At 41.9% G+C, this 57671-nt stretch carries 50 protein-coding genes (1 of these 50 running past the window's edge); 11 read left to right on the top strand and 39 right to left on the bottom strand.

The features are described from left to right. Window positions 1–159, bottom strand: partial view of a GlcG/HbpS family heme-binding protein gene (locus tag ACPUYX_RS03660; protein ID WP_426378374.1) — the start only. It extends 315 nt beyond the left edge of the window; 159 of the gene's 474 nt are visible here — the first part of the coding sequence; its start codon is at window positions 157–159; its stop codon lies beyond the left edge, outside the window. A gap of 141 nt (window positions 160–300) precedes the next feature. On the opposite strand from ACPUYX_RS03660, the gene ACPUYX_RS03655 reads away from it, so the two are divergent. Further along, window positions 301–1182 (top strand): LysR family transcriptional regulator, encoded by an 882-nt coding sequence (locus tag ACPUYX_RS03655; RefSeq protein ID WP_426378373.1) that lies wholly within the window; start codon window positions 301–303, stop codon window positions 1180–1182. Window positions 1183–1807: 625 nt separating this feature from the next. Here the strand turns inward: ACPUYX_RS03655 and ACPUYX_RS03650 are convergent. Continuing rightward, window positions 1808–2359: a hypothetical protein gene (locus ACPUYX_RS03650; protein WP_426378372.1), complete on the bottom strand. Its 552-nt coding sequence runs from the start codon at window positions 2357–2359 to the stop codon at window positions 1808–1810. Between the two features lie 79 nt (window positions 2360–2438). Next, window positions 2439–2678 carry a DUF5316 family protein gene (locus tag ACPUYX_RS03645; protein ID WP_426378371.1) on the bottom strand — a complete coding sequence of 80 codons (240 nt, stop codon included), beginning with the start codon at window positions 2676–2678 and terminating at the stop codon, window positions 2439–2441. 388 nt (window positions 2679–3066) lie between these two features. Between ACPUYX_RS03645 and ACPUYX_RS03640 the strand changes: the two genes are divergently transcribed. Next, window positions 3067–3894 carry a TrmH family RNA methyltransferase gene (locus tag ACPUYX_RS03640; protein WP_426378370.1) on the top strand — a complete coding sequence of 276 codons (828 nt, stop codon included), beginning with the start codon at window positions 3067–3069 and terminating at the stop codon, window positions 3892–3894. 50 nt (window positions 3895–3944) lie between these two features. Here ACPUYX_RS03640 and ACPUYX_RS03635 read toward each other — a convergent pair whose 3' ends face one another. After that, entirely contained in the window at window positions 3945–4040 is a 96-nt protein-coding gene (locus ACPUYX_RS03635; RefSeq protein ID WP_426378887.1) for a DUF4829 domain-containing protein, read from the bottom strand. Window positions 4041–4228: 188 nt separating this feature from the next. Beyond that, on the bottom strand, window positions 4229–4453 hold the full coding sequence (locus tag ACPUYX_RS03630; RefSeq protein WP_426378368.1) for a hypothetical protein: 225 nt from the start codon (window positions 4451–4453) through the stop codon (window positions 4229–4231). Between the two features lie 436 nt (window positions 4454–4889). Here ACPUYX_RS03630 and ACPUYX_RS03625 point away from each other — a divergent pair, with 436 nt between their 5' ends. Next, the gene (locus tag ACPUYX_RS03625) at window positions 4890–5741 is read left to right on the top strand and encodes an AraC family transcriptional regulator (protein ID WP_426378367.1); all 852 of its coding nucleotides are present in this window, start codon (window positions 4890–4892) and stop codon (window positions 5739–5741) included. Between the two features lie 489 nt (window positions 5742–6230). Here the strand turns inward: ACPUYX_RS03625 and ACPUYX_RS03620 are convergent, their stop codons facing one another. After that, window positions 6231–6395 carry a hypothetical protein gene (locus ACPUYX_RS03620; protein WP_426378366.1) on the bottom strand — a complete coding sequence of 55 codons (165 nt, stop codon included), beginning with the start codon at window positions 6393–6395 and terminating at the stop codon, window positions 6231–6233. Window positions 6396–7099: 704 nt separating this feature from the next. Beyond that, window positions 7100–7447 carry a winged helix-turn-helix transcriptional regulator gene (locus tag ACPUYX_RS03615; protein ID WP_426378365.1) on the bottom strand — a complete coding sequence of 116 codons (348 nt, stop codon included), beginning with the start codon at window positions 7445–7447 and terminating at the stop codon, window positions 7100–7102. A gap of 145 nt (window positions 7448–7592) precedes the next feature. Between ACPUYX_RS03615 and ACPUYX_RS03610 the strand changes: the two genes are divergently transcribed. The 3 genes from ACPUYX_RS03610 to ACPUYX_RS03600 all read left to right on the top strand — a co-directional run bounded on the left by ACPUYX_RS03610 (window position 7593) and on the right by ACPUYX_RS03600 (window position 9827). Then, complete coding sequence (locus ACPUYX_RS03610; RefSeq protein WP_426378364.1) at window positions 7593–8090, top strand: MBL fold metallo-hydrolase; 498 nt, start codon at window positions 7593–7595, stop codon at window positions 8088–8090. A 37-nt stretch (window positions 8091–8127) separates the two neighbouring features. Continuing rightward, entirely contained in the window at window positions 8128–9342 is a 1215-nt protein-coding gene (locus tag ACPUYX_RS03605; RefSeq protein ID WP_426378363.1) for an IS256 family transposase, read from the top strand. 230 nt (window positions 9343–9572) lie between these two features. Beyond that, on the top strand, window positions 9573–9827 hold the full coding sequence (locus ACPUYX_RS03600; protein WP_426378886.1) for an MBL fold metallo-hydrolase: 255 nt from the start codon (window positions 9573–9575) through the stop codon (window positions 9825–9827). A 282-nt stretch (window positions 9828–10109) separates the two neighbouring features. Here the strand turns inward: ACPUYX_RS03600 and ACPUYX_RS03595 are convergent, their stop codons facing one another. From ACPUYX_RS03595 to ACPUYX_RS03455, 29 genes are all read right to left on the bottom strand, one after another. Continuing rightward, window positions 10110–10928 (bottom strand): YdeI/OmpD-associated family protein, encoded by an 819-nt coding sequence (locus tag ACPUYX_RS03595; RefSeq protein WP_426378362.1) that lies wholly within the window; start codon window positions 10926–10928, stop codon window positions 10110–10112. Between the two features lie 419 nt (window positions 10929–11347). Then, window positions 11348–11815: a DUF2284 domain-containing protein gene (locus ACPUYX_RS03590; protein WP_426378361.1), complete on the bottom strand. Its 468-nt coding sequence runs from the start codon at window positions 11813–11815 to the stop codon at window positions 11348–11350. Between the two features lie 188 nt (window positions 11816–12003). Then, window positions 12004–12537: a GNAT family N-acetyltransferase gene (locus ACPUYX_RS03585; RefSeq protein ID WP_426378360.1), complete on the bottom strand. Its 534-nt coding sequence runs from the start codon at window positions 12535–12537 to the stop codon at window positions 12004–12006. 683 nt (window positions 12538–13220) lie between these two features. Continuing rightward, the gene (locus tag ACPUYX_RS03580) at window positions 13221–13919 is read right to left on the bottom strand and encodes a 4Fe-4S double cluster binding domain-containing protein (protein WP_426378359.1); all 699 of its coding nucleotides are present in this window, start codon (window positions 13917–13919) and stop codon (window positions 13221–13223) included. Between the two features lie 188 nt (window positions 13920–14107). Further along, a complete protein-coding gene (locus ACPUYX_RS03575; protein ID WP_426378885.1) occupies window positions 14108–14452 on the bottom strand; it encodes a cupin domain-containing protein in 345 nt (114 codons plus the stop codon). A 194-nt stretch (window positions 14453–14646) separates the two neighbouring features. Next, entirely contained in the window at window positions 14647–15264 is a 618-nt protein-coding gene (locus ACPUYX_RS03570) for a hypothetical protein (protein ID WP_426378358.1), read from the bottom strand. A gap of 751 nt (window positions 15265–16015) precedes the next feature. After that, entirely contained in the window at window positions 16016–16621 is a 606-nt protein-coding gene (locus ACPUYX_RS03565; RefSeq protein ID WP_426378357.1) for a DUF1287 domain-containing protein, read from the bottom strand. Window positions 16622–17280: 659 nt separating this feature from the next. Next, the gene (locus ACPUYX_RS03560; RefSeq protein WP_426378356.1) at window positions 17281–17823 is read right to left on the bottom strand and encodes a hypothetical protein; all 543 of its coding nucleotides are present in this window, start codon (window positions 17821–17823) and stop codon (window positions 17281–17283) included. A 1374-nt stretch (window positions 17824–19197) separates the two neighbouring features. After that, window positions 19198–20586, bottom strand: coding sequence for a 23S rRNA (uracil(1939)-C(5))-methyltransferase RlmD (rlmD, locus tag ACPUYX_RS03555; protein WP_426378355.1), 1389 nt, complete (start codon window positions 20584–20586; stop codon window positions 19198–19200). A 17-nt stretch (window positions 20587–20603) separates the two neighbouring features. Then, window positions 20604–22451, bottom strand: coding sequence for a putative ABC transporter permease subunit (locus tag ACPUYX_RS03550; protein ID WP_426378354.1), 1848 nt, complete (start codon window positions 22449–22451; stop codon window positions 20604–20606). Between the two features lie 4 nt (window positions 22452–22455). Next, window positions 22456–23229, bottom strand: a complete 774-nt coding sequence (locus ACPUYX_RS03545; protein WP_426378353.1) for an ABC transporter ATP-binding protein — start codon at window positions 23227–23229, stop codon at window positions 22456–22458. 168 nt (window positions 23230–23397) lie between these two features. Beyond that, window positions 23398–24114 carry a CPBP family intramembrane glutamic endopeptidase gene (locus ACPUYX_RS03540; protein ID WP_426378352.1) on the bottom strand — a complete coding sequence of 239 codons (717 nt, stop codon included), beginning with the start codon at window positions 24112–24114 and terminating at the stop codon, window positions 23398–23400. Between the two features lie 186 nt (window positions 24115–24300). Continuing rightward, window positions 24301–25656, bottom strand: coding sequence for an acetyl-CoA hydrolase/transferase family protein (locus ACPUYX_RS03535; RefSeq protein ID WP_426378351.1), 1356 nt, complete (start codon window positions 25654–25656; stop codon window positions 24301–24303). Between the two features lie 433 nt (window positions 25657–26089). Next, on the bottom strand, window positions 26090–27094 hold the full coding sequence (locus tag ACPUYX_RS03530) for an isocitrate/isopropylmalate dehydrogenase family protein (protein WP_426378350.1): 1005 nt from the start codon (window positions 27092–27094) through the stop codon (window positions 26090–26092). 82 nt (window positions 27095–27176) lie between these two features. Continuing rightward, on the bottom strand, window positions 27177–28307 hold the full coding sequence (nifV, locus tag ACPUYX_RS03525; RefSeq protein WP_426378349.1) for a homocitrate synthase: 1131 nt from the start codon (window positions 28305–28307) through the stop codon (window positions 27177–27179). A gap of 412 nt (window positions 28308–28719) precedes the next feature. Continuing rightward, complete coding sequence (gene gatB, locus ACPUYX_RS03520; RefSeq protein ID WP_426378348.1) at window positions 28720–30171, bottom strand: Asp-tRNA(Asn)/Glu-tRNA(Gln) amidotransferase subunit GatB; 1452 nt, start codon at window positions 30169–30171, stop codon at window positions 28720–28722. Then, window positions 30158–31636 (bottom strand): Asp-tRNA(Asn)/Glu-tRNA(Gln) amidotransferase subunit GatA, encoded by a 1479-nt coding sequence (gatA, locus tag ACPUYX_RS03515; protein WP_426378347.1) that lies wholly within the window; start codon window positions 31634–31636, stop codon window positions 30158–30160. The genes gatB and gatA overlap by 14 nt, the downstream gene beginning before the upstream one ends. A gap of 19 nt (window positions 31637–31655) precedes the next feature. Next, window positions 31656–31946, bottom strand: a complete 291-nt coding sequence (gatC, locus tag ACPUYX_RS03510; RefSeq protein ID WP_426378346.1) for an Asp-tRNA(Asn)/Glu-tRNA(Gln) amidotransferase subunit GatC — start codon at window positions 31944–31946, stop codon at window positions 31656–31658. A gap of 174 nt (window positions 31947–32120) precedes the next feature. Then, window positions 32121–34088: an NAD-dependent DNA ligase LigA gene (gene ligA, locus ACPUYX_RS03505; protein WP_426378884.1), complete on the bottom strand. Its 1968-nt coding sequence runs from the start codon at window positions 34086–34088 to the stop codon at window positions 32121–32123. Between the two features lie 63 nt (window positions 34089–34151). After that, window positions 34152–35084 carry a putative manganese-dependent inorganic diphosphatase gene (locus ACPUYX_RS03500; protein WP_426378345.1) on the bottom strand — a complete coding sequence of 311 codons (933 nt, stop codon included), beginning with the start codon at window positions 35082–35084 and terminating at the stop codon, window positions 34152–34154. A 40-nt stretch (window positions 35085–35124) separates the two neighbouring features. Next, a complete protein-coding gene (pcrA, locus tag ACPUYX_RS03495; protein WP_426378883.1) occupies window positions 35125–37386 on the bottom strand; it encodes a DNA helicase PcrA in 2262 nt (753 codons plus the stop codon). A 354-nt stretch (window positions 37387–37740) separates the two neighbouring features. Further along, window positions 37741–39576 carry an ASKHA domain-containing protein gene (locus ACPUYX_RS03490; protein WP_426378344.1) on the bottom strand — a complete coding sequence of 612 codons (1836 nt, stop codon included), beginning with the start codon at window positions 39574–39576 and terminating at the stop codon, window positions 37741–37743. 35 nt (window positions 39577–39611) lie between these two features. Further along, window positions 39612–39785 carry a hypothetical protein gene (locus tag ACPUYX_RS03485; RefSeq protein WP_426378343.1) on the bottom strand — a complete coding sequence of 58 codons (174 nt, stop codon included), beginning with the start codon at window positions 39783–39785 and terminating at the stop codon, window positions 39612–39614. A 19-nt stretch (window positions 39786–39804) separates the two neighbouring features. After that, entirely contained in the window at window positions 39805–40977 is a 1173-nt protein-coding gene (locus ACPUYX_RS03480) for a uroporphyrinogen decarboxylase family protein (RefSeq protein WP_426378342.1), read from the bottom strand. A gap of 356 nt (window positions 40978–41333) precedes the next feature. Next, a complete protein-coding gene (locus tag ACPUYX_RS03475; protein WP_426378341.1) occupies window positions 41334–41987 on the bottom strand; it encodes a cobalamin B12-binding domain-containing protein in 654 nt (217 codons plus the stop codon). 19 nt (window positions 41988–42006) lie between these two features. Then, window positions 42007–42774: a GntR family transcriptional regulator gene (locus tag ACPUYX_RS03470; RefSeq protein ID WP_426378340.1), complete on the bottom strand. Its 768-nt coding sequence runs from the start codon at window positions 42772–42774 to the stop codon at window positions 42007–42009. Window positions 42775–42917: 143 nt separating this feature from the next. Beyond that, entirely contained in the window at window positions 42918–44309 is a 1392-nt protein-coding gene (gene asnS / locus ACPUYX_RS03465) for an asparagine--tRNA ligase (protein WP_426378339.1), read from the bottom strand. A 100-nt stretch (window positions 44310–44409) separates the two neighbouring features. Further along, a complete protein-coding gene (locus ACPUYX_RS03460; RefSeq protein ID WP_426378882.1) occupies window positions 44410–46458 on the bottom strand; it encodes a methyl-accepting chemotaxis protein in 2049 nt (682 codons plus the stop codon). Window positions 46459–46739: 281 nt separating this feature from the next. Continuing rightward, window positions 46740–48572: a MutS family DNA mismatch repair protein gene (locus ACPUYX_RS03455; protein ID WP_426378338.1), complete on the bottom strand. Its 1833-nt coding sequence runs from the start codon at window positions 48570–48572 to the stop codon at window positions 46740–46742. A 201-nt stretch (window positions 48573–48773) separates the two neighbouring features. Between ACPUYX_RS03455 and ACPUYX_RS03450 the strand changes: the two genes are divergently transcribed. The 4 genes from ACPUYX_RS03450 (at window position 48774) to ACPUYX_RS03435 (ending at window position 53064) form a co-directional block, all read left to right on the top strand. Next, window positions 48774–50159, top strand: a complete 1386-nt coding sequence (locus ACPUYX_RS03450) for an ATP-binding protein (RefSeq protein WP_426378337.1) — start codon at window positions 48774–48776, stop codon at window positions 50157–50159. An 81-nt stretch (window positions 50160–50240) separates the two neighbouring features. Next, window positions 50241–50666 carry a hypothetical protein gene (locus ACPUYX_RS03445; protein ID WP_426378336.1) on the top strand — a complete coding sequence of 142 codons (426 nt, stop codon included), beginning with the start codon at window positions 50241–50243 and terminating at the stop codon, window positions 50664–50666. Further along, entirely contained in the window at window positions 50666–52279 is a 1614-nt protein-coding gene (locus ACPUYX_RS03440; protein WP_426378335.1) for an ABC-F family ATP-binding cassette domain-containing protein, read from the top strand. Before ACPUYX_RS03445 ends, ACPUYX_RS03440 begins: the two co-directional genes overlap by 1 nt. Window positions 52280–52455: 176 nt before the next feature. Continuing rightward, a complete protein-coding gene (locus ACPUYX_RS03435) occupies window positions 52456–53064 on the top strand; it encodes a hypothetical protein (protein ID WP_426378334.1) in 609 nt (202 codons plus the stop codon). Here the strand turns inward: ACPUYX_RS03435 and ACPUYX_RS03430 are convergent. Together ACPUYX_RS03430 and ACPUYX_RS03425 are read right to left on the bottom strand one after the other, a co-directional pair. Beyond that, window positions 53002–53508, bottom strand: a complete 507-nt coding sequence (locus tag ACPUYX_RS03430) for a GDYXXLXY domain-containing protein (RefSeq protein WP_426378333.1) — start codon at window positions 53506–53508, stop codon at window positions 53002–53004. The two genes, ACPUYX_RS03435 and ACPUYX_RS03430, sit on opposite strands and share 63 nt — an antisense overlap. After that, complete coding sequence (locus ACPUYX_RS03425) at window positions 53505–54503, bottom strand: DUF2157 domain-containing protein (protein WP_426378332.1); 999 nt, start codon at window positions 54501–54503, stop codon at window positions 53505–53507. The genes ACPUYX_RS03430 and ACPUYX_RS03425 overlap by 4 nt, the downstream gene beginning before the upstream one ends. A gap of 336 nt (window positions 54504–54839) precedes the next feature. On the opposite strand from ACPUYX_RS03425, the gene ACPUYX_RS03420 reads away from it, so the two are divergent. After that, the gene (locus tag ACPUYX_RS03420; RefSeq protein WP_426378331.1) at window positions 54840–56552 is read left to right on the top strand and encodes a sigma-54 interaction domain-containing protein; all 1713 of its coding nucleotides are present in this window, start codon (window positions 54840–54842) and stop codon (window positions 56550–56552) included. Window positions 56553–56909: 357 nt separating this feature from the next. Here ACPUYX_RS03420 and ACPUYX_RS03415 read toward each other — a convergent pair. After that, on the bottom strand, window positions 56910–57671 hold a 762-nt coding region (locus ACPUYX_RS03415; protein WP_426378330.1), incomplete at its 5' end, for an IS3 family transposase.

Genomic DNA, 57671 nt, shown 5'->3' with positions numbered 1-57671 from the left:
ATCAGTCACTGCAATAGCTACAGCCCAACCATTTCTGTCAGCTTCTGCTTCTGCGGCTGAAGAAATTACTTTAGCGGCTTCAAGAGTCAATGTTGGCTTCATATACATTCTATTCATGGTCTCTTCACTCCTGATTTCATATTCAATTTCTTCATTCATTATATATTCATGTTTCCTCCGTCCTATAGAATAGTTTTGCATAATTAGATTATAAAAAAGATTTTTCTATTTGAACAACGAATATATTCAATCATAACTATCGATAATATCGATCATTATGGGGGAAGAGTGATCTAGAGTATGGACTATGAGCTTTTAAGAACATTCATTTGCTTAGCTAAGCTAAAAAACTTTACTAAAACAGCGGAACAGCTCCATGTGGTTCAATCTACCATCACTAGCAGGATTAAACAACTGGAACATAATATTGGTGAAACCTTATTTATACGCACAAATAAAAATGTAATACTGACAAATGCGGGAGAAATTTATCTTCCCTATGCTAAACAATTATTAAGTATACATGCATCAGCTATTTCAAGGATTAGAGCTCTAGAATTATTCAAAGATACACTTAATATAGGTGCTGTTCACTCTATTTACGATTGTCATGTACAAGACATGATTCTTAAATACATACAGCGAAATAAAAGAATTGCAATTAAAATCACTATTGAACACAGCGAAGATCTGATACAAATGCTTCATGAGAATCAGCTAGATATTGCATTTACATATTTGGACATCAAATCTTCACAATTTATATGTGAACCATTCTATAGCGACAAAATCATATTGGTTACAGGTTCGCAGAACAATTCCACTCTAAGCGGTATCACAGACGACGAGCTTAGAAGGCTGCCTTTATTATCCTCTGCAATACTGACGGAACCATTTCAAGAATGGTTCTACTCGGTTTTTCCAAAAAACTATGTATATCCACTGGATATCAACATTAGCAGCAACATTATTACATTTTTAAAAGAAGGGATTGGCTATAGCTTTATGATAGAGCCTGCCGCCAGGGGGTTTCTGGAAGAAGGTTCACTAGTGGAAGTAAAATTTCTCGAAAGGACGACGCCAAGTATGGAAAGTTATGTATTAATAAACAAACATCGAATCAATTCTGAAGCAGTAAGTCGATGGCTGAGTGAGTTTATGCCTTCCTATTCAAGCATTTAAGGGCATAATCTGCTGCGGGATTGAAGGAGTTCAGTAGTTGACCAGCGAGCTTAATTTTATAACTTGTCGGGTATTTCTTCTTGAGGTTAGCGGGGGGCGTGAGGGGAAATCATACTACCGGATAGAAGGATTCATAACGCTTTTTATGAAATCCAACTTTCTATCATCGGACTTTGAACCCAATTTCCCAGTATGTTATAAAACTTTAGTGAAAACCCTCCGCCACCTGTGTACCCAATATTTTCATTTGGTGGGCTAGCCCACGTATTGTCAAGTGAAACCGTAGCAGTTAGCATTCCGATTTCAACTTTCTTAAACCGAAGATATAAATACTCGCCATCTTTAGATTTCTGTTGAATCGCACTTGGGGATAAAACGATTATATTTATTCCTGGTATTTGTGAAATCCAATTTGTGTCTATGTTCTCTTTTGACACAACTATATTGTTATTACCTTTGTCAAGCAGTAAATTATAATCCGGTAACTGCTTGTAAACTAACGCTGACTCAAGTGTCTTTTTGATTATTGTTTTAGTTGAATGATGTGTCACATTTGGAATGGCATAGAGATTAGGGCATTTGTACTTACGGGTTTAAGAATAATTAGCAGTAAAGCAACCAACGCTTAATTATATATTGATCGCCACGAAAACCCTGTTTGGGTTTTTAAATCATATTCCCTGATAAAATACTTGTTCTTTTCAAAAGTATCGGTATACTCATTACCGCCAAACGTAACCGAATACTTTGATGGTTGATTATTTGAAATGATGCCGAAAATTACTCCGTAATTTGATTTTGAACTAACCCCCTCATTTGGAGTCAATACCACCGTGCTTATAGTCGATAATGTAGGATGAGCGAAAAAAGTATATCGATATTTACCATTTGGCAGACGCTTGAATACTGCTAATCCAGTCTTTTGGCTGGAATTTGGGTCTTGTTGGTATGACAAAAGCAATAAATGTAAGTCGTCAATGTCTTTTTCTAACTCAATGGTAAAGTTTATTTGTTCATCTTGAAACCAGTATTGGCTAATACATTTTGTTAGTTCATCGTGCGTTAATTCTTTGTTCGCAATGTATGCTTTACTATTTGTGTAAATGGAAAATCCGCAAGACCCAATAATCAGTAGAATACCAACCAATACTAGAAATTTTGCCTTATCTTTTATCATTAACATCCCCCTAAGAGCACATTTAAGATATCACAGGTTAATACAACGATTTGAGTCATAGTTTTAGAATCAATGCAAATTATGTAAAGTCTATTCTGTTCGCCCATCCTTGACGAATACTTTTGTCTTCGTTATCTTCATACTTCCAGTTTGCTCTCACTTTATTACCGCTAATGAAAACTCCTGACAACAATGCAGAAATTCCCAAAGTAACCAATCCAATAATCCAGAAAACTTTAATCAAAGCCCAATCACCAAGTACAAATGAAACCAAGTAAACTAATATTATAGTCAAAGCCCCTAGCCCTAAAGACAGCAATTTAATCTCCTCCTCTTTCCCAATTGAAATACCTGTTTATATACTGATTTATATATATACTATGGTTTATTTATTAAAAATCTTCTATATAATAGAAAATTATGTCTCATTTTACTAAATCTTGATTCCAATTATCCTACGAATGCCGTCCAACCTCTGATTAAGATGACGGTATTCTACTGTAGGGTTTAAGAATTAGCGGAAGCCTTGGTCCCTGAGGTTTCAGCAAGAGCTGGGCCCTTTTTGTATCTACAAACCAATGTTATGGGGTATAATTGAGCAGAACACTGTGACGCATTGGAAGGAAAGTGCGAAATACTACTTAAATTCATATATTGATGGTGGTGTAATTCTTACTTACCACTAACCTCGAACATAAGGAGATAAGATGTCAAATATCATTGAGATAAGCGATTTTTCATCTTCCAATTTGGATGTCTTTGCTCGCCTGACGGAAACGCAGCTGCGCAACCGGTTGGAGCCGGAGATGGGCATCTTTATTGCGGAGAGTACCAAGGTAATTGGACTTGCCCTCGACGCTGGATGCGAGCCTATTTCACTTTTGATGGAGCGCAAATACATTGCAGGGCAGGCGCACGGTATAATCGCCCGCTGCGGAGATGTCCCCGTCTATACTGCCGATAGCAACCTGCTAGCAGGGCTGACTGGCTTTCAGCTGACCCGCGGTGTGCTGTGTGCCATGCGGCGTCCTCATCTACCCAGCGTTGAGGAGGCGTGTGCCGGTGCAAGTCGAGTGGCTGTGCTTGAAGGTATTGCGGACTCTACCAACGTCGGTGCCATTTTTCGCTCGGCTGCGGCGTTAAGCATCGATACCGTGTTGCTTACCCCCTCATGCTGTGACCCACTGTGCCGGCGTGCGGTGAGGGTGAGCATGGGTACCATCTTCCAAGTGCCATGGGCCCGTATTGGCAGCGAGCCCTCACAGTGGCCGCAGCAGGGCATGAAGAGTCTGCGCAAGCTGGGCTTTAAGACCGTTGCCATGGCTTTAAATGATAACGCTATCAGCATAGACGATCCGCAGCTCATGACAGAGGAAAAGCTTGCTATCGTATTGGGTTCAGAAGGTAATGGACTGGCGCCCTACACGATTGCTGACTGCGATTACACCGCGTGCATCCCCATGTCCCATAACGTGGACTCTCTGAACGTTGCTGCAGCCAGCGCCGTGGCCTTTTGGCAACTCAGGGTCCGGTAAGCTTTTATATTCATATAATACGTCGTAAAAATAAGAATAATGTGAAGGAGTTATACGCCAAAATCATCTATAAGCCACGGTGAATTTTTGTCCTTTCTTATAACAAAATACCACCAATCATATATTCCACTGTTTTGGGGTCCCATGCCATCCAACACTGATAAAGGTGGGAAGGCATTTAAACTCATTGTTAGAAATATGAATTAACCAGCTGCCCTCGCATTGTTGAAATATCTGTGGAGGACAGCTGGTAATGTGATTAGTAGGCTTAATAAGAATTATGTGAAACCCCAAATTTAGGGTAACGTGGGGTTGAGGGTATTACCTTAGAGAACTACTTACCCTTCCTTTTGAACATTACGGTTAAAATTAGCCCTACGATTACTGGTATGCCATAAGCAGTGACTTCTGGAATTTGATAAGCCCAAAATGGTGCAGATAATTCAGGATGCTTGATGTAATTCTGATAGGCAATCATTGTTTGTACTACCCAAACTGCGATAATTGATATAGAAAGGATTAAAGTTATAACTGAAGCAGTCTTAAACTTATTTTTCATAATATCCTCCCGAAAACGATTTCCAGTAATTGCGCATTATCCTACTAGCTATGACTTAATCCAAGCTAATCTCAGCTGCCAATTATAGACATTTAATCCATAAACCAGCTCAGTACTGTATTCAAAAATTAGCAAATAAACAAATAATTCTCTCCAATGATTCTACATTTTTCCAGAAATCCCTTCTAATCTTACGAATATATTTATCCGTCTCCCCAAGAAAAACAAAATACGCCAGACCTTCCATAAAAATACGGTACAATCTGGCGATTACTGTCTTCTAAAACATCACTGTCTCAGTGGTAAACCTATTAAGTTGTTTCACACCCATATTAAAAGTAGCCTAACTACATAATCCAAACCTGTCATCAGAACGCATTTAAAGACAGGAAAAATAAGTAGCAGTCATTTAATATAGAAATAGAGGAGGGGCTTTATGGATTGGCTTGACGCAATGAACAGGGCTGTAGAATACCTAGAGGCTAACATTACTGAAAAGTTGGATATTGAGAAGGTAGCGAAAATCGCCTTATCATCCCCGTTTCATTTTCAGCGTATGTATCATATGATAACCGGTGTTACGGTAGCTGAATATGTGCGTAGAAGAAGGCTTACACTCGCCGCACAGGATATTTTATCCGGCAAAAAGATCATCGATGTAGCATACAGGTATGGCTATGAAACGCCCGAAGCCTTTACTAAAGCTTTTGGAAAAATGCATGGAATAAGCCCTTCGGTTGCGCGCGAGCAGGGAGCAAATCTCAAAGCATATCCAAAACTATCCTTTCACATTTCGATAAAAGGAGATGAAGATATGAATTACAAGATTGTTGACAAAGAAAACTTTACAATAGTTGGTAAGCAAAGAAGAATTACCATGGTGAACGAAGAAAACTTTAGACAGATACCTGAATTCTGGGACGATTGCATGAAGGATAGTTCATACGAGTGGCTCAACTCAAAGGCAGGTAAGCTTGGTGTCCTAGGGGCCTCTATGGATTTCAGTGAAAACGAATTTACTTATATGGTTGGAGTTGAGGAAATCAAAGATCCCCTTCCGAAAGGTTATGTATCGGCAACGATACCTGCTTCAACTTATTCTATATTTGAATCACTTGGAGCGCTGCCTGAAGCTTTACAGAATACTATACGAAGGGTATATTCAGAGTGGTTCCCTGCTACAGGATATCAGCATGATTGTTGTGCACCAACTCTTGAGGTTTATCCTGAAGGTGACATGCACTCTCCAGATTACCGATGTGAGGTTTGGGTTCCAATTAAGAAGTAAAGAGATGATACTATAGATAAGTATGACTATTATGTTAGAGTTCATTTAAACAAAATAGTCGTACTTGCCTTATTTTATAAATACAAAGTATCAATAATAATTTTATTCGCAAATGAATTTTTATGAAATTCCCTCCGTAAGTGATAGTTTCTCATTATACCGGCAATGTAATTTTAGCCTATGCTACCATATTTCGTATAAAGCAGGTGACATGTTCCCTTGGACGTAGCTAGAAAACATGCGCCTGTTTTTGATTCAATTTCGAATATTCTCGAACCCAGCAACCCGCACCACAGGCGAGTTTAGAGTTTCCGTTTTCTACATAAAACCACGGTCTCAACGTGCCTCGGGTTGCCAAATCGGCTCGGTAGAAAACACACTGCATCTCAGCAACTCTAGATTCTCCATTAATTTACATTATAGGAATAATGGGCAACTCACATTTTCCGATATAGCAAACATCTAATCTTCCATTTTTGCGTTAAATCATTACTTTGACGCTATGTAGGCTCGAATCTTCATTGCTCGGTCGGTAAGGCCTCGTCGGTCCGTGACTGCAAGCTGAAGGTCCAGAGGGGCAACGGCGACCTCGTGTCCGTGCCAGTGAACAATTTCAATTCTTTCTGCAGCAACTGGTCCTTGCTCGTGGGGCATCGACTCGTCGACTTCTGGGTGAACACCAGCTATCCACTCGAAGAGGCAGCCTGAAAATGCTCTGCCACCGTAATCAGCAATCCATCCAGTCATCGTAGTGACAGGTTCAACCAGTAAATCCTCGAAGATGGAGCCTGTAAGATAAGCATCATTGACACAGAAGTCAAGGTCTCCAGGGTCGACATCTATACCACGAACGGCAGGGGCGCGCCCGACCCATACAGAAACCAGCTCAAAGGTGTGTCTCTAACTCGCCTGATGAATAAGTCCAATGCTTCTTTCCAACCGACGGAGTGTAAACGCGCACTCTGTAGGAGCATCTCTTCTAGGTGGTAAGCAAAATTGGCGTGTGTCCGAAACATATCTCCTTCTGCTGAGAGAATTCTAATAAATTTTTCTTCGCATGCTGAAGTGAAGCCCATGTGAACAAGCCTCTCCTGATATAACAAATTGGTGGTTCTAACCCCATAGATAGCTTTGTTCCCTCGTATCTCTACAGATGTCCACAGGTCCGCCGTTGGTTTTAGCAACTGTCTGATTGTCTTATGATTTAAGGTATCACTCATTGTCAACCGCCCTCATTGGACTATTTTGGTATTTTTAAATCTTTTAATTAGAGGTGTCATTGTAGGAATAAAGATCACCTGTAAGAATGATATGAACCTAGTTTTGTATGCACAAGACGAAGCAAATTAATATTTCGCTCATTCTGTTTCTCCATACAATTCTTTTAAGTGTTCAATATGTTTTTTTCCCCAGTCTTTCATTGGCTTTAGTATTGGTGCTAGTTCCTTTCCATAGTCAGTGATAGAATATTCTACTTTTGGTGGCACTTGAGGGTAAACCTCTCGATGAATGATATCATGATATTCTAATTCCCTTAGCTGTGCTGTTAACATTTTTTTCGTTATATCAGGAATCAGACGCTGTAATTCGCTAAAACGTATGACGCCTTTGCTAAAAATGTGATGCAAAATAACTGGTTTCCATTTTCCAACAAGAATATCCAGTGCTGTTTCAATTCCTCTTTTATTATCATACTTATTAGCCATAGATGTATTCTCCTTTAATAGTTTCTTTTTATATACTATGTAGCAATTAAGTGCCTACTTGCGTAATAGAGGCCCACAAAATATTATAGAAATACAAATCAAAAAACAAGTGTTTCTTAAACTTATTTTAATTGGAGGAATTGCTGTGAACACAGAAACAGGAATTAAGGTGTTAAAATGTGATGTCAGTGTTGGCGGGCAAAATAATACGATTTATCCAACTCTGATTATAGACAAAGACGAAATTGTTTTGGTCGATGCCGGTTACCCTGGCCAACTGGATGTGATTGAATCCGAGATGAACAAATATGGACTTTCAATGAGTCAAATTACAAAATTAATTATTACTCATCAAGACATAGATCACATTGGTTGTGCAAAAGAAATCTCTAATATGGATGTGAAAATTTATGCTCATGAGATTGAAACGCCATATATTCAAGGAGATAAAACACCGGTTAAACTTGCAAAAATGGAAGCTAATATAAATAGTTTACCGCCAGACAGAATGGGATTTTATAACATGATGAAAAATATCTTTCCAAAGCTATATGTTCATGTTGATGAGCAATTAAAAGACAAACAAGAAATACCATTTTGTGGTGGCATCGTCGTTCATGAGAATGTAAAGAGTTTTGTGTAAATGGTTAAACTTACCAATAGGAAAGGATTGATCATTTATGCAAAACTCTTCTTCATTGGCTAAGGAACTGGCAAAAGGCTGCAAATCAGTCGAGGACATTCAAGAGAAACTGAAGGACTTGTTCAAAGGTACCTTACAAGAAATCTTTGAAGCTGAAATGGATGACCATCTTGGCTATGAAAAACATTCCTCAGAAGGAGATAACACCGGCAATAGCCGTAACGGCTACAGTAAGAAAACCATCAAAACCAGGTATGGTAAAACTGAGCTAGATATTCCTAGAGATCGTAATGCGGAATACGAACCCCAGGTCATTAAGAAATATGAGACGACATCAAACCAACTTGAAGATCAGATCATTGCCATGTATGCCAAAGGTATGTCAACACGGGATATCGAGGATCATATGCGTGATCTCTATGGTGTTGATGTTTCACCCACTATGGTTAGTAAAGTCACCGATAAAATAATGCCACTGATTGCAGAATGGCAGTCTAGACCCTTAGATCGTATTTATCCGATCGTTTTTCTTGATGCGATACATTTTAAAGTACGTCAAGATAACAGAGTCGTTAATAAGGCTGCGTACAGCGTTTTAGGCATAACCCTTGACGGCCATAAAGAAATTCTAGGTATATGGGTTGGTGAACATGAAAGTGCAAAATTCTGGCTTAGTGTCTGTAATGATCTTAAAAATAGAGGCGTTGAGGATATACTAATTGCTTGTAAAGACGGGCTTACAGGCTTTTCCGAAGCTATCAATACGGTTTATCCCAAAACAGAGATTCAATTGTGTGTCATCCATCAGATACGCAATTCATTAAAATACGTGCCCTATAAGTACCAAAAAGAACTGATAGCTGATTTAAAGAAAGTGTATCAAGCTTTAACGCTAGAAGAAGCTGAGTTTGCCTTTGAAGAATTCAAGGAGAAATGGAGCAAACGATATCCAGTGATTATTAAGTCCTGGGAAACGAATTGGGTTGAGCTAACAACATTCTTTAAATATCCCTATGGAGTTCGTAAACTCATCTATACGACCAACGTGATCGAAGGATATCATCGCCAGCTAAGAAAAGTGACAAAGACAAAAACGGCTTATCCATCCGATGAAGCCTTAGTAAAAATCCTGTACTTGGCTACAGCTGATATCTCAAAGAAATGGACCATGCCCCTGAGAGAATGGCGAGAGTGTGTCTCCCAATTCGCAATCTATTTTAATGAGAGAATTGAAGGTAAGACAGTTAGTTAATGGGGCTTCGCCCCAGAGTTTATCGCAAAAAGTTCTCCCAAGGGTAGTAAAAAGAGGTAACCGGTATGTTAACCGTTACCCCTCTACCCTTGGCAGAATCTATCCAGACGCTCAGGTTGCTCTCCAGCAGAGCCTTATCCTCCTGGTAGATAAGAGCCTTGAATATTATTACCATCTCTTGGAAAAATAAGCCCTAAAGTAACAATCTATAATTTTAAGGTAAGAAACCAATTACACAAAATTTCTTATACTCCCTCGTTCATCACACTCCCGGTCACACTCCCGGTCATATGGTTTTATTTCATAAAGAAAGCAACACCTTAATAGCTGGTGATGCTGCAAATATTTCCGATGGGAAGCTGGTTGATCCCAATCCAATGCAATGCGACAATGCAGAACAAGCCGCTGAATCGTTGGAAAAAATCAAATCACTCGGTGCTAAAACGATTATTTGTTATCACAGTGGATTAATGACAAACAGTTAACGCTAAAATAAGCATTTTCATAACTTTTAATAAGCATAAGTGCGTAGTTGTCTGAGTCGGCCACGCACTTGTTTTATAATCAATTTTAAAAACTGTGGTTTTTGGTATAACAAATTGTCTTCCTGTTTTGATTTTAAACCAAGTTTTGCAATTACTTAGCGGTTACCCAAAGATGACTTAACTTCCACTAATCCTACTTGCGATCACTTAATTTATATCCATTATTTGGTACATTGTAAGAATAATTAGCAGCTTAAGTAATACCCTGGGGGTATGGAGTAGTCAATCGTCTATGCCCAATCCATCAAAAATTTTAGGCGTATACTTTTCAATCCTTGATGCTCGGGTTACGGATTGCTTCGCTCCAGTAAAATGAAAAATATAGCCTCTTTGACGCCCTGGCGTCAATGCATAAAATGCACTTTTAAAAGCAGGGTCTTCATCAAATTTTGCTTGTAATTCGTCCGGAATTTTAAGTTCCGGTTTCTTTTCGACAGGCACTTTCAAACCGGCTTTTTCAATTTCTATTGCTTCTCCAATATATTCTTTGATCATCGTCTCTTTCTCGGCAATTTCTTTAACAGAGCTGAACCGAAGTTGCCGGCCAGCCTGTACGTTCTCCGTCTGCCTTACAAGAATGCCGCCTTTATCTTTGAGCAATGAACCTTTGAAAAATGAAAGCGCAATGTAATTTTTAAATCCGCCAATAATAACAATATTGTTATTGTTTAACGTATAACAGGGTTGTCCCCACTTTAATTCTTCTGTCAGCTGACAATCAAGACAAAGCTCTCTCAACTTGTCATGTTCATCACGCCACTTTTCAATGTGCTCTAAAAATGCGTCAACTAAAGGATTCTTATTGCTATTCGATACATAGGAATCCAATTTGTCAACTTTTGCAAAGAACTCCTCCTTAGTGTCGCAAACCGTAAATTCACCGTTAAGAAACCCATATACTTTTCCATTAAGCTCTGGATTCTTTTTCGAACATTTTCCTATACAGCTGATCTTTACTTTTACTTTTACTTTGTTCTTTAGCTCATTGACGTCAAAACCAGAGCAATATAAACAAACTTCTATTTTTGGGGTTTTCTCCACTGCTCATTACCTTCTTCAAACTTTACTACTTACTGTTTTAAACGAAATGAACTCTTCTTATTCATCCCAAGGAGAACCTTAATCTTTCGACGGCTTTCCATTTCTTTTTCGCTACCCTACTAATATCATTCCGATAAATTTATAGTCAATTACAAAGTCATGTTTGAGATAAGTTAGGCTGCAAACCCTTGATAAATAAATTTCCGATTATCCTACGAATGCCGCCCAGTAAGGGTGGCATTTATTCTAACGGGTATAAGAATAACTGGAACTTTAGTGCTTATTAAAATGGGATTTGAAATGCCAGTTGCGAAAATCAACGAATTGAATTTAGACTATTTATTCCATAAGTATTAGTCCAAAATGATTTTGAACTTCATCCTTCCCACGCAAAATTGTAATTTCATAGCCATTATTCCTTACCGTTTGATAAACACTATTCCACAAGCTTCCATTGCAGGTGCTATTTTGTCGGGAAAATTGCACCCCTGTGTATTGCATTCTTTACATCGCATACATGGACCACTACCAAAGGCAATAGCTATGTAATACCTATCAAGAAACATTTCTTTAGCAATCTTCACGGCAATATCAGTTACAATAGACATATCATGACACCTAAAAAGAATCGCCATATTATAACAATTTATTATTTCTTGAGTCTGTTTGTGACTTGGAGATTTTGGCGGACAACACCAACTTCTTCCATAGCGTCCACAGCCAAATTGGCATTTATAGATTGTCCAAGGAGCAGTTACAAATGATTTAGTGTCAATTGATTTAATACTGTCTGAACCTAAATTTTGTAGTAATACTATATTTTTATAACATCTTTTTCCATCGTACCTACCTCCGATTATTACTACATAATAATCAAATATAACCAATGATTTTAGCTCTATGACAAATTATACAATGCACATCGAAGAAGACTCTTAAGAATCAAGGCTGCCCGATAAGGACGGTTATTAATTATCATGGATAATAGAAAAAGTGTGCCCCTTTTGGAACACACTTTCTTTATATCATAAAACATGAATTTCATATAATAGAATGTTAATATAAAAAATTAACCTTAACTTCTAATTGATTTGTAAACAGCCTTTATGAAGCCACCCCATGCATCGTGGCTATAGGTAAAACCACGATTAAGATAAAATTCAAGTGCTGTGTTGTTGCCATTTGAAACATATATAAATATTAAATTAATATCTGGAAAACTCTCAAGCCACTCCATAGACATTTCAAACATTTTAGAGCCAAGTCCCAGACCACGATATTTGTTCCGAAAATAGAGGTTACTTAAACAACCAATTCTTTTAGGAAGATTATCCCACTCTGGGTATAGGCCAGAATACTTGCCGTGCTCTGTATCTTCTACGGTAGAAAAAGCATATCCAATAGGAATACCATTGTCCTTAGCAACAATTATGTTATTTTCTAACGAACTTTCATAGCTTTTTTTCATTCTTGTGTCAAAACTCATAGTATCAAATCTCACTGGGTCTATGCTAGCCTTTGATTTTTGAAATGCCATTAGCTCGTTGCACAGTTCTCTACACTGCTCAATATTTCCGTCTTTTACAACCTCAATAGTTATGTTTTCCATATTTTGACCTCCGAATTCATATTGTCCAAATTATATCAAAGGCACTCCAAAACTAAAATATATTAGTAAATTTATTAGTAACTATTAAATTTAATAGTAATAGAAAATAAGCTTAAAATTCAATTTGGAACATTTAAGTATTGTTGTTGCCTCTCGCGGAATCAATCCACGCCCAAAAAGCCTCTAAAAAAATACACTATCATTGCGATTATAATTGCTCCCAAAAAGTAGAGTTTCCTGTTTCAGACGCTCTAATTGTCGTTGTTCGCTCGAAAGATTCTCAAGGGTCTTTTCAATCTCGAAGAGTTTATTGCAGTATGTAATGCCTTGGCTGGGAAGAGTGGCTTCCGGGCTATGGATATCTTTTGGAAGAGCATCGACGAAGTTTACCTCCCGAATATCGACTTTGTTATATATACAAAAAATAGTAGGGAGATCCTCAGGTTCTCACCTAGCGTTCAACATTTTCCCGAGCGTTCATCCCTCCGCCATCTCCACACTTCCCCTATCCACCAGGCAACCACATCCCATCCTGTGGGATTGAAGGAGTTCGGTAGTTGACAGGTGGGCTGGGGGTAATGGGGATTTTGGGTTGATGAGGTATCCTGTAAAACATCTTGGAATAGTTTGTGATTCCAAGTCCGAAATAACTTCATATGAAGGCAAGTCTGTCCTTGGGAAAACTACCTACGTTTTCCCCAAGGACAGACACTAATACAAACTCCGCAGACATTTTTACCGATCTCAGGACGTTTGGCAAAATCATTTGTTAATTTTTCCACACATTGGTTGAAGTGGAGTGCTTCTTCTCTTGATTGAGGATGATCATCCCATGAAGCACCTTTAATAGCAGCAGCCGGACATGCTTCTTGGCATTTGTTACATGTACCACATCGATTAGATTGCAAAGGATCTGGATCAAGTGGTGCGTTTGTAAGTAATGTAGCCAAACGAACACGCGGGCCATACTCCGGTGTTACTAGTAGAAGACTTTTTCCTTGCCAACCAAGACCCGCAGCTTTAGCCATCGCTTTATGAGAAATATGTCCCATCCAATTAACCTTATCAACAATGAGGGAAGCCGGAATAGCAAGAGCACGAAATCCTTCATGGATTATTTCGTTTTGCAAACGTAGGGCAATATTGTCTAAAAGAGTGTTAGCTACTTGATAATGATGAACATACAAGGGTGTTGGGCCATTCTTTATTTGCTCAAAAACATCCGGAGAAACTGCAACCGCAATAACTACCGCATTGGTATAAGGTTCAAGTAGATCTTTGGGTTCGGTAGGAAGCCCACTTACATGTTTTAGGTCAGCGATTCCTACTAAATCAGCACCCAGTTCGATAGCTCTCTTCTTTATGTCAATTGTACTTACCACAAAGATCACTCCTTACATCAATATTGCATATTTTCTGATAAGCCCCCCCATCCACCCATATCCACCAGGCAACCACATCCCATCCTGCGGGATTGAAGGAGTTCGGTGGGTTTGACGGGTGGCTTGGCTAGGGAGGCAGGAATTTGAGGGTGAGGTTAGCGGGTGGTACTGGGTTGGGGACTTTTGGATCATTCCCCAATAATTCGTTTACCACCAAATGCGTGGATAGTTCTTGTTCCGGCAATACACCTTCCCCACTGCTCAATCCCCTTTGGAATGAAGATTTCATCTCCCGGATTGAGAACATATTCTTTAGCATCCATGATTACCGTATATTGGCCGGAAACACAAACCATATACTCGTCAAATTCATGCTTATGTATCTTAGAAGTTCTGTCAGCATGACATGTCCAAAATGCCATCTGACTGCCCTCTGCTCCAGTGAAATAATAGCCCTCAATATCCTGTGTATTCTGCTCTTTATTGCTAATTCGATTTTTGCTTGATTTCATAAACTCAGGAAAATCGTACATGGTCACACGCTCCCATTCTTCCAGCCTCCCACCTTCCCCCGGTATCCACCAAGCAACCACATCCCATCCTGTGGGATTGAAGGAGTTTGGTGCTTGACGGGTAGCTGAGGTTTATAGGGATTTGGCTTAGGGTTAGCGGGGGCGCGGGTGACGTGAATGGATTTACTATCAATGAGGTGGACGGAATTACATGCTTACAATTTTGCATCAAACTCTTCTTGGAGGAACACTCCATATTTGAATAAGTCGGCAATAACAAGAATAAACCCTCCAATCAATACTCCACTCAAATGAACATTTGATAAATCCAAAGTGAATATTCTTGTTACAAAAATTGAGTATAAAAGGCTTGATAAGGTATCCACTAGGACCGAATATAAAATTATCACATGAGCAATTTTTTTAATCCGTTTGACATTGAGGATTACGTATGGGGCTTTATCGTTTGAAATAGAATTTAAAAAATCCGCAGCTTGTTTTATACCATAAATTATTAAAAAAACTTTAACGAGTAATGAGGACACGCCGACTAAAAACGCATTTTTTGCATTAATCATGCTATTACCTAGCGGCTGTAAAACTTTAAAGGGAATATTAATAAAGAATGAAGAACCGTTGGTTAATTTATTAGTTATAGACCAGTCTATATTGCCTTTTACAGCGTTAAATCTTTCTGGGGAAGCAAAAATGGAATATATAAAACCCATAAAAACTGCTAAGAAGATTATTATCCCAATAACAAAGATAATCTCCATTACTATATGAATAGAACTTGCTCTTTTTTGTAGACTCTCCAAATTATCTCGGCTCAAAGATATCCCCTCGTTAAATAATTTTTAAGTTATACGGCTCCCTACCGCTCTCTGTGTGGCGATCTCATCAGACATCTCCGTATATTGTTTTAATTCCACGATTATCCTTTATTTCCTGCAATAAGAACGCAAAAAGAGCGTCCATTGACGCTCTGTTAGTTACTAAAACTCTCCCCATCCAATCCCTCCAGCTTTCTGGTTCGGTTATCCGATAGGTAAGTTCATCCAATCCTGCGGGATTGATGGAGTTCGGTGGGTTTGACTGGGGGCTGGGGTTTATGGGTATTTGTGGATTTGGGGTTGATAGGAGTTGGGCGCTAATGATGAGCGGGGTGATTTAAGTATTGATGGTTTGTTTGTCATTTTCGATTACGCGAGAAAACCCAATGAATCTTTTCCCACAGTTCTTCAAAAAATTCTACAATCTTAAATTGGCTTGCTGCAATCATTACAAGCTTCGTACCCATTAGAATTAATATCATAGTTGCGATAAACTTTAAAGTATAATCCATAATATCCCTCATCAGTAGGTGAATTTCGTTAAATTGACCGAATCACTTATTAGGCACAGGAATTTCACCTCAAGCACAGACCAGAAGCTCCATCATCCGTTCTCCAGCAGACCCATCTCTCGTGACTCCACTAATTCCCTATCCACCTTCCCCCGGTATCCACTAGGCAACCACATCACATCCTGCGGGATTGAAGGGGTTTCGGTAGATTGACGGGGGGCTATCGTTTAGTCATGGTTTCACCTTACCTGGAGCCGATTAAACCGACCTACGTCTTTGGGAACCCAAGCTTTGTGATAATGGACGGTTACAAGAAGGGTTCCCGGCGCAGTTTCTATTTCATCATAGGTATGGTCAGGGTATACTGCCAGCACCATTGTTACGTGTGATGTACCATAAAATACTGAATCACCCGGCTCTGGGGCCGTGCAGTTTCGGATCAACCTGCTAGTGTCGTTAAAGAATACCTTTTGATTTTCTACCCGCCGAGCAAAATAAGGTGTTGACGGGTTATTGCCAGCAAAAGCTGCGTAATGATCTGGATACTTTTTGTAATCTGCGGCCATAAGGCCACCAATGTCAATGCCAGCCGTCTGATAACTTAGGCGCGGCACATCAGTACAAACCAAAAGACCAAGTTTCAGGAATCTGCCGCCCGAGTAGTCGTAAATGACCCCTTGTAAATTCTTTGCGGCCTGAACAACCTTTTCTTCTTGAGAGAGTCCCGTCGTAGTGGCTATCACGCTCAACCGGGCCGGATGAAACGTATGAAAGGACCATACATAGGAGCTAATGGAGAGCAGAAGAATGACTAGAACGACCAGCCATCTGAAACCACGAAACACACTAACGCCTCCCGTACATTGACTTTGCACAGCAAAACTATTACATAAAATCACTGAATTAGGGGTTAAGCCGAGATACGTGTAAAAATGGGTCATGGACTGGGTTATAATCCCAATTATGGTCTTCTAAATCGGTATTTCTCCTTAATATGGTTGTGGTATATTTTCTAAAACAATCGGATAGATCCTCAAATCGCTTAATGTACATGGTTTGTTATGGGATGAGCATTATCCTCGACAAGGGGTTCCACCAACATTTTAACGAAAATATACGCTTAAACGGTAGCTTCCAACAAAAAGTCAGATTTCTTTATTCTAAGCCATATACTGCTAATTACCTGCCCTTAGTGGCATCATCGCTGGTAAGAGTAATAACAAAACAACCTTAGCGGACAAAAAATGTCTTTTATTCTTAGCTTGATGTCCACTAATTACAGTTTAGTTGACTTAATTATAATGTTATGTCCATTTTCTGTCTTAACGTATAAAAAAGTTAAAATGTTGTCTCTAACCTTAATGAATAATCACTAAAATACCTTTGAATCCCAAAACAATTTCGTACAAAGCAATCAAATGAACAATTATGGAAAAGGTTCTAACCCACCAGATTCGAAAGTAGTGATAGAGAGCAGTCCAAATCGCACCCAGCACTGGCCCTATTACGCCCTAAGTATTACCGCAATTGATGGGTCTATTATAACGTTGGTGTTATTACTATTTCCCTTACTGAATTGTTCATTTTTTAATTTAATTGTTTGTATTTGATTGTCAATATTTATTGTTACTTTTATTATATCATTCCCATCCTCAATTCCTGAACCTGTAGTATGTGATTTTAAAATATAATTTTTTTGAGCATGAGAGTAGTTATTATAATTATATATTAACCTTTTACTTTTCAATACATCTTCTCCACGATCATCTTCAACTTCATATGATATCTCAAGATGTTTAACTAAAGATAATTGAGATATGTCTTTTTTATAAGTTACTATCAATGTTTTGTTCAAATCACTGTCAAAATTGATTTGGTCAAAAAAACTTTTACTAAATGTACCTGTTCCTTTTACTTGATATTCAGCAGCCCAAAATTCATTTTCGCCTTTAAAAGTATAATTCAGGTTAACTATTTGTTTTTTATATGAACAGCCAGCAACTGTTAATATCATTATGCATACTAAAAAAATGTATATTTTTTTCACTTTTAATCCCCCCAAAAATCCCGGCATGATGTAAGGAAAATGCAATTAAGGCTAATAAACTACGGTAATGGCTCAAAACGATTAATGAAGAAGAAATTAGTTTATACCTGTAGATTTTTCTTTACTTAAGAAATAAAAAAACAATTTTCCTCCTTCCACTTTACAGGGGGAAGGCGTTTTAAAGGATATGACTAAATTCTGCTAATCATGATACGTAGATAATAATGATTTTAAAACTATATTGAAATGTGGAGATCCTAAACCAGAAACACAATCATATCCATTCTTTGCAAAAAAAATACCATTGTTACCTTTAGTTATATCATTAAAATTAGTATGTTTCTTGTCGTTTTTCGCTATATCATATAATTCCTCATGAATGTTTTTAATCCTCGTACCAGCATTTCTAAACTGATTTAAACCGAATATAGTCCAAAATATAATATTTCAAAAATGAAAAATATAAACTAGTAACGATATTTATAGTATCACTGAATAAGTTTTTTTGTCCCCCGTAATCTTACTAGTTTTATACATAAAAACTATTCCCAAAATTTTGAGTCAAATATACTTCAACATATTAAGATAAAGTACGCAAAAGGAAGACCTACCAATCGATAAATCCTCCTTTTGTGTATTCATTCTAACTAAGATTCTCAACATAACTGTATCCACAGTTTAAAGATCATCTTATCTGTTGAATATTGATGTTATTATTCAAAAATAGCAATAGGTAAGGCTTTGATATTATCTCCGCCTTTTTCCTGCTCCACACTGTACATGAAAGTTTCCGGTCACACGGCGTTTGCACAATATCTGAACTGCACAAAAAAGACCCCCGCCGCGAGGGCAGAGGCCAATAAAATGGTGTTTATGGAACAGCTCCGTGAATTTATTATGTAGCATTAATGTTGGACTTGAAGTATTTTCTTCTGTTTTACCCCCAGAAAAAACTAAAGATTGACACGCTTGACCCAATTAGAAAGAAAGTTATTGTTAACCACGTCCACACTTTCTTCAGTCGACCTGACTCATTTGCAGTAACAAAAAATGTATCCATAAATGAACCTTGAGAGTCATCTTCCTCTGACTTCAAGTAAATAACTTTGCCCATCACACAACCCCTGCCTTTACTCTTCAATCATCTCACAACTTTATAGTAAACGCAAAACATTTTAATGTTTCCAAATGAGGGGTTTGCGAGAGGAATTTATGCTCCCTCGACACTGCGACACATTCATTAGCGAATCTTTCCTGCAAAAACGCTATATTTACATTCAAGATGTTTCCGCGAACGCGGTCTTAACTCATTCTTGACATTTTCAGCTAATTTGAAAATAATCCCATCCGCCAAACCCTTGGTACATGCGGCTCTCAAAATGTAGGTGTTTTCAAACTTACAACGGTCTCAACGTGGGGCGTCCACGGAAACATATCCACCGGCTGCACCTCAGCCACCTGATATCCCCCGCTCTGCAATACCCCCAGATCCCGTGCCAATGTCCCCGGATCACAGGATACATAGATGATCTGCGCCGGCTGCAATTCCAACAATCGCTCCAACACGCTCTTGTGCGCCCCGGCCCGAGGAGGATCGAGGACCACGATATCCGGTTGGTCGGTGATTTGCGGGAAGGTATCCTCCACTTTTCCAGTAATAAACTCTACATTCTCAATTCGGTTATGCTTAGCATTTTCCTTGGCATCCTTCACGGCATAGGGGTTTTCTTCAATTCCCCAGATCTTTTTGGCTTTTGCCGCTAAAGCCAGGGTAATAGTCCCAATTCCGCAGTAAAGATCCCAAACCACTTTCTCATTGGAAAGCTCTGCCCAATCTAACACCGTTTGATAAAGTCTGCGGGTCTGAGTAGGATTGACTTGCAGGAAGGCCAGGGGAGAGATCTTGAACTCAGCTTCCAACACGCTCTCGGTAAAATCCCCTTGACCAGCGATGCGCACCGGTTCTCCTGAACCGTTGATGCCCCAGACCCAGCGGAGTCCTAAGCCAATTTCATGATGTCCTGTCTCTTTCCTTTCTTTGTCGGGCTCGGGCGATACCCCGGACTTCTGCGCCTCCGCTAAAAAACCATCCCTATCCATCAAATTAACATTTTCCATGGAATCCAGAATCAACATGCCTTCTTCTTGAGAATTTTCCCTGAAGGTAAGTGAAGTCAGCCGGGAAAGGGATTTCTTATCTTGTTCGCTCAGAAGTTTTTCCACTTCTCTTACCCAGCGATTCATTCTTTCACTAATTAGAAGACAGTCACTAAACCGAACCGTCGCTTTGCTTTTTTCCTGATAATAACCAATGCTGCCCGGCTCTCCACAATGGAGCCGGGCTTTGTTGCGATAGCGCCAGGGATGATCCATACCGATGGTTGGATGAATTTTAACGTTATCCAGTTGTATTTTACCGATTCTGGCAAGTGCATCAGCCACCCACTGTCTCTTCCAGACTAAAGTCTGCTCATACTTAAGGTGCTGCAGTTGGCAACCGCCGCAAACAGAAAAAACGCTGCAAGGCGGGTTGACCCGGTCTGGAGATTCTTTCATAATCCTCAGCAGTTTACCTCGCTGCCAGTTTTTCTTTATTTCCATGATCTGGATCTGTCCTATTTCCCCAGGCAGCAAGCCAGGCACAAAGGTAGCTTTGCCCTCATAATATCCCACAGCCATTCCGTCTGAGGAAAGACGCAGACATTCCAAATTAATAACGCCGATGTCATTGATTTTGCCTTTAATCGGATACTTTGATTTCACCTTTCTTCCTCCTCGCCCTATCGGCTTCTTTTCTTTCTGCCTGCAATAATTTCTACTCGAAAACCTTTACGGCTCTGCCGAACAGTCGCCGCCATAAATCCAAAAAACATGGCCGCCCATATTCCGACCGTTACGATAACTCCCAGAAAAACCCGCCAAGCGGTTGACCATAAGAGGGGGCGGCTCAAAAGATAGATTCCATAAAACAGCCCTGACCTTAAGCCTCCTTCGTAGGTAACAGCCGGAAGGTCTCTAAGAGCGGAAACCAACTCACTCGGCAAAAACAGATAGGTTAAGCCCAAGGCTAATAAAAGTATGAAAAACAAGTTTATCAGGTACATAAACAAGGAAGCGCCTGGGGCTATCCGCTGCTGAGGCGTATCGGGATTGTAACGGCAGTTATTAATCGAATAAAAGAGCCCGATAGAACTTGATCCTAAAGCAAGGAACACCGCGCCAACGACCAAAGCAATAATGAGAGTCTTAGAAACCCCAATAGCCAATCCAGTCCCAACTAACAGTGCTTCCATTAACACCAACGTAGGTAAAATAGCAGCCAACAACTTTCCCCAGACGACTGGCCATCCGGCAAGAGGCACACTGTTTAAGAGCCAGTCTGATTCTCCCTCGCGGCCAAAGGATTGTAAAGCCATATTTCCGCTGAACATAATAGTATACATGATTAACACGGTCATCAATGTGCTGCCGGAAGTTTTAACAGACGAAAACAAAAACTGTCCGACAAAGAAAAGCATAATAATCAAAGGTACTAAGTATCCGAACCACTCCCGAGTATCACGCTTCATTGAGAGTAAATCCTTTTTGGCTACGGCCCACATTCCTAACCAGGGAGATGATGGCGATACAACGTCTTGCTTAAGGAAAGCAAGGGAAGGGGCCTTCTGCAGTTTCCCTCGCCCCTCTTCTGCCTGAATCTTTCGCCGTTTTCCTCTTTCACCTTGACTGAGGGAAATGAATCCTCTGCGGAATCCTTTCTCAACAAGATTAAACGCGACTAAGAAAAGTAATATCCCGACCAAAAGTATTAACAGACTCCAGGCTAACCCACCTAAGAAATTTTGAGATACACCCGCAACGAGTGCCGACGAACCCCATCCCCAGGGGAAAAATCTCATGACACTAAGCATCTGTTTTTGTTGTTCCAACCAAGAGCCAATATCGAATTTGCTGCTGCTGTTCATTAACATATTCGGAAGCTGAAAACTAATGGCAATGATAATTCCTGCCAAAGCCCCTATAAAGCCGATAGCTTCCTTACTGCGATGGGGCGGAATAACACGCATTACCAGGAGATTGATGAGTTCAGCGATCGCTGTCCCTATTGCCCATAAACCAAGGCCGACCAATAAAACCAGGATATAGAATGAAACTCCGGCTTTAAAAAGCAATCCGTAAAACAGTCCAGGTAAGAAGGCAAACAAAACGACCGTTAAAAAATTACTGCCAATAATCACTAACGATTTAACCGCAAACACAGCTTTAATAGGTACCGGTGCCATGAACAAAAGCTCAAGATCATCGGACATATAGAGGGCAACAAATGCTCCTGTAATACCAAAAAAGATCTGAGCCCCTAAACCGACCATAAACAGCATCGAAAGGAAGCCCTGAACTGTATTGGGAGACAGAGCCTTTAAAGAACCATAAGCGTAAATCCCTAGAGAAACGACAATTGCAATGGCCCCTATTAAAAGCCCTGCCATGCCGATAAGGGCTCCCACCGGCCTGTGACGCAGCTTATTCCAACTTACCCTCAGCTGATTTCTAAGCAGCAGCAGAAAATTACGCCAAAATGATTGTTCCGGCGGCGGACTCTCCAAAGGCGGAGGCAATAGGATTTTCATAGCTTTAGCCCTCCCCCAGACTCTTAATCAGTTCAGCATTTTCATGACCACCTGTAAGCTCTAAGAAGATATCTTCCAGGCTTTCTCCTTCATGTCCTACGTTCTGCCGCAGCTCTTCAGGACTGCCTTGAGCAATCAGCGAGCCATCTTTAAGAATGCCAACACGATGGCACATCCTTTCGGCAATCTCCAGTATATGTGTGGATACAAAAACAGCAGCCCCTTGTCGAGCCATTTCCTGCAGAACATCTTTGAGCAAACGAGCACTTCCCGGATCAAGACCAACAGTAGGCTCATCGAGAAGAATTACCTTGGGCTGATGGATAAGAGCTGATGCCAATACCACCTTTTGGCGCATGCCATGAGAATAGCCTTCCAGCAATTCATCCGCTCGTTCTTGAAGTCCGAACAAATTCAGCAGCTGTTCTGCCCTCTCGTTCACAACATTCTTAGGTACTCTGTAAAGGGCAGAAATAAGGTGCAGGAATTCTCGTGCTGAAAGCTTACCATATAATTTAGGTTGATCAGGCACGTAGGCCATTAAAGACTTAGCTTGAGTCGGCTGTTTGCTAATATCGTAGTTGCAGATCAAAGCCTCTCCTTCACTAGGGTCCAGCAAACCGGTCAGCATTTTAATAGTCGTCGTTTTCCCGGCACCATTCGGCCCCAAGAAACCAAATATTTCACCGCTTTTAACTTCTAAATCAAGCCCTTTTACCACAGGCACCGCCCCATACCGTTTCGTCAATCCATGAGTCTTGATTAAAACAGATTCCACAATTACAACTCTCCTTCTCGGTTTTTCTAGATAATATATTGTTCTAGATAATATAAATGAAGAAGTTGTCTTAATTTTTATGATTAACGCGTCTGACAAAACAACCCCGAAGCTGACCTAAGTAGTATCGTACATCTATGCCAGGAATCATTCAAAAAATAATAATCATTAATAACGCTGAATCCAAAGGGCAAGTGCCATCAAAATATTCCAGGTTCCGTGTGCAACAACCGATGGCCATATACTGGAAGAGCGTTCATATAACCATGTAAGTACAATTCCTCCCAGAAATAAGGGCAAAAACCGAATAAGGTCAAAATGTAACATGGCAAAAAATATTCCGGTCAGAATTATTCCTCTGCCCTTGCCGTTAGCTTCCCGCAGGGGCGGGTAAATTAAACCGCGAAAGAGCATTTCCTCTTTGATTGGTGCTATGACTCCCCCCAGTAAGGTGAGGAGAGCGAATTCCCAAGGATAGCTTGCCCCTTTAACAGCAAGGGCAAAACTTTGTGGTGCAGGAATACCTAAAATTTTAGTCAATTCGTTCCCCAATAAACCAATACTAAAAAACAAAAAGAAACCTGACCCTAATCCTAAAAGTAAAAAACGTTTACTGGGTCTCACAAAACCTAAATCTGAAAAGGGACGACGAATAAGGCGCATAAAAACCCAGATAACAGTAATGTATAAGAAGACATCTCCCAAGCCAACTCCCAAAAATCTTAACACTCCGGGTATCGAAACGAGATCCTTAGGGGTTTCCAACCAGCCAAGGGGAAATTCAAGAAGCGTGACAAGAGCTATCAAAAATAATCCTTGCCATATGTTCCAGACCGGGCGTCTTGGAGGAATTAGAGAGTCTTTCTTTTTAACTTTATTAGCCATCGTACTGTCAACCTCAATCTCATGATACTTGAACCCTTCCTTTTCCAATTCTAAGGGTTCACGGCTCTAATGTCCAGAGATGAGAAAAGAAGGGGTCCCGAATTAGGAAACTCCCCTTCTTATAGTTAAGGATGATAAATTTGATTATGACCCAAGTTTTAAGGCAGATATGGTTACTTTATGAGCCTAAGCTTTTTTTCTCCAAATTTTAAGCTTCTTGGCCTCTTCTATAAGTTCCTCTCGGAAATCAGGATGCGCAATCGAAATCAGGGCTTCTGCCCGTTGCCAAGTAGATAGTCCTTTTAAGTTTACCTTACCATACTCAGTGACGACGAATTGCACTGTTGGTCTCGTATCCGTAATTACAGAACCCAAAGTCATGGTACCTTTGATTCTGGAGTGAATGTTTCCTTCTTTATCTTTGTAGGTAGAAGGCAAGCAAATGAAGCTTTTGCCACCTTTAGAATGGTAAGCTGCTTCCACAAAATCCAGCTGTCCGCCAGCTCCGCTGATCATACTTGATCCAGCGGATTCAGAACAAACTTGACCTGTGAGATCGATTTCCAAAGCACTATTGATTGAAACAAATTGATCGATTTGAGACGCTATAAAAGGGAAGTTAGAATAGTCAACCGGGTAGCCCGCTAAAGACGGGTTATCCCGCATGAAGTCATAGAGTTTCTGAGTGCCCGCAGCAAAGGAATAAACAATTCTGCCACGGTCTAAGTTTTTACATTTTCCCGTGACCTTACCTGCTTTCACCATATCTACAAAACCGTCAACCAGCATTTCCGTGTGAATCCCCAGATCCTTAAGATCTGACTCGGCAATCATTTGGCCTAAAGCATTCGGCATTCCGCCAATACCAAGTTGGATGCATGAACCATCATGAATTTCCGGCAGGACATAAGAAGCAATCTGTCGGTCAATATCCGAGGCAGGAGCTGAGGGCAGGATCGGAAGACCTCTGTGGCCGCCTTCAACAACGTAATCCACTTTAGAAATATGGACCATGTGATCATAACCGCCATGAACCTTAGGCATATCTTCGTTGACTTCAACGATAACATTACGGGCCTTTTCAATCGCAGCAGCATAGTGTGAAATTGACACGCCAAAACTGAAATAACCATGTTCATCCATCGGGGCTACTTGAATAGCCACAACATCTGTTTGTAAGTTTTCACGTATCCAGCGAGGCATTTCTGAATATTTAAGCGGTATATAATAAGCTAAACCTTTCTGAGCCCATTTCCGTTCACGTCCGCCAAGATGCCAGCTATTCCAGGTAAAATGTTCTCCAGTTGGGTCACTCTCAACACAAGCTATTGGAGTTAAAATGACACCTCCACGCATATTTACGTCATGAAGTTCATCTTTGCGCCGTGCCAATGCTTCATCTAACAGAGTCGGCATGCTGGCAGCCCAACCAAATTCCACCCAATCCCCACTACGAATCACTTTTACTGCTTCATCAGCTGAAACACATTTTTTCTGATACTCTTCCCTAATCAATGCTGCATCCCCCTTACTTAATTCCATGAATCTCTCGCTCCCAGAACAAAGCCCTAAGTACCGCATTTACTTAGTCCAAGAATTAGTTAATTTGGAGAGTAATGAATTATCTTTGCAATTTCTATGCCAATGACTATTCAATTGATTCCGAATCTTTTGTTTAGTATGCAACAAGCCTTTAAACAGGAAATATCTAGTTGAAAGTTCCGATTTGTCAGATAATACTGTCCACTTTCGTTGACAGTAAAATTTGAAAATTCTATTGTAGGCCGACTAGCCTTCATTTTTTTGCAATGTCTACATATAGATACATGTATATCAAAGTTGACATTTATTCAAAAAGCAGGTTAAAGTTTTAATACTTAACCTGCTTTTTAATAAGTTGAACTTTGTCAAACTTTAGACTATATATTAAAATTTAAGCATTTTTGATCGCTTTTTCAGGAATTCAGACATATAATTATGCTTCCATACTCTCAATAATTGCCAGAGCCATTTCTTGAGTTCCAGACGTTCCTCCTAAATCGGGAGTGATATACTCTCGATGGGTTAAAACATGGTATACGCCTTTTTCAACCCTCTGAGCTTCCTTAGCAAATCCCAAATACTTAAGCATTTCAACCCCTGAAAGAATCATCGCCAGAGGGTTCGCAATATTTTGGCCGGCGATCTGAGGAGCACTGCCATGAACAGCTTCAAAAACAGCCCCCATTTCTCCAATGTTTGCTCCCGGGGCAACTCCTAAACCTCCAACCAAGCCTGCGACGAGGTCGGATACGATATCACCGTACAAATTCGGCAGGACCAGTACATCAAACTGTTCAGGGGTTTGTACTAAATTCATGCACAAAGCATCAACAATTCGATCTTCACATTCAATATCAGAAAAATCCCTAGCCACATTACGGACACTTTCCAAGAAAAGCCCATCACTCAGCTTCATGATGTTAGCCTTATGGACAATTGTCACACGTTTTCGTCCTTCCCGCCGGGCAAGTTCAAAAGCATACCTGCCAATTCGCTCAGATGCTTCGCGGGTAATTACTTTGATTGACTCCGCAGCCTGATTTCCAACGTTATGCTCAATTCCGGCGTAGAGGTCCTCAGTATTTTCGCGAACAACTACGATATCAACATCTTGATATTTTGAGGGCACATTCGGCAGATTCCGCAAATGACGCACGTTGGCAAAAAGCTGTAACTGCTGCCGCAGGGATACATTGACACTGCGAAATCCCTTGCCAACGGGAGTAGTGATCGGCCCCTTGATGGCAACCTTATTGCGGCGAATTGTCTCCAAGACTTGCTCCGGCAAAGGGGTTCCATATTTGGCAATACAGGCCTCTCCTGCTTCAACAACTTCCCATTCCAAGGGGGCCTGACTCGCCATAATAACTTTCTGGGTAGCCGCACTAACCTCAGGTCCTATCCCATCACCAGGAATTAATGTCACCTTAACTGTCATTGAATAATACTCCCTTCTCTTGAGGAAAAACTAGCGTCTAAAGAGGCGGCTTACTCGCCGCCTTGTGAACTTAGTCTTAGGATTATTGCTTTTTTTGTTTTAATATATCCCCGTAAATATAAACCAACTCTTTGTCAAACAAGGAACGTTTCATATCGACTGCCAGAGCACGTACTTTTTCAAGCATTACCACGGCTTCTGCTTCAGTGATTTCTTTGCCATATTCTTTGAATTTGGCTTTAATCGAAGCAGTTCCAGAGTGTTTGCCAATAACAATCTGACGCTCCAGCCCGACATCTTCCGGACTAAACGCTTCGTAAGTTCGAGGATTCTTTAAGGCACCATCAGCGTGGATTCCTGATTCATGAGCAAACATGTTGCTTCCCACAATAGATTTCCAGGGAGGAAGCATGCGGCCTGAAGCACGAGCAACATATTCAGAAAGTTCGACAAAGCGTTCGGTAACAAAGCTTAAATCAGTGTCCAGCAAGAACTTAAGAGCCATAACCACTTCTTCTAAAGCCGCATTACCAGCACGTTCACCTAAACCGTTAACAGTCACTCCAACGTGAGAAGCACCAGCCTTAACACCTGCTAAAGCATTGGCTGTAGCCATACCGAAATCATCGTGGGTATGCATTTCAACATCGATTCCTGCTTTTTCGATTAACGTTTTTATATTATCGTAGGTGGTGAAGGGATCAAGGATTCCAACGGTGTCACAATAACGCAGGCGATCAGCACCCGCTTTTTTGGCTTCTTTAGCAAATTGAACAAGGAAATCCATACTGGAACGAGAAGCATCTTCAGCGTTGACAGAAATATACACCCCTTCTCGTTTGGCAAATTCTGTCGCCTTAATCATCCGCTCGAGAACATCTTCGCGAGTCGTCTTAAGTTTATGTTCAATGTGAATATCGGAAGTAGAAATTGAAATGGCAACTGCATCAACACCACAGGCAAGAGATGTTTCAATATCTGAAATTACCGCTCGATTCCAACCCATGATACTTGCTTTCAAGCCAAGTTTTGTTATCTCGCTGATAGCCTTCTTTTCATCCCCTCCCATGACAGCGACCCCTGCTTCAATTTGATGCACACCAACCTCATCGAGTAAACGAGCAATGCGCAATTTCTCTTGATTGGAAAAAACGACTCCCGCCGTTTGCTCCCCATCCCGTAACGTTGTATCTACAATCGTTAAATGTCTCAATTGGACACACTCCTCTTCTTCAACTTGAAAATATGCTATACTACGCAGTCAATATTTATTCTCTATACTAGCATAATACCTCTTAACTTTGAAGAAGAACAAAATGCGTATATTGTATACTTTACGAATTAATTGATAGAGAATTTAAATTTAACTTTTTTCAATATTTTATATTTTTAATTACCTATTTTTCTTATTTTCTTATCATTATCTTATCTAAGATAAAATATGACATAGTTTTTAAGATTTATTTCATCCTTAAGTTAAGAGGAGTTGACCTACTTTAAAGAATAATAGGCCAACTCCCCTTTGACGTCATTTGAAGAACAAGATAAAACCATTATGAACAAGTCAAAACCATTTTTATTGAAGGTGATTAAACTTCAAACCTATCTATTATTTAAAAAGCATATTAGTCTGACAGCTTCTTTTTAAGCAGCTGATTAACCAGGCCCGGATTTGCTTGTCCTTTTGTTGCTTTCATAATCTGACCGACTAAGAACCCGATGGCCCGCTCTTTTCCAGCATGATAATCTTCAACAGATTGGGGATTAGCAGCGATTACCCCGTCGATGATTCCCAGCAGCGCGCCTTCATCGCTAATTTGGGCAAGCCCTTTCTCCTTGACAATCTGTTCGGCATCCTTGCCGGAAGCATACATTTCTTCTAAGACGGATTTTGCAATTTTGCCGCTCAGGGTTCCCTTATCAATGAGCTTAATCAATGCCACCAACTGTTGGGCCGAAACAGGCGAATCCGCAATTTGGCATTGATTGCTGTTCAGCAAGCGTGTCAAATCCCCCATAACCCAATTTGCTAAGCTCTTAGCCTCTGCACCTTGGGCTAAGCCCTGGTCAAAATAATCGGCCATGGCTTTAGTTTGAGTGACTACTGCCGCATCATAAGCTGATAACCCTAACTCTTGCAAGCGGTTCCGACGTTCCCGCGGAAGTTCCGGCAAGGTTGTGCGAATCTCTTCCACCCACTGCCGGTCAATGACTAACGGAACGAGATCCGGCTCAGGGAAATAACGGTAATCATGAGCCTCTTCTTTGGACCGCAAGGCCAAGGTAATCCCCCGTCCTTCATCCCAAGTCCGAGTTTCCTGAACCACTTCTTCCCCGTCATCAAGGGCACGGGCCTGTCGGGCAACTTCATATTCCATACAGCGCCGGACGGAACTGAAAGAATTAAGGTTTTTAGTCTCCGTTCGGGTTCCAAAGGTCGCTGAACCAATTGGCCTCAAAGAGACATTAACATCGAAACGGACCGAACCTTGTTCCATACGGCAGTCGGAAACGCCTGTGTACTCCAGGATTTGAACCAATTGTTCCAGATAGGCTAAAACTTCCGGAATCGAACGCAAGTCAGGTTCAGAAACGATCTCCAAAAGAGGAACTCCTGCACGGTTATAATCGACGGACGAGGCATCTGAGGTTGTGATGGTTTCCCCGCTGTGGACAAGTTTCCCGGCGTCTTCTTCCATATGAGCCCGGGTAATTCCTATCCACTTTTTCACTCCATCAACTTCAATTTCCAAACCGCCATTTTTACAAATCGGCAGATCAAATTGGGATGTCTGGTAGTTTTTCGTCAAATCCGGATAGTAGTAGTTCTTGCGGTCAAACTTGGAAAAATCGGCAATTTCACAGTTTAAAGCTAAACCTGCTCGAATAGCATAATTGACAACTTCTCGGTTTAAGACCGGAAGCGTCCCCGGCATCCCTAAACAAACAGGGCAGACATGGGTATTTTGTTCTCCCCCAAACTCCGTTGTACAACCACAGAATATTTTTGTTTTCGTTTGAAGTTCAACGTGAACTTCTAAACCACAAACCATTTCATAACGATCAGCGACTACCACGCGCAAGCACCTCCCCGGAAAGATTCGGTTTTAACGTGTGATAATTTGTAGTTTGCTCAAAGGTATAAGCCACGCGATAAAGCGTCCCTTCATTAAAGGCTTTGCCCATCAATTGCATGCCAATGGGCAAACCATTAACGAAGCCTGCAGGAATTGAGATAGCCGGAATCCCGGCCAGATTAATTGGAACCGTTGTAATGTCCGAAAGATACATGGTTAAAGGATTGGACTTTTCTCCAAATTTAAAGGCCGGTGTCGGTGCCGTGGGGCCCAGCAAGACATCAAATTTTTCAAAGGCCTGATCAAAGTCTTGTTTGATTAAGGTCCGAACTTTTTGAGCTTTGAGATAATAAGCATCATAATAACCGGAACTCAAGGCATAGGTCCCCAGCATAATTCTGCGCTTAACCTCCTGCCCAAATCCATCTGCCCGAGTCTTCCGGAACATTCCTAAGACATCGCCGGCTTCAGCCCGATAACCATAACGAACGCCATCATAACGGGCAAGGTTGGAACTGGCCTCAGCAGTTGCGATCAAATAATAGGCCGGGATAGCATATTCTGTGTGGGGTAAAGAACATTCGCCCACTTCAGCCCCTAAACCGCGCAGGGTTTCGACGCATTTTTGAATCTCTTTAGCAACCTCCGGGTCAATTCCTTCCCCGAAGTATTCACGGGGAAGGCCGATTTTCAAGCCTTTAATATCATCGATCAGGAACTTCGTATAATCAGGCTTATCATAGCGAACTGACGTGGAATCCATGGCATCATAACCGGCAATCGTATTCATCACCAAAGCATTATCACGAACGGTTTTAGTTAAAGGTCCTATCTGATCAAGGGAGGAAGCATAGGCGATAAGACCAAAGCGAGAGACAGCTCCGTAGGTTGGCTTCAAGCCAACGACGCCGCAAAAGGCTGCCGGCTGTCGAATCGATCCCCCGGTATCAGACCCCAGGGAAAAGGCAGCCAAGTCAGCTGCGACAGAAACTGCCGCGCCGCCGGAAGAACCTCCGGGAACGCAGTCTAAATTCCAGGGATTGCGCGTTTTCATATAGGCTGAATTCTCGGTCGAAGAACCCATGGCAAACTCATCCATATTTAATTTGCCTAGAAGAATACTTCCGGCATCTTTTAGGCGTGTTGTTACCGTAGCATCATAGGGAGGATAAAATTCCCGGAGCATTTGGGAAGCACAAGTTGTACGTACGCCTTCCGTACACATATTATCTTTCATAGCCATGGGGATTCCTTCTAAGGCCCCCAGCTCTTCTCCCCGAGCAATCTTTTGGTCAATCTCCGAGGCTTGGGTTTGAGCGTCTTTTTCTAAGACGGTTAAATAAGCCTGTAAATCTTTATCTAAATCCCGAACTCGCTCTAAGTAAGCGTTGGTTAATTCAGCAGCGCTAACTTCTTTATGGATAAGAAGTTCATGGAGCTCACTTATGGATTTCTCAACTATCATAAATGCCAGCCCCTCCTTTCTATGTGAGACTAATTCTGGGAACTCTAAAAAATCCTTCTTCGGCATCCGGGGCATTTCTTAAGGTTTTATCGTGGCTAATTGAAGGTTTTACTTCGTCCTCCCGCAGGACATTATGCAGAGGAACAGCATGAGCCGTCGGGACAACGTTATCGGTGTCTAGGCGTTCCAGCATTGCAGCATAATCTAAAATAGAGTTCAGCTGCTGGGTATAGTCTTGAATCTCTTGTTCGTTTAACTCTAAACGTGCCAATCCGGCGACATATATAACGTCTTCACGTGAAATTGCCATCAAATTCACCTTCCTTTGACTATTTTTTCGCTATCTATTTATAATAGCAAATCTGGAAGATTGGGGCAACATATGCAAATCATGCAAATAAGACGGTTCTTTGCAATATCCCGACAGGATAGCGCAAAGAACCGTCCTTGGTTCCGTCCCTTTCTTCCTTCACCTTTTTATCCCCTAGGCCTCCTGTTTCAGCATGGCCTCAAACTCATCTTCCGTCAGCACTTGTACTCCAAGCTCCTGGGCCTTTGTCAGCTTGGAACCGGCTTTCTCCCCAGCAATAACGAAAGCTGTCTTTTTACTCACCGAGCTGGCTGCTTTACCGCCGTGATCTTCAATAACCTTTTCAATCTCCCGTCGGTCCCAGCGTTCTAAAGAACCCGTGACCACAATGCTTTTGCCGGCAAAAATCTGCGGTTTTGAGGTTATCTCAGCCGTCATGTCAACTCCGGCCTGGCTCAATTTTTCAATAAAGAGTTTAGTACTCTCCAAACTGAAAAAATAGACGAGATTTTCTGCCATAGTCGGACCGATGTCGGGGATTTCTTGTAATTCCTCCAGAGACGCTTGCATAAGCCGCTCCATTGACCCGAACCTCTGAGCCAGGATTTTACCGGCCTTTTCTCCCGTATGGCGAATCCCTAAGGCAAAAATCAAAGGTCCCAAGCCCCTGGTCTTGCTTTCCTGAATGGCCTTCAAGAGGTTTTCAGCCGATTTCTTGCCCATCCGCTCAAGCGGGATGAGCTCTTCGAAGGTTAAGGAATATAGATCCGCCGCATCAGAAATCAGATTGGCATCGAGGAGCTGTTGAATCACTGCAGGACCCAGACCATCGATGGCCATGGCATCACGAGAGACGAAGTGAATAATTCCCTCCCGTTGTCTCGCCGGACAGATGATACTTTGACAGCGATAGGCTACTTCACCTTCTTCTTGGCGGACAGGGCTCTGACATTCCGGACAATATTCCGGCATTGCAAAGATTCGTTCTTCTCCCGTTCGTTTCTCCGGCAGCATCCTTACAACTTCAGGGATGACATCACCGGCCTTTTGCAGCAGAACATGATCGCCAATGCGAATATCTTTCTGGCGAATGTTATCAAGATTATGAAGAGTCGCCCGGCTCACCGTAGACCCTGCTACTAAAACAGGTCTCAGAACTGCCGTAGGCGTTAATACTCCCGTTCGGCCGACACGAATAAGAATATCTTCGACAACCGTTTCTACTTGTTCCGCAGGAAATTTATAAGCAATTGCCCAACGGGGACTTTTGGCCGTAAAGCCCAATTCTTGTTGAACGGCAAAGTCATTCACTTTAATAACAAGTCCATCGATATCATAAGAGAACCCGTGACGTTCCGAGGACATCCGCTCACAATAAGCAATAACTTCCTCGATAGTCTGAAAAATTCTATATTCCGGATTAACAACAAACCCTTGTTCTTTTAAATACGCAAGGACTTCCCTTTGGTTATGTAAGCCTAACTCGTTTGCTCCTAACACCTGATAGGCAAAATAATCCAGCTTCCGCTGAGCCGTTATTTTGGAGTTTAATTGGCGCAGAGATCCTGCAGCAGCATTACGGGGGTTGGCGAATGTTGACAGTCCTTCCTCCTCCCGTTCTTGATTCAGGCGGGCAAAAGAGGCCTTCGGCATATATCCTTCTCCCCGGACACTTAGCCCTGACACCTCGTCTTTTAAGCGCAAGGGGATGGATTTAACCGTCTTCACATTGGCGGTAATATCCTCACCCACTTCACCATCACCGCGAGTTGCCCCCACCGCCAGCAAGCTGTTCTCATAGGTAAGTGCAACGGTTAAGCCATCAATCTTAAGTTCCACCACATAGTCAACAGACGATGTCACTTGGCGCACCCTGCGGTCAAACTCCCTCAGGTCTTCTGCGGAAAAGGCATTATCTAAACTAAGGAGAGGTTCCAAATGACGTACTTTAGAGTACTCTTTGGCAACCTCTCCCCCGACTCGTACAGTTGGAGAATCGGGAGTAACCCAGTCCGGATGTTTCGCTTCTAGGCTCAGCAATTCGCGCATGAGGGCATCGTAGTCCGCATCAGTCATGGTGGGTTGATCAAGCAGGTAGTACTGCTTATTCGCAGCCTCTATCTCTTCCCTCAACCATCTCATACGCTCGAATTCATCCTGCACCAAAATTTCCTCCCGTCTCCTTATTATGTTGCTTTGTATTAATTAGTTCGCTGAAAAATAAGTTGTCATTGGCGGAACAACTTGTTTTTTACGGGACAGAACACCTGGAAGCTCAACGCTGCCATTAACGAGTTCTTTACCGAAAGCTTTAGCAACTTCTTCCGGCTTATCCCCTTTAACGATCAATTCGGTATAGTCACTTAAAATATCGGTAACCATTAAGCAGATATAACGCAGGTCTTGAGCAACGCGATAGTCCTCAAGTCCTTTATTTAAGTTTGCCCGCACGTCTTCAAATCCATCCATACCCATCAAGCTGACTTGACCGACACCAATCTTGTTGGATCCCATGGTGAAGGCTTTGAAGTCTTCTTCAATCATGCTTTGCGGAGTGCGTTCAGCAATATTAGAACCGGCTTTGAACATTTCAACACCAAAGGTTTTAGGATCAACGCCGGCAATAGCTGCCAGTTCAGCAGCAATAACTTTATCTGACTCAGTGCAGGTTGGGGATTTGAAAATAACCGTATCGGAAAGAATAGCAGCCAGTAAGATACCAGCGATAGCTTTTTCAGGAACTAAACCTTTTTCCTTGTATGCTTGAGCAACAATGGAGCAGGTGGAGCCGACAGGTTCGATCCGTACATAAAGAGGCTCAGCAGTTTGGAATCCGCCAACTTTGTGGTGGTCAACGATTTGTACAAGCTGAGCTTGATCTGCACCTGCAACAGCTTGACCATATTCATTGTGGTCAACAAGGATCATTTTTTGTTTAGCTTCAACAGACGCTAAAACTTCAGGCACTGCAACTCCATAATAGTTAAGAACAAACTCAGTCTCTTTATTGATTTTACCTGCTGTAGCAGGAACACAATTTTCAACGCCGGTGAGTTCTTTTAAACGAGCTAAAGCAATTGCAGAGCAAACTGAATCTGTATCTGGGTTTTTATGACCAACAATATAAATCTTATCCATTATAACACCTAAACCTTTCTCTTTAAAATTCAAAATGCATTTAGAGCTTCGTTAGTTTGGCATATTCCGCCAGAAGTTTTCTAATTCCAATTCCACCGTCAAATACAATTGTCAATTCTGCCTGATTTCCTTCACCCTTGATTGAGACAATAATTCCTCGTCCGAATTTTGCATGCTCAACCTTTTCTCCTACGTGATGAGCCTCACCTCCTTTAATGACAACCGGGCTGCCAAAATCTTTCTCCCAGGTGCCGGACCCCAAAGGGGTTCTCCGATCCGGCTTGCCCTCCTGTCTCTGAAATGATTTGGGTGAAGTATTTGAACGCAGTTTAGGCGGATCGAGTGGATCGATATCCGTCATTAGTTCTGACGGAATCTCCTCTAAAAACCGCGAAGGTGGATTATATTGGGTTTTGCCATAAAGCATACGCATCTCTGAATTGCACAAGTAAAGTTTTTCACGTGCCCGTGTGATAGCTACATAACAGAGTCGCCTCTCTTCCTCCAATTCAGAGGGATCAAGAAAGGATCTGCTGCTGGGAAAAATTCCCTCTTCCATACCAACGACGAAAACGACAGGATATTCCAGGCCTTTGGCACTGTGCATCGTCATTAGGGCAATGGATTCTTCCGTAGGATCCAGTTCATCAATATCCGCGACCAAAGACACTTGTTCTAAAAAACCGCTGACTCCGCCGAGGCTCTGCTCCTCTTCTCCATCGGCCTCAGCTTGAGCAGCCAAGACATCAAACTCCGTCGTAACGGACAGAAACTCCAACAAGTTTTCCAATCGGGCTTCGGCCTCCGGTGAATTGTCTGCTTCCAGAATCCCTTGGTAGCCTGTTTTGTTTAAAATCTCCTTAACTAAGTCAGTCACAGTGGCATTTTGGGAAAACTCGACTAACCCTTGCATTAAATGGGCAAAAGCCAATAAAGGTTTCTTGGCCCGGGTCGTCAATTCAGGAATATAATCTGCTTCCAGAATCGCATCAAGAACGGGCATTCCTTGTTCATTGGCATATTCCAGAATTTTCTCCAGAGTACTTTCTCCCAGACCTCGTTTAGGAACATTGAGTACCCTGGCAAAGCTGACTTGGTCTGAAGGGTTATAAATAACCCTCAGATAGGCCAGCATATCTTTTATCTCTAAGCGCTGATAGAATTTCAGGCCTGAAAAAATCCGGTAAGGCAAAGCTGCTTTCATAAGCTGTTCTTCCAGTATTCGAGATTGGGCATTCGTACGATAAAGAATTGTAAAATCGCTGTAGGGACGGCCTTCCAGTTCATGCAAACGCTGAATTCGTTCCACCACATATCTTGCTTCATCCCGTTCATCATTACTTACATAACAAACGATGGGCTGCCCTTCCGAATTCTCTGTCCAGAGAGATTTTTCCTTGCGCCCTTCATTATTCCTTACAACGGCATTAGCAGCGTCAAGAATTTTTTGAGTAGACCGATAATTCTGTTCAAGCTTGATGACTTTAGCTTCAGGATAATCCCGTTCAAAATCAAGGATATTCTGAATATCAGCCCCGCGCCATCTGTAAACGGACTGATCATCATCGCCTACCACACAGAGATTGCGGTAACGACTGGCCAGCAGCTTTACCAGCACATATTGGGCGTGATTCGTATCTTGATATTCATCAACCATAATATAGCGGAATTTCTCCTGATAATAGTCCAAAACCCTCTCATCTTCTCGAAACAGCTTAACGGTTAGCATAATAATATCATCAAAATCAAGGGCATTATTCGTCCGCAGTTTTTTCTGATAATCCCGGTACAGATCAACGACTTTACTCTGGAAATAATCGCTGGCCTGACTGGCAAATCCATCAGGATCGAGGAGTCTATTTTTGGCATCACTAATCACTGCGGCAACACTGCGCGGAGAAAACTTCTTTTCATCCAGATTCTTTTCCTTCAAGCATCCTTTGATCAAGGCCAGTTGATCTCCGGCATCATAAATAACAAAATTCCGGGTATAGCCTGGCATATGCTCAATATCCCGCCGCAGAATGCGTACACAAGCTGAATGGAAGGTGCTGACCCAAAGTCCCCGACCTTCACTGCCCACGAGGGCAGTCACTCGATCCCGCATCTCTTTAGCCGCTTTATTCGTAAACGTAATCGCTAAGATATCACCCGGTTCAACGCCCCGGGCAATTAAATGAGCAATTCGGTAAGTAAGCACTCGAGTCTTTCCTGATCCTGCACCGGCCAGAATAAGAAGCGGCCCTTCCTGATGCTCAGCAGCTTCTCTTTGTACTGAATTCAAATCGTCTAACCGATACATTAACCACTCCACCTCACTTCTTGTACATATTATAACATACTGTTCGTCCAGACTGTTGCTTGATTTCTGAGGGGCGGTTCCCTTGAACGGACTCATTATAATTTTTCCCTATATCAAGTAGTAATGATTGTTATAATGAAACCCTCATAACGGGCCTTTTATTCCAGTATTTTGCAGTATATTATCCCTTGCTGGAAAAATTGACCGAAATATTCCGGCCTTTTGGACATACATTGCTCATTCCCTTCCATTTTCACTTGTAAATTCCCTTAAAGCAACATAAATAAGGTTAATGGAGACATACGTTGTTCCATTAACCTTAAACCACCCCTGCACAATAAGGCATAATTAAAATTATTCAAAAACCCCCTCAAAATCGAGGCCTTTCAAAAATTCGTCCTGGAATTCCTTCTTATTGGAAAGCTCAATATGTTCTGCCAGTTTTGCCATTGTCCCAGCCCGTCTTCGCTCCTCAAGGGAAAGTAAGGCCATTTTGGCTCCATCGCCGGCAGCATTGCCAATGGAATGAATTTTTTCCAAGGGCAATGGCGGCAGCAATCCGATTCCCAGAGCACTTTCTTTCTTAATATAATTGCCAAAGGCCCCTGCCAGAAGCACCCTGTCAATCTCTAAAGGAGTAATTCCCATTTCTCTGACAAGAAGCATAATCCCCGCACTGATTGCCCCTTTAGCCAATTGCAGTGCTCGAATATCCTTTTGGGAAAGAACTATATCCTCACCGCTGGCCGTATCGTTTCCCCAAGCAAGTACAAACTCGTTCGTCCGCTCACCTTTTCGCAATCTCTCGCGTACCCGCGGAAGCAATTGTTCCAGTTCTTCCGGTTCACTGGCATAACGTCCCGAAGAAGTAATAACTCCTGCCTTAAACATTTCGGCGATGGCATCAATCAAACCGGACCCGCAGATACCTCGGGCTTTTCCTTCACCGATAATCTTTAATTCCACATCCGCAGTTATGTTTACACCTTCGATCGCACCTTCTGCAGCCCGCATTCCATAACGGATTTCAGCTCCTTCAAAGGCCGGCCCGGCTGCCGTTGAACAGGTCAGAATCCTGCCCTTACCGCTGAGAACCATCTCTCCGTTTGTTCCAATATCAACAATGAGGCTGACCCCATCTAAACGATCTGCTCCCGCCGCTAACATAACTCCCACAGTATCCGATCCCACATAACCGGCCACATTCGGCAAGACTACGACTCGCCCGGCAGCGAGGATATCTAGGCCCAGCTCTTGAGCTTCAACATCAACCATTTGCTGAAAAACCGGGATAAAAGGGGCAGGAGCTAAATAGGTGGGATCAATACCCAAAAACAGATGGGCCATTGTTGTGTTGCCGACTACCACAGCCTGATAGATTTCTTCTTGGGGAATTTCGTTTTCTTGACACAGCTGAGCAATGATTTTATTAAGTCCGCCTATCACTTTCTTTTGAACTTCTTGCAATTTCTCGTAACCACCCGCCGCGTAGGTTATACGCGAGATAACATCGGCTCCGTAAATCTGCTGCGGATTTGTCATGGCACCGCTGTCAACGATGATACCCTTAATTATATCCAGAAGGTAAACGACAACCGTCGTGGTGCCGATATCGACAGCGATACCATAGCCATAGTTTGAGGTATCATGGGATTCCACAGCTATCAGTCTGTTACCGTCCATCACTGCTGTGATCTGAAAGCCACCGTCGCGCAATACTTTTGCTAAGGTTGACGCAGCGAAACGGCTAAAACAGATAGTTTCCTTGCCTGGTAAAGAAGAAACTAAGCGATCCCAATCCGACATTTGATCCTCAACCGTCGGCCGCGCTAGTTTAAGGGGATGCTTCGTTATACTGGGGCTCAGAGCGACTTGCTGCAGCTCGGCAAAATCTGTCTTCCTCTGATAAACATCCTTCTGTTCTTCAAGACGAATCACTGCATTCTGTGTTAGAGTATGTTGACAGGCCAGGACCCATCCGGCCTCTAATTCCGAAGCAGATAAAAACTTCTTTTCAGCCAACGTCGGTGAATAAGGGGTATCGGTCTTGACTTGAACTTTACATTTCCCGCAGGTTCCTTTACCTCCGCAGTTGCTCTCAACTTGTCTCCCGGCTAAGCCAATGGCTTGTAAAATGGTTGTTCCATCCTCAACCTGGACAACTTTGTTCGAAAACTTGACGTCAATCATCTCTGTCACTCCTTCCGAAACTATTTTTGTCTATGTTAACGTTGTACCCAAAACCAAATAAAATTGTAGGCAAAATCATCTAATTTCTCCCATTCTTTTTTTACAATTTCCTCATTCCCAGGAAAATCTCCTAGTTCTTCGAGTTTTAATTCCCAGGGCACGCAAACGCCCGGCTTGGGGTTAATAAGAGTTTCTTCCCTATCTGACATTGATTTTCCCTCCTATCTTCTAATAAACGCCAAATTCCCGAGCAGCTTCGATCATGGCGATGAGATTCTCCTGTTTGGCATCTCCCATGATGACCCCGCCGGAATCCAAAATAAACCCGCCGTCACGGCCTAATTCGTCAATAGATCGTTTGACCTGCTCCCGAATCTTTTCCGGAGTTCCATAGGTTAACAGGGTCGTAGGCACACCACCCTGCAGACAGAACCTGCCGCCTAAAACTTTTTTTGCCTTCTTGGCATCTGTCGTATCAATTTGAAAGATAATACTTCTCTCAGGTAATTCGGCAATTTTCTCCAGATACGGAGTCCAATCACCTTCGGCATAAAACAACATCCGTTTGCCTTTAGCCCACAAGCCTTCAATCGTCGCCTTCAAGGAAGGCCAGTAGAACGTTTCCCATTGACGGGGATTAAGGAAAGGATAAGCACCGCGATGCAGAGGGGCAAAGCAGGGGAACCGGGTATCTGCTCCGGCACCGGCCAGACCACAATTAACGTTATGAGGAGTTATGACCTCACAAGCGGCTAATACTTTCTCCGGACGACGGCGCAGATCCAGAAGGATTCCTTTCATACCTCTCAGAGCATCCCCCAAAGTATCAAAAGGAGCTTTCGTAAATCCGGTTCCCTGCCCAACGATTCCATGTTCTTTGGTCCATTTTTCGTAAGCGGCTGCCGTTATGCTTCCGGACATCGCGAAAGCAGCCGCACCTTTGATGAGAGCGATTGTTGAGCGATATGATCCCGGATTGGCAAGTTCAGTACTTATGTTAGGCAAAAAATGATTAACGAGCCATTCCGTCGGGCTGGCGGTAAATTCGTCATAATCATCGGGCTTCATATATTCTTCTTCATTATATTGAAAGGTTGAGTTTTCATCGACTCCGATACCTGGGAATTTATACAATTTTGAACCCATAACATCAAACATCGGCGGCCACCACAGGCATGGACCACCCTTGAAAATATCAAAATCCAAGCCCGGCAGCATTTCCGAGACAATTGAGTTACTTTTATCAAGATCGTAAAAAATCTCCTGGAAGGTTGTCCCTTTATACTTGGCAACCCACTCCCCAACACCGAAAGCAACGGGAACCATATCTGGTTTTCCGCAATCCATAGCAGTGATGTAACGATCTAATCGTTGTTGATAAAGGGTTTCCTTAGCGTTCATAGTCCCTTATACCCCTTCCTCTTAAAAACGGCCGCATCCATATCAAAAGCCCTCTAGAGCGTTAAGAAATAGCGGTTGAACACAATCGCTTGCTTAACCTAAATACTGCTTTGCCGGTAACGATACAAAATTTTGTCCAAAATAGAGTAACCCTACATACAAAACGGTATTGGCACCATTGTAGTAGGGTATTAGTGGTTCATAACATATTTCGATAGTGTTACCCTCTTGGTAATTTTCAGAGTAATCATTTTTGTTTGGAATGTATAGAACACTTAGTTTGTTGAAATATTATCACAACTCATGAATAGGGTCAACTAAACCTTTGGAAGAATTGGACTAAAAAAGGTTCGGTCTCACGTCTGCGAGACCGAACCCTCTCTGGTTCCTAAAATATTACGGTAGATCTTTAAGGCTTCTGTTACATCATTAGCGTAAAAATCTGCCCCCGTGTATTCTTTTACCTGCTGATTCACCGGATATCCTCCAACTACAACTTTCACTTGATCTCTAAGTCCTGCATCAATCAGCAGATCCACAACCTTTTTTATCGATCCGACACAAAAGGATAGCAAAACACTGATTCCTAAGATTACGGCCTTTGTTTCGCTTACCGCTTGAACAAACCTCTCGGGTGTTACATCAACCCCTAAGTCAGAAACTTCGTAACCAGAAGAACGCAAAAGATAAATAATTATATTCTTACCCAGATCATGAATATCACCTTCGATGGTACCCATGATGATCGGTTGCAATCCCTTATTGGAGCCCTTGACAGGGATATGAGGTTCCAAAATTCTCATTACTTCTTTAAGAATTTCTTCAGACATGATAAGATCCGATAAAAAGTAATCGCTGTCACTGTACTTTTCTCCGACTATTTCCACACCCCGCCGGCAGCTCTCAATGATATCGACAGCGCTGCAGCCGGCTTGAATTCTTTCGTTTACCAGCCTTAACGTCTTTTCTTCATCAAGATTTGCCATCGCTATTTGCAGTTCGTCTTCCACCTTATGAACCCCCAATTAGCTAGTCTTTTTTGTACCAGCCATCATAGCTGGTTAGTTTATACCGATCTCCCCTGTAAACAGCTTTACTCCACCCCACGGGTTTTAGGTCTGAATTATAAATGATCTGCTCAATCAGAAAAACCGGGGCATAAGGAGGGATTCCAAGAATTAAGGCTTCTTCTTGAGTACAGGACGCAACCTGTAAAACCTTCTTCGAACTCACCGGCACATATTCCGTATGCGCTGCTATTAGGCCCGGCAAACTTGGATCTTTTAGTTCTGATTCAAGGATCGGTTTACTTTTACTATAAATTGTGTATTTTACCTCATAAGATAGCCGTTCATTTTCTGCAGCAAGTACCGTCCGAAAAAACAAAAACCTTTTGTCATCCCCCTGAATCTCAAACTTTTCCTTAAGGGCTTCATCTGCCCTAACAATTTTAGCTTCTAAGAGAGTTGTTTTATAATTAAGCCCTCTTTTTCTAATTTCTTGATTAAAATCATTTAATTCAAAAACGATATTATCCAGTTTGGGGGTCGCAACAAACGTCCCCTTTCCCTGCTGAGCATAAACCATGCCCGCTGCCACCAGCTCGGAAATTGCCCTCCGTACCGTCATTCGACTTATTTCGTAGCGCATAGCGATATCGTTTTCTGTCGGTAACGACTCTCCCGGTTTCAAATCTCCTCGGCGAATCTGTCCCTCAAGCAGCTTAAAAAGCTGGTAGTATATAGGGATAACTGAATTTTTATCGATGACTGTTTCTTCTTGACTCACCCAAAACACCTATTCCTGCTTATAATTGTCTGCTAAATTTCGAATTTTTTTAAGTTTAACATGCTAAAATATGGGTGTCAATCATCAAAATAAGGTGAAGGAAATCTCCTTCACCTTAGCTAGTTGCTCTAGTTTTGCACCGTCGAAAAGGCTTAAAACTCACATGTGTTGGCAGTTCTCGGGAATGAAACGACATCGCGAATATTTGACATTCCCGTTAAATACATGATAACCCGCTCGAAACCCAGGCCATAGCCCGCATGTTTGACTCCGCCATACCTGCGCAGATCAAGATACCAGTAATAATCCTCTTCCTTCAATCCAAACTCTTTCATTCTGTTTTCTAGAACTTCAAGGCGCTCTTCCCGCTGACTTCCGCCAATAATCTCTCCAACTCCGGGAACAAGAAGATCCATAGCTGCTACGGTCTTATTATCATCGTTGAGACGCATGTAGAACGCTTTAATGTCCTTGGGATAATCAGAAACAAAAACAGGTTTTTTGAAGATCTTTTCTGTCAGGTAACGTTCGTGCTCTGTCTGCAGGTCAATTCCCCAGTGCACCGGATATTCAAACTCAGCATTTTCCTTTTCCAGAAGGCTGACAGCTTCAGTATAGGTAATATGGCCGAAATCGGAGTTCAAGATATTTTCCAAACGTTCAAAGAGTGTTTTATCCACAAATTTGTTAAAGAAGGCCATTTCTTCAGGAGCATTATCTAAGGCATAGCGGATAATATATTTCATCATCTCTTCAGCCAGTTTCATATTGTCAGCGAGTTCCGCAAAGGCAATCTCCGGTTCAATCATCCAGAACTCTGCAGCATGTCTGGCCGTATTAGAGTTTTCGGCACGAAACGTAGGTCCAAAAGTATAGACGTTGCGAAAAGCCATGCAATAGGTTTCTACATTTAGCTGGCCGCTGACTGTTAAACTCGTTTCCTTGCCAAAAAAATCCTCGCCATAGTTAACATCCCCCGCATCATTCCTTGGAGGGTTCGCCGGATCTAAAACCGTGACCTTGAACATTTCTCCGGCACCTTCGGCATCGCTCCCCGTAATGATAGGGGTATGTACATAAACAAAGCCTTTCTCCTGAAAGAACTTATGAATTGCATAAGCTACCACAGAACGAACTCGAAAAACTGCAGCAAAGGTATTTGTTCTTGGACGCAGATGAGCAATTGTGCGTAAGTATTCGAAGGTATGACGCTTCTTTTGTAAGGGATAATCCCCTCCCGCAAGAGCCAGAATCTCTATATGTTCGGCTTTTAATTCAAAAGGCTGTTTTGCTCCCGGCGATGCAACGAGGGTCCCCTGGATACGAAGAGCTGAACTGATCGTTTGCTTGCCAATTTCCAGAAAGTTGTCTAAGCTCTCGTCAAAGACTACTTGAATATTTTCGAAAAAACTACCATCATTAATTTCAATGAAACCGAATGCTTTGGAGGTGCGAATTGTTCGAACCCATCCGGAGATTTCCAGCTTTTGATTGAGAAACGTTTCTGTCTCTCGGAAAATTTGTTTGACGGTAACCGCTTGCATAGTCTTCCTCCTCAAAAATCCCAGTGAGAGTTAAGAATTTCCTAAGTCTCAATTATACCTTATTGATATTCTAACTTCAAATTGCGGTATAGGATTACCGTTAAGAGACAAATCTCATGCTTTGAGTTTTTAAGTCTTCCATCAATCGAATTAACTGTTCAACACTATCACGAATTGAAGTAACCGTTGCACTCATTTCTTCGGATGAAGCAGCAATTTCCTCTGCGGCTCCGGCATCTTCTTGAGACATGTCACTAATCACTTGTATCGAGCGTGCTATTGTTTCGCCCATCTGAACAACTTGCTGAACCTCTTCAGACATGATCTCCAATAAGCCGGAAACATCTCGCATCCCCTGAGAAATATCCATGAACTGTTGTAAGGCCTGATTACCAATACCGACTTGTTCATGGATCAAGGAGAATGCTTCTTCCGTTGAGCAAGCTGAAATCTCAACGTTTCCAGTCACTTGATCGATTAATTCTGCAATCTGGGCGGCACTTTGCCGTGATCCTTCTGCCAGTTTTCGAACCTCATCAGCCACAACGGCAAATCCCCGCCCGGCTTCCCCGGCACGAGCTGCCTCAATCGCAGCATTGAGAGCCAGGAGATTAGTTTGATCAGAAATTCCGGAGATAATTTGCGTAATTCCGCGAATTTGTCCTGTCTGATCTTTAAGACTATGACTTACAGTTTGAATTTCTTCCACTTTAGAGGCTGAAACACTCATCTTTGCAGCTAAGTCCTTCATCATTACCTCTCCCCGCTGTGTACGCTCCGTAACATCGCCATTACTGCGTGAGATACGCTCCATATGCCCGGCCAATGATTCGACACTTTGATTAATCCCTAAACTTTGTTCTCCTATTTCACTTGTACTTTGGGCAATTTTTTGAGCCCCAACAGCTACCTGATTGATGCTCTCGGCCACTTGTTCCACTCCGGAAGATGTTTGATCTGTTGCTGCTGAAATTTCTTTTGTCGACTCTTCAACACGACTTAAGGCTTTATTAATTGAAGAACAAATATCCTTCGTGTTTCCAACCATCTTTTTCATGGCCTGAGCCAGAGTCCCCAACTCCCCGAACCAGTCGTCTTTAATAACAGTTCTTAAATCACCGGTCGCTAAGGCTTCCGCATTGTGAGCTAATTCAATCAGAGGACGGGTGAAACTTCGTGAGAATATGTAACCTGCAACCAACCCTAAGACAAGTACCACTAATCCGATGAAAACAGCCCACTGGATTAAAGCATTTAATTGTTGAAGCACCGCTCTCCGCGAGAGGACAGCTTTAATGTAACCTTTCACCTGACCTTGATAGTCCTTAAACGGAATGAGCATGATATTAGACTGTCCATCCCCGCTTACCACAAATTGGGATTGTCCATTAACAAGTTCTTTGACCCGATCCTCGGGGACCGGGTAATTATCTTTACCAATACCCGCCAATAATCCTCCATTTGTTTTCACGCTTTTGACTAACGAGGCCGAGGGATCAAGAAGGTAAATAAAATACTCTCCTGGGTTCTTCGTCTGCAAGGTTTTTAAAAAATCGTCGCCAAAATCCATGCCATATTCCGCACTGCCAACCCATTGATCCTGATACCTTACAGGAACTACCACCCGAAAACCGTAGCCTTCGACGCCTTCTTCCAGGCCTTCGACAAGCTTATGGTCTGTATTGGCGGCCACAACCGTCGGCCGAATTTTCGAAAGGTCATCACCGAATTTATTAGGAGAATGCGCTCGATAAAAGGAAATGGCCGGAGCAAGATGAAATTGAAGCTGACTAAAGCCCTCCTTCTTCACCTCTTGAAAAACAGGTTGAACCAACTGTGCAAGCGCAGTCCTGTCTCGTTCAGCCAAGGCCTTAGCTACGTCCGGGTTCATAGTTAGTGACAATACTGAGGATTTAGCTCGGTCCAAACGATTGCTGAATTCATCCCGGATTCCCTGTTCCGCAAGCTTTTCGGTTTGCAGCTCGCTTGTATTAAGCATCTTCTCTGCATTCCAAAGACCCGCCGCGGATAATACGACCACTACGAAAACAATGACAACACCTATTAAAAGAGTTACACGTGTTTTGATTGACATCGAAGGTTGAAATCTTATTTTTCTTCTCTCGTTTTGAACAGTTTTTTCGCTCATGATGTCCACTTATAAACCTCCTCCTATAATTCAAAAATAACCGTTTTAACTCGTTTAGCCGCTGGTAAACATTCCAAATGAAAATAAGCTCACATAGTGTCGAGCAATTTTACTATATTTTTGCTAAAATAAATGAAATCCAGATGACATAAATATTGTCATCTGGATTTCATTTATGGTTTATTCTTGGCTTTTTTATCCAATCGCAAGGGGCTGTTGCAAAATGCATAAACGCCCCTCATTATACAACGACCCCTTTCATATACTATAATTTCGGCCATTTAGCGATAGGAAGATCCATCCACATCTATTCCCGCCATTTTGATTAAATACATGGCATTGCGGGTCGTTGAAACCCCGGGCCGAAGCTTATAGTCAAAAAGAATTTGATTATCTTTATAGTACTCCCGGAAATGGTAATTGCGGATTTTTCGGCGGCTTTCACGCTCTAAATCACCCAATTCTAAATCATGAGTAGATACCAGGCCCATAGACCCGGCTTTGCTTAGCTGCCGAATCAGGATTTTAGCCCCAGCGTGACGGTCTTCAGAGTTTGTACCTTTAAAGATCTCATCCAAGAGGAAGAAAACTTCTGCATCCTGCTTTGAGGCCTCAACAATTTGTTTTATTCTTAACAGCTCCGCATAAAAAGAAGAGACATTTTCTCCTAAATTGTCACGGACTCGCATACAACTGAACAGCCTGAAAAGAGAACAGCCAAATTCCTGAGCACAGACGGGAACTCCGGCATAAGCCATAACCAAGTTAATACCAATCGTTCTAAGCAAAGTACTCTTTCCCGACATATTTGAGCCGGTTATTAGCAAAATCCCGGATTCATTGCTAATGCTTAAATCATTGCAGACAGGATTCTCCAAAAGCGGGTGACCAATCCTTAACGCCCTGACACCTGTTTTTTCGGAAGTCAATACCGGCAAACACCACTCCGGATGGTCCGCCGCAACTAAAGCCAGGCTGCATAGGGCTTCCAATTCTCCAATTGTGTCCACCCATACCTCAAAAGAACGGCCTGACTTTTCCTTCCATGCTTCCAAGGAAATCATACACTGCAGATCCCAGAGGGTAAGAACATTAACGACTAAGAACATAGCATTTCCGCGATTGGCGATCAAATCAGCTAAATGCGAAAGTTCTCTGATCTGTTCAAAAGCCGCCCGTCCATCCCGATCAAGTAAGTTCTCCTTCAGGTTTTGCAGATAATCCGCCTTAAAAGACCTCTTCTCAAACCTTTCTAACATTTTCTCATAAATCCGAATACTCTCTTTAAAGGTATAAACCGCATTCAGAGATTTTCCCCGTTGCTTACCCAGAAGAAGAATACCGGCTTGTAACATAAGCCCTATTAATGGGTACCAAAAGGATACCGTATGCTTCCAGAAATATAACATTAAAAACGTCAGGGTTATTAAGGGGAGGGCCCGAGCTGCCAGGAGAATCTCGCGGCGAAGATAGGTCGAATCATAGGTTTTAGCCCAATTAATAATTGTTCCAGGAGAAGTCAACGGACGCTTCGCCAACGTTGCTTCAGCCATAAACCTCTGTCTCCAAGCCATCGTTCCAGCCAGTTCCAGGATAGCAGCCTGCTTTCTGCGAATTACTGCGCAGTTTTCCGGAAGTTCTGTCAAAGCCAGCTTAAGTTTTTCCCTGCCTCTGTAAGTCTTGGCCGTTGAAATCCATTGATACAGCGAGCCGGAGCCAAAGATATCCAGATCATCAGCATAAGGGTGCTCTGGATCTTCAAAGTCTTGCCCTTGGTCAGTAAACGATTTCCATTCCCCCATAATACGTTTTAAAGCTTGATCATAATTTTCACAGAGTACTTGAAGATACTTTTGCTTCTTTTTCAAGGATTGGTGCCAGATGACCAGGGCTATGAAGCATGCTAAGGTAATAAAAATAATGCCCTTTGCCCAGAAAGGCTTTTGATTGAGATACAAGATTAGGGCTAAAACCGCTCCGGCTAAAAAGGTAAAAAGGCGGAAATTGCTGAGGCGATTGATGTGATGAGTTATTATTTCCAGCCTTTGACCATAAATGGCTATTCGTTTTTGATACTTAACTTCCGGGTTTAAATGATTTTCGACCTCTTTCAAAATGCAATCCCCCATACTACATTATCCATCCACAGAAACAATTTAAGTGCATTATACACTACTTACCCATTATATCATTCATTCTTCCTTTCTCTCTTGGGGAGTGCTATACTAAGTGTAAATATTTGCCCTTCGCCCCCTTATCCCTTACCGGGCTAAGGGGGTGATTGATTAGGGGTACTATTATTGGAGGAATCATCAATGAATAGAAGCTACAGCAGCACTAATTTATTTTTATTAGCCCTTGATTCCCTTTCCGTTTACCGTAACCTTTTAGAGGACTCCGTACTTCGAAAACTCAGAGAGTTACTTGCAGGTTTGGAGAAGATGGATCTCCAATTGCGTGACATTGTTAATTATTACAATGATTTTTACTTCGAACTTGTTAAGTGCCCTGGGCTTTCTCTCCCTCACCATATCCTTAACCAACTTATTTTCGAGGAAAATTCCTTTTCCTTTAACGCACAGGCTATGCACCTGTCAATGCCGGAAAATGCCCTTGATCAAGCAGTTGCCAGTGACTTGAAAAACCTAGAAACCATAGCCAAGCTTGATTCAACAACCTTAAAAGCCGAAATAGCAAAACTCTATAAAAATAGCAGCAGAGGAAATTATCCAGACAACGCAGGCACTTTCCCGGAGTCGCTCCTGCAAAGCCTACCTGATTGGGAGTTTTCTCCGACCCTATTAGCCAATCGCGAACCCGAACATTTACGAGCCTTAAAAGAAAAATTTCTTACAAGCCCCTGCTGGGGCGATTGCCTGCAAGACCTCAAAGAGTTTCATCGTCAGTATGGGTGCGGTATCTTTGCCCACAGTATCGCCTTTATTTGGGAGAGAACTGAAGGCCGCGGCAGTCTTAAATGCGTTGAAAGGCCCGACCCCATTACCCTGCGTGACTTAGTCGATTACCATGATGAACGCTCCCGGGTTCTGGAAAACACGAGACAATTTCTCAAAGGTTATCCGTCCAACAACGTGCTTCTCTATGGTGACCGGGGAACCGGCAAATCTTCAACAGTCAAAGCAATCCTCAATGAATATCATCCTCTGGGACTGCGCATGATTGAAATCCCCAAAGCCTTCTTGGCTGATTTCCCCCAAATTCTTCGGCTTCTGCATAACCGATCGCAAAAATTCATTCTTTTCGTCGATGATCTGGTGTTTGGAGACAACGAAGAAAACTATACCTCTCTCAAAGCTGTTCTCGAAGGGGGCTTAGAAAGCAAAACCTCCAATATCCTCATTTACGCAACGTCCAACCGCCGCCATCTGGTGAAGGAATATTTCAGCGAAAGAGCGGGCCTGCAATCAAGTAATCGTGAGGAAGAAGTTCACGCCGGTGATAGTATGCAAGAAAAATTATCCCTTGCTGATCGATTTGGGATCAATGTCGTGTTCTCATCTCCGGATCAAAAGCAATACCTCAAGATTGTCGAGGGAATTGCCTCCCGCCGAAACTTAGCTATTGATCAGACAACATTACACAAAGAAGCTTTGCAATGGGCTCTTTGGTATAACGGACGTTCAGCGCGCACAGCCAGACAGTTTGTTGACTGGATTGAAGGACATCTTGCCGTTCATTAACATTAAGTCGATATCGATTAAATGCATAGTCATTCATACTGTGACAAACAATGTAATAAACCAATAAAGGAGCTGTCACTTATGGATGACTATTTCAATAACTTTGCTGATACTACCCCTAATTTAAGTTATGTTACACAGCAGCACGGATTTTATAAAGCCTGCCACTTCATTAAAAAAGCCCTATCCACAGGATGTCAATATCCCGCCGGATTTCCCAGGACAATGACCGAAGCTCTTATTCTGAGGAAAATATTGGAAGAAACAGGGTCTTCCTCACATTCATTGGCCATATTCTCAAAAATATCCCGTCTTAAGTCTAGTACTATTGTACTAATCTATTTTGACAATATCTTCAGCAAATTGACTGTCGTTCTTCTTAAATCCCCTTTGGCCGGATACAAACTTTCCAGGCCTAAAGGGGATTGCTATTTGCTGTATTTTATTAAAATAGCATGTTATAATATGTTTTTAAGCAAAATTCTTTATAAAGGAACGATTTTTTAATGATTAGTACCAGCGGAATCACCCTAAGATTCGGAAAACGAGCCTTATTCGAGGATGTAAATGTTAAATTCTTGCCTGGAAACTGTTACGGCTTAATCGGAGCCAACGGAGCCGGTAAATCAACCTTCTTAAAAATTCTTTCTGGGGAACTTGATTCTTCAAGCGGTGAAGTCATCCTAACTCCAGGCGAACGAATTGGAGTTTTAAAACAGGACCACTTTCAATTCGAAGAGTATGACGTGCTGAATACAGTAATCATGGGACATACCAAGCTTTACGAAATTATGGAAGAAAAAGATGCCCTCTATGCCAAACCCGATTTTTCGGAAGACGACGGATTAAGAGCTTCTGTTTTAGAAGGGGAATTCGCTGAGCTTAACGGCTGGCAGGCAGAGTCTGAAGCTTCTGAACTTCTGATGGGATTGGGAATTCCCAAAGATCTGCAAAGCAAAAAAATGAAGGATCTGAGCGGTAATGAAAAAGTTCGCGTTCTTCTCGCTCAAGCCCTCTTTGGCAATCCTAATATTCTCTTATTGGATGAGCCTACAAACCATTTAGATCTACAGTCAATTTCTTGGCTGGAAAACTTCTTATATAACTATGAAAATACCGTCATTGTTGTTTCCCACGACCGCCATTTCTTAAACAAAGTTTGTACTCATATTGCAGACATCGATTTCGGGAAAATCCAGCTCTATGTCGGGAATTATGATTTTTGGTACGAGTCCAGTCAATTAGCATTACGGCTAATGAGAGAGGCCAATAAAAAGAAAGAAGATAAAATTGAGGAACTGCAAAAGTTTATCCAACGCTTTAGTTCCAATGCCTCCAAAGCCAAACAAGCCACCTCGCGTAAAAAACAGCTCGAAAAGCTGACTCTCGAAGACATCAGGCCCTCCTCCCGTAAATATCCTTACATTGCTTTTACGCCTGACCGCGAAGCAGGTAACAATATCTTGTCCGTTAATAACTTAACTGTCAGTATTGACGGAGAGAAAGTCCTTAACGACCTCTCCTTTATCATGAACAAGGGCGATAAAATTGCCTTGGTTGGTCCTAACAGCCAGGCAAAAACAACCTTATTTAAGGTATTAATGGGAGAAATCATTCCTGATGACGGTGAATTCAGTTGGGGAATTACAACCACTCAAGCCTATTTCCCTCAGGATAACTCTGCTTACTTTGATACAGGTCTTAACTTGGTCGATTGGCTTCGTCAATTTTCCCGAGATCAGGATGAATCCTTTGTGCGGGGGTTTTTAGGGAGAATGCTTTTCTCTGGCGACGAATCTTTGAAATCGGCCCAAGTTCTTTCCGGGGGAGAAAAGGTCCGCTGTATGTTTGCCAAGATGATGCTCAGCGGCGCTAACGTTCTTCTCTTTGACGAACCGACCAATCACCTGGATATGGAATCGATAACAGCCCTAAATAATTCCCTAACTAATCTGGACGGTAACATTCTTTTTGTTTCCCAAGACCATCAGTTTGTGCAAACGATAGCCAATCGTATCATAGAAATAACTCCCAAAGGAATTGTCGATCGCAGAATGACCTTTGATGAGTATTTAGAAAATGAAGATGTTCGAGCCCTGTTAGAAACAATGTATCACTAAAATAATCAAGAGAGTCGTTGCTTTATGAACTGAAGTTTCTAAAGCAACGGCTTTTTTCTAGTGAACTTGTTCAGCAAAATCTGAACATCCTTTCTTTTATTCCATAAACTGCAAATTAAATTGATTCCTTCTGAGCAAACTATAGTTAATTTGAGCAAATCGGAGGGAAGTTAGTCATGATTAAATTATTATTGAAAGCTACAGATTCAATAAACAAAATCGGCAAGCTGCAGGATTCCATTACCATTGGACTCCTAGGAGGCTTCATTGGTGCTGTAACAACCGATATTTCTAATGCCATGCTTTATAAAACCAAGAAAACAGAAGCAACCTTCGGACAAATAGCTGCTTCCTTTTTCAAAACCCCCACCACGAATAGCAAGCAAAAACCTGCCATTTATTTAGGGGAATTATTGCATCTTTCGGTGGGTACTGTCCTGGGAATACCATTATTCTATATTCTTAAAAGAACCGGAAAGGATCATCATCTTGCCAAAGGGCTTGTTTCCTCTCTTTTAACTTGGATTATTCTCTATACCGGCGGACAGAAAATCGGTTTATTTAAAAAGCCTTCAAAAATAAAAACCCATTATGCTTCCGTATGGAACCATATTCTCTATGGTTTGGCCTCTGTAAAAGCAATGGTATGGTTGGCCGACCCGGAAATTTTTTCATCCCACCCTTTCCAAAACGACCAAAAAACTTTACAGCGGGATAATCTGCTAACTTGGAGTCAGTCCAACCAAGACTCCGTATCCTCCGAAGACCTTAACCCTTCCTATTAAACCAGCCTGATAGGAGCGTTGCTGAAGATCTTTACCGCTGCCCTGCTCCACAAAATACTTGTCCAGAGAATAGTCTACATAAAATGTACCCGAGGGCGTATAGACATCATTTCTTATTTTCCCTGCCAGATAAATTCCTTCTTTAGGCTTTGTTTCGCTGACTCGCTCAACTTCATAGAACTTGCCTGCAGGCTTCAGGCTCACATATAGGGTCTTTTTTCTGAGGTTCAGCAAGGCGTCGGGAGCCATGGACTCTGGAATTTCTGAAATTGCCAAGTTTATCGAGACGTAATCCCCTCGGAATAAATCCGTCGGATCAACTGCTTTAGTTTGCAATAAAATTTCCTTTCCCAAAACTACCGTTGCCTCTGGCCTTATCGTCATTGCTGCAAGGATCAAGAGAGGGATTGCTGCTGCCAAAAGAAAGGTTCTTTTTTTAGTCATGCTAATATACCCCCTTGTGATCGTTTCATCATTCGTTCAAAGTAATAGCCGAACCCCAGAAGCAATAAACCGCCGACAATGAAAAACAAGGATTTCGGTAAATAAGCGAAGGTATCGATGTAATACCTGAAAATTGTAACGCAGACAAAAATCAGACTTATTAAACTTCCTTTTCTTATTTGCACAAAGAGCAAGGCGAGAAAAGCCAGAGCAAAAATGATACTTACTAATCGGGTTGATTGCATAGGGATCAGAGCTCGCCAAAATTCCGGAATTGTCAAGCAAACACCGCTTATCCCCAGCAAAATATTGCCCTGCATTTTAAATATTCCCCGCTCCAGCCTATGGTTAACTCCATACATTAGAAGCCCAAGCACAAAGAAAATCGCAACAATATAAAGCCCTTCCAGTTTAAATCTCAAGGAAAGAACCAAAATCAGTTCCAAAGTGACTGCGTTGGCAAAGAAGACAAGAAGTTTTGATCTGCCAAAGTAGTTAAAGGCAAAATACAAGAGAGGAACACCAATCACGGCTATATAGGGAACGCCCTGCCGAATCGTCCCTGTTAAGTAAATTCCGAAGAGCAGATTAGCAAACAGCATTAAATACTTATCCTTAAGCTGAAATGCCATGGGAACAACTCCTACGGCCCAAAGGAGAAAGGCCCCGGAGAAATCCCCCCCAAAGTTATACATTTGACCGATAAGGAAAATACCGGCACCATAGACTAATGTACCCAGATAAATTAAACTCCGTCCTGTCTTGGGATATTGATCTGTTACAGCATATCCCGCAGCATTTGCTGCGCAATAGGTTCCGAATATAATACTAAGCTTTGCAAAGTTATTAAGTCCATCCCAGTTGCTGGCAACAAAACTTAGAATTCCCAGTCCCACCAAAATTGCACCGATGGTTACTACAGTCCGTATAAAATTAAGTCCTTCTTTGATTTCGTAAAGTTCCAGGATATCTTTCTTTTGCTGATCACTGATCAACCCGTTCTCTCCATAATAGTCTAACTCAGTGCTAATTAAGGAGAACTTGGTTTTATTAATCTCTCTATTCATATTTCCTGTTTTCAGCCCCCTTACTTCTAAAATAAGTTAATCATTTTTTAGCAAAGGATTAACTTTCTCGTTTGTGCTTAAAACAAGTACGGCTGTTTCAGCGTAGATTTCTCTATTCAAACTTTGGTTACCTATACCTATTCTTAATTGACGGAAAATTTCCTTTCCTTGTTCCATAAATTTTCCGTATGGTTTGACACGAAAATACTCCCTAGTGACAACGACTTTTCTATATGTTAGTTTAAGAGCAAGGGAGTGATACATTTGAACTCATTATTCCTTGCCGACCTAATGGATCGAAATGTTAAGATACTCAGCTCTAAACCAACCCTTGCTAAAGCCTCCGAATTGCTTAATTCCCACCATCTTGTTCTGATGCAAAATGGCCAACCCTCTGAAGTCCTTGTTAGAGATTCAAAGTCTCTCAATATAGAAGCTTCTTCTTGGAAAAGGCCTCTAATTGCTTCCATGGAAACTCAAGCACTATCCTTCTATAAAGAACATTTTGAAGATTTTCGCCCGGTGGTGATTATTGATTCTTCAGAGAGTATTATGGGGGTTATTTCAGCAGCCCAGTTAATACATAGTCTTTTGCGACATTATGAAATTACAAATTCATTTTTCGAAACGCTCCTAGATACTGTCAATGAAGCGGTTACCGTCGTTACTAAAGAAGGAACCGTTAGCCATTGGAACTCAGTGGCTCAAGACACCTATTCAATCCCCCAGGAAAACATCCTGGGAAAACATATCGCTGACTTCTTCGAACTCGAAACCTTGGCTACCTTAAAGATCCTAGACGAAGGCCGTCCCGTCCGCCAATCTTACCATAGTCCTCGCCCGGGAACCCATGTGCTCATCAATGCTTCTCCTGTCGTCTATAACGGAACAATCCTTGGCGCCATTTCTTGCGAGCAAGATGTCACTCAAATTGTTCGACTGAACGAAAAACTGTCGAATACAAGCTCCGAACTGCGGGATCTTCAGAAAAAAATTCCTTCTCCTGAAGATCCTTTTAGTAAGATCATTGGCAAGGGGCAATCCATTCGTCATACAATATCTGTTGCCCGGAAAATATCCTCAAGTGAGGCGACTGTTCTGATCACAGGAGAAAGCGGTGTCGGCAAAGAACTTTTCGCCCAGGCAATTCATATGGCAAGCCCCCGCTCTAAAAAACCTTTAATTACCCTTAATTGTGGTGCTATACCCGCAGCACTCTTCGAAAGCGAGCTTTTCGGCTACCACGGCGGAGCTTTTACGGGAGCAGAAAGGAAAGGCAAACCCGGCAAATTGGAGCTGGCTCACGGTGGGACTCTTTTTCTTGATGAAGTTGGGGAATTGCCTCTAGGACTCCAAGTTAAACTCCTGCGTGTTCTCCAGGATCGCTGTTTTTATCGCTTGGGAGGAACGGAGCCCATTACCGTCAATACTCGCATTATTGCTGCCACAAACCGTAATTTAGAAAAAATGATGCAAATGGGTGAATTTCGCGAAGACCTTTATTATCGTTTGAATGTTATTACCTTGGAAGTGCCGCCCCTCAGAGAACGTACTGAGGATATTCCTGAATTGGCTCAAGCTTTTCTGCACGAATCCGCTCTCAAACACAACAGACCGATGCCATCTCTCGATCCTGCCGTCATCGTCGCCTTTCTCAACTATCACTGGCCCGGCAACGTTCGAGAACTTCACAATGTTGCAGAGCGCTTAGCGGTCTTGGCCGATGAAGGTATCATTGAAACCAAATACTTGCCTTTAGCCCTTAAACGCTCCAAACTTGAACCCCTTCACTTGTCCGGCTCAATACGTTCCCAAATCAACTTCGGCTCTTCTAAACTAGATAATAAGTCTAAAGAAATGGACACTATCTGCAGCATGCTTGAGAGAACCCACGGCAATAAAACAGCCGCAGCAAAACTTCTCGGTATTTCCCGCGGAACTCTTTATTACAAACTTAAGCAGTACAATTTGGGGTAATGAATTCCCAATTTAATACAATTGGTGGAGCAGTCTTAGTCGGAATAAATGATTTCACAGTTTTAGGCTTAATCACCATGGGATAATTCTAAATCGCAAAATTTTAAAAACAGCCGATTTTGAACTGCCCCCTGTCAAGTAGACAGTGGAAATAAAGAAAATTGAGAACGACTCTGGGTAGACTTGACATGGGGCCCTACATCGGATGCTTCTATGGGTCAAGGGCTGTGGCTCATAGGAAGTATTCCTTTGGGTAAGCCCCATCCCTTAATTTAGGGTAGCATCCGCTGTCCCATGTAAAGTCTAATCTTGGGTAAATAATCTTACACCAATCATTTAATTATGGTTGGTGTCTTTTTACGCGGCTGAACTATAAAGGAATTGACGATATTCCAAAGGCGTCATGCAGTTTAATCTCTTCTGATAGCGATGATTATTGTAATAGTCTATGTACTCTATAATTGCTACTTCTAACTCTTCATAAGTATTAAATTTATGGAGATAGTACATTTCGGATTTCATCATTCCCCAGAATGATTCCATCGGGCCATTATCAATGCATCGAGATACCCTTGACATGCTTTGTGTCATTCCTGCATTGTCCAGTTTCTTCTTAAATATCTTGCTCGTATATTGAAAGCCACGATCACTATGAAAGATCGGTTTAGCGGCCGGATATGCCTGATGTGCGATGTCAAAAGTCCTAAAAACAAGTTCGTTGTTGTTGGAATATCCAAGTACAAAGGAAACAATACTTTTATCGGATAAATCAAGGATTGCACTAAGATAAGCCTTACTTTGAAGGCCATACTTCATTTCAGTTACGTCAGTAAGCCATTTGGTACCGAATTCATTAGATTCGAACTCTCTGTTTAAGACATTTTCTGCAGTAATTTCAGGCGTTGATTTAATGTAATTCTTTCGCTTCCTACGGCATACAGATTTTAGATTTAAGATATGCATGAGTCTATATATCCGTTTATGGTTAACCGTAAGACCATGTTCTCGGTTCAGTTTGATTGTCATCTGTCGATATCCAAGGATTCCATTCTTTTCTTCGTAGGCATCCTTAATCTTTGAAAGTAGGTCTTTATTAAATTTCTCGTTATCACTTTCTTT

Origin of the sequence: Desulfosporosinus sp. SYSU MS00001 (assembly GCF_049943955.1) — a bacterium.
In the GTDB taxonomy this organism is placed as follows: Bacteria; Bacillota; Desulfitobacteriia; order Desulfitobacteriales; family Desulfitobacteriaceae; genus Desulfosporosinus.
This window is presented reverse-complemented; position numbering and strand designations above follow the sequence as displayed.

Coding starts and splice junctions, on each gene's coding strand:
- ACPUYX_RS03640 (WP_426378370.1), top strand. CDS start 3,067: ATGTCAAATATCATTGAGATAAGCGATTTTTCATCTTCCAATTTGGAT.
- ACPUYX_RS03435 (WP_426378334.1), top strand. CDS start 52,456: ATGATTAAATTATTATTGAAAGCTACAGATTCAATAAACAAAATCGGC.
- ACPUYX_RS03480 (WP_426378342.1), bottom strand. CDS start 40,977: ATGAACGCTAAGGAAACCCTTTATCAACAACGATTAGATCGTTACATC.
- ACPUYX_RS03445 (WP_426378336.1), top strand. CDS start 50,241: ATGGATGACTATTTCAATAACTTTGCTGATACTACCCCTAATTTAAGT.
- ACPUYX_RS03575 (WP_426378885.1), bottom strand. CDS start 14,452: ATGTACGATTTTCCTGAGTTTATGAAATCAAGCAAAAATCGAATTAGC.
- ACPUYX_RS03615 (WP_426378365.1), bottom strand. CDS start 7,447: ATGGCTAATAAGTATGATAATAAAAGAGGAATTGAAACAGCACTGGAT.
- ACPUYX_RS03655 (WP_426378373.1), top strand. CDS start 301: ATGGACTATGAGCTTTTAAGAACATTCATTTGCTTAGCTAAGCTAAAA.
- gatA (WP_426378347.1), bottom strand. CDS start 31,636: ATGATAGTTGAGAAATCCATAAGTGAGCTCCATGAACTTCTTATCCAT.
- ACPUYX_RS03650 (WP_426378372.1), bottom strand. CDS start 2,359: ATGATAAAAGATAAGGCAAAATTTCTAGTATTGGTTGGTATTCTACTG.
- ACPUYX_RS03430 (WP_426378333.1), bottom strand. CDS start 53,508: ATGACTAAAAAAAGAACCTTTCTTTTGGCAGCAGCAATCCCTCTCTTG.
- gatC (WP_426378346.1), bottom strand. CDS start 31,946: ATGGCAATTTCACGTGAAGACGTTATATATGTCGCCGGATTGGCACGT.
- ACPUYX_RS03635 (WP_426378887.1), bottom strand. CDS start 4,040: ATGGGACCCCAAAACAGTGGAATATATGATTGGTGGTATTTTGTTATA.
- ACPUYX_RS03530 (WP_426378350.1), bottom strand. CDS start 27,094: ATGACAGTTAAGGTGACATTAATTCCTGGTGATGGGATAGGACCTGAG.
- ACPUYX_RS03620 (WP_426378366.1), bottom strand. CDS start 6,395: ATGCCCCACGAGCAAGGACCAGTTGCTGCAGAAAGAATTGAAATTGTT.
- ACPUYX_RS03625 (WP_426378367.1), top strand. CDS start 4,890: ATGGATTGGCTTGACGCAATGAACAGGGCTGTAGAATACCTAGAGGCT.
- ACPUYX_RS03500 (WP_426378345.1), bottom strand. CDS start 35,084: ATGGATAAGATTTATATTGTTGGTCATAAAAACCCAGATACAGATTCA.
- ACPUYX_RS03450 (WP_426378337.1), top strand. CDS start 48,774: ATGAATAGAAGCTACAGCAGCACTAATTTATTTTTATTAGCCCTTGAT.
- ACPUYX_RS03540 (WP_426378352.1), bottom strand. CDS start 24,114: ATGGCTAATAAAGTTAAAAAGAAAGACTCTCTAATTCCTCCAAGACGC.
- ACPUYX_RS03605 (WP_426378363.1), top strand. CDS start 8,128: ATGCAAAACTCTTCTTCATTGGCTAAGGAACTGGCAAAAGGCTGCAAA.
- ACPUYX_RS03440 (WP_426378335.1), top strand. CDS start 50,666: ATGATTAGTACCAGCGGAATCACCCTAAGATTCGGAAAACGAGCCTTA.
- ACPUYX_RS03460 (WP_426378882.1), bottom strand. CDS start 46,458: ATGAGCGAAAAAACTGTTCAAAACGAGAGAAGAAAAATAAGATTTCAA.
- ACPUYX_RS03585 (WP_426378360.1), bottom strand. CDS start 12,537: ATGGAAAACATAACTATTGAGGTTGTAAAAGACGGAAATATTGAGCAG.
- ACPUYX_RS03535 (WP_426378351.1), bottom strand. CDS start 25,656: ATGGAATTAAGTAAGGGGGATGCAGCATTGATTAGGGAAGAGTATCAG.
- ACPUYX_RS03550 (WP_426378354.1), bottom strand. CDS start 22,451: ATGAAAATCCTATTGCCTCCGCCTTTGGAGAGTCCGCCGCCGGAACAA.
- ligA (WP_426378884.1), bottom strand. CDS start 34,088: ATGAGATGGTTGAGGGAAGAGATAGAGGCTGCGAATAAGCAGTACTAC.
- ACPUYX_RS03490 (WP_426378344.1), bottom strand. CDS start 39,576: ATGATTGACGTCAAGTTTTCGAACAAAGTTGTCCAGGTTGAGGATGGA.
- ACPUYX_RS03630 (WP_426378368.1), bottom strand. CDS start 4,453: ATGAAAAATAAGTTTAAGACTGCTTCAGTTATAACTTTAATCCTTTCT.
- pcrA (WP_426378883.1), bottom strand. CDS start 37,386: ATGTATCGGTTAGACGATTTGAATTCAGTACAAAGAGAAGCTGCTGAG.
- ACPUYX_RS03485 (WP_426378343.1), bottom strand. CDS start 39,785: ATGTCAGATAGGGAAGAAACTCTTATTAACCCCAAGCCGGGCGTTTGC.
- asnS (WP_426378339.1), bottom strand. CDS start 44,309: ATGCAAGCGGTTACCGTCAAACAAATTTTCCGAGAGACAGAAACGTTT.